The 57,129-nt window shown below is 69.7% G+C and carries 51 protein-coding genes (1 of these 51 running past the window's edge); 25 read left to right on the forward strand and 26 right to left on the reverse strand.

All coding sequences use genetic code 11. The features are described 5' to 3' along the window. On the reverse strand, positions 1-689 hold a 689-nt coding region (locus ABZX12_RS10520; protein WP_355691828.1), incomplete at its 3' end, for an SGNH/GDSL hydrolase family protein. Positions 690-768: 79 nt separating this feature from the next. On the opposite strand from ABZX12_RS10520, the gene ABZX12_RS10525 reads away from it, so the two are divergent. The 6 genes from ABZX12_RS10525 to ABZX12_RS10550 all read left to right on the forward strand — a co-directional run bounded on the left by ABZX12_RS10525 (position 769) and on the right by ABZX12_RS10550 (position 9,503). After that, complete coding sequence (locus ABZX12_RS10525; RefSeq protein ID WP_355691830.1) at positions 769-3,741, forward strand: hypothetical protein; 2,973 nt, start codon at positions 769-771, stop codon at positions 3,739-3,741. Between the two features lie 250 nt (positions 3,742-3,991). Continuing rightward, the gene (locus ABZX12_RS10530) at positions 3,992-5,833 is read left to right on the forward strand and encodes an ABC transporter substrate-binding protein (protein ID WP_355691832.1); all 1,842 of its coding nucleotides are present in this window, start codon (positions 3,992-3,994) and stop codon (positions 5,831-5,833) included. Continuing rightward, a complete protein-coding gene (locus tag ABZX12_RS10535) occupies positions 5,830-6,924 on the forward strand; it encodes an ABC transporter permease (RefSeq protein ID WP_355691834.1) in 1,095 nt (364 codons plus the stop codon). Before ABZX12_RS10530 ends, ABZX12_RS10535 begins: the two co-directional genes overlap by 4 nt. Positions 6,925-6,929: 5 nt before the next feature. After that, the gene (locus ABZX12_RS10540; RefSeq protein ID WP_355691836.1) at positions 6,930-7,805 is read left to right on the forward strand and encodes an ABC transporter permease; all 876 of its coding nucleotides are present in this window, start codon (positions 6,930-6,932) and stop codon (positions 7,803-7,805) included. Further along, the gene (locus tag ABZX12_RS10545) at positions 7,798-8,619 is read left to right on the forward strand and encodes an ABC transporter ATP-binding protein (RefSeq protein ID WP_355691838.1); all 822 of its coding nucleotides are present in this window, start codon (positions 7,798-7,800) and stop codon (positions 8,617-8,619) included. The genes ABZX12_RS10540 and ABZX12_RS10545 overlap by 8 nt, the downstream gene beginning before the upstream one ends. Further along, complete coding sequence (locus ABZX12_RS10550) at positions 8,616-9,503, forward strand: ATP-binding cassette domain-containing protein (RefSeq protein WP_355691839.1); 888 nt, start codon at positions 8,616-8,618, stop codon at positions 9,501-9,503. Before ABZX12_RS10545 ends, ABZX12_RS10550 begins: the two co-directional genes overlap by 4 nt. A gap of 65 nt (positions 9,504-9,568) precedes the next feature. Here the strand turns inward: ABZX12_RS10550 and ABZX12_RS10555 are convergent, their stop codons facing one another. After that, a complete protein-coding gene (locus ABZX12_RS10555) occupies positions 9,569-11,602 on the reverse strand; it encodes a phosphocholine-specific phospholipase C (RefSeq protein WP_355691841.1) in 2,034 nt (677 codons plus the stop codon). A 144-nt stretch (positions 11,603-11,746) separates the two neighbouring features. On the opposite strand from ABZX12_RS10555, the gene ABZX12_RS10560 reads away from it, so the two are divergent. Next, the gene (locus tag ABZX12_RS10560; protein ID WP_355691843.1) at positions 11,747-12,388 is read left to right on the forward strand and encodes a histone deacetylase; all 642 of its coding nucleotides are present in this window, start codon (positions 11,747-11,749) and stop codon (positions 12,386-12,388) included. Here ABZX12_RS10560 and ABZX12_RS10565 read toward each other — a convergent pair. Continuing rightward, positions 12,353-14,410 (reverse strand): M6 family metalloprotease domain-containing protein, encoded by a 2,058-nt coding sequence (locus ABZX12_RS10565; protein WP_355691845.1) that lies wholly within the window; start codon positions 14,408-14,410, stop codon positions 12,353-12,355. The genes ABZX12_RS10560 and ABZX12_RS10565 overlap by 36 nt on opposite strands. A gap of 236 nt (positions 14,411-14,646) precedes the next feature. Between ABZX12_RS10565 and ABZX12_RS10570 the strand changes: the two genes are divergently transcribed. Both ABZX12_RS10570 and ABZX12_RS10575 read left to right on the forward strand, forming a co-directional pair. After that, positions 14,647-16,008, forward strand: coding sequence for an NAD-dependent succinate-semialdehyde dehydrogenase (locus tag ABZX12_RS10570; RefSeq protein ID WP_355691846.1), 1,362 nt, complete (start codon positions 14,647-14,649; stop codon positions 16,006-16,008). An 85-nt stretch (positions 16,009-16,093) separates the two neighbouring features. Next, a complete protein-coding gene (locus tag ABZX12_RS10575; RefSeq protein WP_355691848.1) occupies positions 16,094-16,990 on the forward strand; it encodes a hypothetical protein in 897 nt (298 codons plus the stop codon). Here the strand turns inward: ABZX12_RS10575 and ABZX12_RS10580 are convergent. Then, on the reverse strand, positions 16,930-17,142 hold the full coding sequence (locus ABZX12_RS10580) for an excalibur calcium-binding domain-containing protein (protein WP_355692845.1): 213 nt from the start codon (positions 17,140-17,142) through the stop codon (positions 16,930-16,932). The genes ABZX12_RS10575 and ABZX12_RS10580 overlap by 61 nt on opposite strands. Between ABZX12_RS10580 and ABZX12_RS10585 the strand changes: the two genes are divergently transcribed. After that, a complete protein-coding gene (locus ABZX12_RS10585; protein ID WP_355692863.1) occupies positions 17,069-17,626 on the forward strand; it encodes a hypothetical protein in 558 nt (185 codons plus the stop codon). The genes ABZX12_RS10580 and ABZX12_RS10585 overlap by 74 nt on opposite strands. 47 nt (positions 17,627-17,673) lie before the next feature. Here ABZX12_RS10585 and ABZX12_RS10590 read toward each other — a convergent pair whose 3' ends face one another. Then, positions 17,674-18,162, reverse strand: a complete 489-nt coding sequence (locus ABZX12_RS10590; protein WP_355691850.1) for a helix-turn-helix domain-containing protein — start codon at positions 18,160-18,162, stop codon at positions 17,674-17,676. A 65-nt stretch (positions 18,163-18,227) separates the two neighbouring features. Between ABZX12_RS10590 and ABZX12_RS10595 the strand changes: the two genes are divergently transcribed. Next, positions 18,228-18,752: a PaaI family thioesterase gene (locus ABZX12_RS10595; protein WP_355691852.1), complete on the forward strand. Its 525-nt coding sequence runs from the start codon at positions 18,228-18,230 to the stop codon at positions 18,750-18,752. Here the strand turns inward: ABZX12_RS10595 and ABZX12_RS10600 are convergent. From ABZX12_RS10600 to ABZX12_RS10610, 3 genes are all read right to left on the reverse strand, one after another. Next, the gene (locus ABZX12_RS10600) at positions 18,743-20,014 is read right to left on the reverse strand and encodes an aminotransferase class I/II-fold pyridoxal phosphate-dependent enzyme (protein ID WP_355691854.1); all 1,272 of its coding nucleotides are present in this window, start codon (positions 20,012-20,014) and stop codon (positions 18,743-18,745) included. The genes ABZX12_RS10595 and ABZX12_RS10600 overlap by 10 nt on opposite strands. A gap of 43 nt (positions 20,015-20,057) precedes the next feature. Beyond that, the gene (locus ABZX12_RS10605) at positions 20,058-22,472 is read right to left on the reverse strand and encodes a transglycosylase domain-containing protein (RefSeq protein WP_355691856.1); all 2,415 of its coding nucleotides are present in this window, start codon (positions 22,470-22,472) and stop codon (positions 20,058-20,060) included. 114 nt (positions 22,473-22,586) lie between these two features. Further along, on the reverse strand, positions 22,587-23,624 hold the full coding sequence (locus ABZX12_RS10610) for an alcohol dehydrogenase catalytic domain-containing protein (RefSeq protein ID WP_355691858.1): 1,038 nt from the start codon (positions 23,622-23,624) through the stop codon (positions 22,587-22,589). A gap of 101 nt (positions 23,625-23,725) precedes the next feature. On the opposite strand from ABZX12_RS10610, the gene ABZX12_RS10615 reads away from it, so the two are divergent. Both ABZX12_RS10615 and ABZX12_RS10620 read left to right on the forward strand, forming a co-directional pair. After that, the gene (locus ABZX12_RS10615) at positions 23,726-24,592 is read left to right on the forward strand and encodes a helix-turn-helix transcriptional regulator (protein ID WP_355691860.1); all 867 of its coding nucleotides are present in this window, start codon (positions 23,726-23,728) and stop codon (positions 24,590-24,592) included. A gap of 2 nt (positions 24,593-24,594) precedes the next feature. Beyond that, entirely contained in the window at positions 24,595-24,996 is a 402-nt protein-coding gene (locus ABZX12_RS10620) for a cupin domain-containing protein (RefSeq protein ID WP_355691862.1), read from the forward strand. Here the strand turns inward: ABZX12_RS10620 and ABZX12_RS10625 are convergent. Next, a complete protein-coding gene (locus ABZX12_RS10625) occupies positions 24,965-27,229 on the reverse strand; it encodes an ATP-binding domain-containing protein (RefSeq protein ID WP_355691864.1) in 2,265 nt (754 codons plus the stop codon). The genes ABZX12_RS10620 and ABZX12_RS10625 overlap by 32 nt on opposite strands. 214 nt (positions 27,230-27,443) lie before the next feature. Between ABZX12_RS10625 and ABZX12_RS10630 the strand changes: the two genes are divergently transcribed. The 3 genes from ABZX12_RS10630 to ABZX12_RS10640 are packed head-to-tail and all read left to right on the forward strand — an operon-like array spanning position 27,444 to position 30,015. Continuing rightward, positions 27,444-28,793 carry a ferredoxin reductase family protein gene (locus ABZX12_RS10630; RefSeq protein WP_355691866.1) on the forward strand — a complete coding sequence of 450 codons (1,350 nt, stop codon included), beginning with the start codon at positions 27,444-27,446 and terminating at the stop codon, positions 28,791-28,793. A 5-nt stretch (positions 28,794-28,798) separates the two neighbouring features. Continuing rightward, positions 28,799-29,260, forward strand: coding sequence for an FMN-binding protein (locus ABZX12_RS10635; RefSeq protein ID WP_355691868.1), 462 nt, complete (start codon positions 28,799-28,801; stop codon positions 29,258-29,260). Then, a complete protein-coding gene (locus ABZX12_RS10640; RefSeq protein WP_355691869.1) occupies positions 29,257-30,015 on the forward strand; it encodes an FAD:protein FMN transferase in 759 nt (252 codons plus the stop codon). The genes ABZX12_RS10635 and ABZX12_RS10640 overlap by 4 nt, the downstream gene beginning before the upstream one ends. Here the strand turns inward: ABZX12_RS10640 and ABZX12_RS10645 are convergent. Next, positions 29,996-30,643 carry a hypothetical protein gene (locus ABZX12_RS10645; RefSeq protein WP_355691871.1) on the reverse strand — a complete coding sequence of 216 codons (648 nt, stop codon included), beginning with the start codon at positions 30,641-30,643 and terminating at the stop codon, positions 29,996-29,998. The two genes, ABZX12_RS10640 and ABZX12_RS10645, sit on opposite strands and share 20 nt — an antisense overlap. Before the next feature lie 29 nt (positions 30,644-30,672). After that, entirely contained in the window at positions 30,673-31,248 is a 576-nt protein-coding gene (locus tag ABZX12_RS10650) for a TetR/AcrR family transcriptional regulator (protein WP_355691872.1), read from the reverse strand. 74 nt (positions 31,249-31,322) lie between these two features. Between ABZX12_RS10650 and ABZX12_RS10655 the strand changes: the two genes are divergently transcribed. Beyond that, complete coding sequence (locus ABZX12_RS10655) at positions 31,323-31,679, forward strand: DoxX family protein (RefSeq protein WP_355691874.1); 357 nt, start codon at positions 31,323-31,325, stop codon at positions 31,677-31,679. Here the strand turns inward: ABZX12_RS10655 and ABZX12_RS10660 are convergent, their stop codons facing one another. From ABZX12_RS10660 to ABZX12_RS10670, 3 genes are all read right to left on the reverse strand, one after another. Further along, the gene (locus tag ABZX12_RS10660) at positions 31,680-32,570 is read right to left on the reverse strand and encodes a carbohydrate ABC transporter permease (protein WP_355691876.1); all 891 of its coding nucleotides are present in this window, start codon (positions 32,568-32,570) and stop codon (positions 31,680-31,682) included. It abuts the gene before it with no gap. Position 32,571: 1 nt separating this feature from the next. After that, entirely contained in the window at positions 32,572-33,414 is an 843-nt protein-coding gene (locus ABZX12_RS10665) for a sugar ABC transporter permease (protein WP_355691878.1), read from the reverse strand. A gap of 83 nt (positions 33,415-33,497) precedes the next feature. Beyond that, on the reverse strand, positions 33,498-34,862 hold the full coding sequence (locus ABZX12_RS10670; RefSeq protein ID WP_355691880.1) for an extracellular solute-binding protein: 1,365 nt from the start codon (positions 34,860-34,862) through the stop codon (positions 33,498-33,500). Between the two features lie 257 nt (positions 34,863-35,119). Between ABZX12_RS10670 and ABZX12_RS10675 the strand changes: the two genes are divergently transcribed. Both ABZX12_RS10675 and ABZX12_RS10680 read left to right on the forward strand, forming a co-directional pair. Then, on the forward strand, positions 35,120-37,477 hold the full coding sequence (locus tag ABZX12_RS10675; RefSeq protein WP_355691882.1) for a glycoside hydrolase family 3 N-terminal domain-containing protein: 2,358 nt from the start codon (positions 35,120-35,122) through the stop codon (positions 37,475-37,477). Between the two features lie 4 nt (positions 37,478-37,481). Continuing rightward, positions 37,482-38,528: a LacI family DNA-binding transcriptional regulator gene (locus ABZX12_RS10680; RefSeq protein ID WP_355691884.1), complete on the forward strand. Its 1,047-nt coding sequence runs from the start codon at positions 37,482-37,484 to the stop codon at positions 38,526-38,528. On the opposite strand, the gene ABZX12_RS10685 is transcribed toward ABZX12_RS10680, so the two are convergent. From ABZX12_RS10685 to ABZX12_RS10695, 3 genes are read right to left on the reverse strand one after another with little or no spacing between them, the layout of a single operon-like run. Further along, positions 38,529-39,185: a hypothetical protein gene (locus ABZX12_RS10685; protein ID WP_355691886.1), complete on the reverse strand. Its 657-nt coding sequence runs from the start codon at positions 39,183-39,185 to the stop codon at positions 38,529-38,531. It abuts the gene before it with no gap. Beyond that, positions 39,182-39,997, reverse strand: a complete 816-nt coding sequence (locus ABZX12_RS10690) for an ABC transporter ATP-binding protein (protein ID WP_355691888.1) — start codon at positions 39,995-39,997, stop codon at positions 39,182-39,184. Before ABZX12_RS10690 ends, ABZX12_RS10685 begins: the two co-directional genes overlap by 4 nt. After that, positions 39,936-41,162 (reverse strand): hypothetical protein, encoded by a 1,227-nt coding sequence (locus ABZX12_RS10695; protein ID WP_355691890.1) that lies wholly within the window; start codon positions 41,160-41,162, stop codon positions 39,936-39,938. Before ABZX12_RS10695 ends, ABZX12_RS10690 begins: the two co-directional genes overlap by 62 nt. Positions 41,163-41,221: 59 nt before the next feature. On the opposite strand from ABZX12_RS10695, the gene ABZX12_RS10700 reads away from it, so the two are divergent. Further along, complete coding sequence (locus tag ABZX12_RS10700; RefSeq protein WP_355691892.1) at positions 41,222-42,193, forward strand: helix-turn-helix domain-containing protein; 972 nt, start codon at positions 41,222-41,224, stop codon at positions 42,191-42,193. A gap of 19 nt (positions 42,194-42,212) precedes the next feature. On the opposite strand, the gene ABZX12_RS10705 is transcribed toward ABZX12_RS10700, so the two are convergent. Continuing rightward, positions 42,213-44,627, reverse strand: a complete 2,415-nt coding sequence (locus ABZX12_RS10705; protein ID WP_355691893.1) for a glycoside hydrolase family 3 C-terminal domain-containing protein — start codon at positions 44,625-44,627, stop codon at positions 42,213-42,215. Positions 44,628-44,673: 46 nt separating this feature from the next. On the opposite strand from ABZX12_RS10705, the gene ABZX12_RS10710 reads away from it, so the two are divergent. From ABZX12_RS10710 to ABZX12_RS10725, 4 genes are all read left to right on the forward strand, one after another. Next, a complete protein-coding gene (locus tag ABZX12_RS10710) occupies positions 44,674-45,258 on the forward strand; it encodes a TetR/AcrR family transcriptional regulator (protein WP_355691895.1) in 585 nt (194 codons plus the stop codon). A 3-nt stretch (positions 45,259-45,261) separates the two neighbouring features. Continuing rightward, positions 45,262-46,137 carry a type II CAAX endopeptidase family protein gene (locus ABZX12_RS10715; RefSeq protein WP_355691897.1) on the forward strand — a complete coding sequence of 292 codons (876 nt, stop codon included), beginning with the start codon at positions 45,262-45,264 and terminating at the stop codon, positions 46,135-46,137. Positions 46,138-46,208: 71 nt separating this feature from the next. After that, complete coding sequence (locus ABZX12_RS10720; RefSeq protein ID WP_355691899.1) at positions 46,209-46,547, forward strand: hypothetical protein; 339 nt, start codon at positions 46,209-46,211, stop codon at positions 46,545-46,547. Positions 46,548-46,591: 44 nt separating this feature from the next. Further along, complete coding sequence (locus ABZX12_RS10725; protein ID WP_355691901.1) at positions 46,592-47,113, forward strand: GNAT family N-acetyltransferase; 522 nt, start codon at positions 46,592-46,594, stop codon at positions 47,111-47,113. Between the two features lie 105 nt (positions 47,114-47,218). Here the strand turns inward: ABZX12_RS10725 and ABZX12_RS10730 are convergent, their stop codons facing one another. From ABZX12_RS10730 to ABZX12_RS10755, 6 genes are all read right to left on the reverse strand, one after another. Further along, positions 47,219-47,950 carry an amidohydrolase family protein gene (locus ABZX12_RS10730; RefSeq protein ID WP_355691903.1) on the reverse strand — a complete coding sequence of 244 codons (732 nt, stop codon included), beginning with the start codon at positions 47,948-47,950 and terminating at the stop codon, positions 47,219-47,221. Then, a complete protein-coding gene (locus ABZX12_RS10735; protein ID WP_355691905.1) occupies positions 47,944-48,672 on the reverse strand; it encodes a hypothetical protein in 729 nt (242 codons plus the stop codon). The genes ABZX12_RS10730 and ABZX12_RS10735 overlap by 7 nt, the downstream gene beginning before the upstream one ends. A 115-nt stretch (positions 48,673-48,787) precedes the next feature. Then, positions 48,788-50,020 (reverse strand): DegT/DnrJ/EryC1/StrS family aminotransferase, encoded by a 1,233-nt coding sequence (locus tag ABZX12_RS10740; protein WP_355691907.1) that lies wholly within the window; start codon positions 50,018-50,020, stop codon positions 48,788-48,790. A gap of 16 nt (positions 50,021-50,036) precedes the next feature. After that, the gene (locus tag ABZX12_RS10745; RefSeq protein ID WP_355691909.1) at positions 50,037-51,983 is read right to left on the reverse strand and encodes a hypothetical protein; all 1,947 of its coding nucleotides are present in this window, start codon (positions 51,981-51,983) and stop codon (positions 50,037-50,039) included. Further along, the gene (locus ABZX12_RS10750; RefSeq protein WP_355691911.1) at positions 51,980-53,866 is read right to left on the reverse strand and encodes a PQQ-binding-like beta-propeller repeat protein; all 1,887 of its coding nucleotides are present in this window, start codon (positions 53,864-53,866) and stop codon (positions 51,980-51,982) included. The genes ABZX12_RS10745 and ABZX12_RS10750 overlap by 4 nt, the downstream gene beginning before the upstream one ends. A gap of 145 nt (positions 53,867-54,011) precedes the next feature. Beyond that, positions 54,012-55,226, reverse strand: a complete 1,215-nt coding sequence (locus tag ABZX12_RS10755) for a helix-turn-helix domain-containing protein (protein ID WP_355691913.1) — start codon at positions 55,224-55,226, stop codon at positions 54,012-54,014. Positions 55,227-55,311: 85 nt separating this feature from the next. On the opposite strand from ABZX12_RS10755, the gene ABZX12_RS10760 reads away from it, so the two are divergent. Further along, positions 55,312-55,926: a maleylpyruvate isomerase family mycothiol-dependent enzyme gene (locus ABZX12_RS10760; protein ID WP_355691915.1), complete on the forward strand. Its 615-nt coding sequence runs from the start codon at positions 55,312-55,314 to the stop codon at positions 55,924-55,926. 6 nt (positions 55,927-55,932) lie between these two features. Here ABZX12_RS10760 and ABZX12_RS10765 read toward each other — a convergent pair whose 3' ends face one another. Beyond that, positions 55,933-56,706 carry a hypothetical protein gene (locus ABZX12_RS10765; protein ID WP_355691916.1) on the reverse strand — a complete coding sequence of 258 codons (774 nt, stop codon included), beginning with the start codon at positions 56,704-56,706 and terminating at the stop codon, positions 55,933-55,935. A gap of 17 nt (positions 56,707-56,723) precedes the next feature. Then, on the reverse strand, positions 56,724-57,129 hold the 3' portion of the coding sequence (locus ABZX12_RS10770) for a glycoside hydrolase family 43 protein (RefSeq protein ID WP_355691918.1). 602 nt of this gene lie beyond the right edge of the window; 406 of the gene's 1,008 nt are visible here — the last part of the coding sequence; its start codon lies off the right edge, out of view; the stop codon is at positions 56,724-56,726.

The following is a 57,129-nucleotide window of genomic DNA, read 5'->3' on the forward strand; positions in this document are numbered from 1 at the left end:
GGGGGGCCCCCGGGGGGGGGCGCCCCGAGGGGGGGGCGGGGGCCCCCCGCCCCGGCGGGGCCGCGCCGCCCGCGGGGGCCGCGGGCCCCCTCCCCCCCGCCCCCCCCCAGGCCGTCGGCCATCAGCGCGATGCTCGGCAGCTGCTCCTCGTTCAGCGGTACGTCGAGACGCGGCCGGGTCGCCGGTCCGACCAAGCTGAGGTAGTCGACGAGCAGGATCCGCGCCTCGGGGGATCGCTGCCTGGCCTGCTCGACCACGGCGGTCAGCGCATCCGTGACGGCCTGGTACGCCGCGTCGTCGGTGAGGTAGCTGACCCGCGCGCGGATCCGGTTCGCGACCCGGCGGCCGAGGATCGTCGCGGGTTTCGCGATCGTGTTCAGGAAACTCCCGCGCAGGAACCTGCCGACGTACTCGAGATCGTTGCCGCCGGCCGTGATCGTGACGAGCGCCGTCTCCGGCGTGAGCGCCTCCAGCTGCGGAGCCGCGTCGTCCTGCCGGGTGTCGAGCAGGTGCGCGGTCGTGGCGCCGGAGTACGAGACGTCGACCAGGTCGAGGCCGAGCTCACGCGCCACCAGGTGCGCGTAGTTGTTGCCCGAGCGGCCGGCCTGCGGGTGCTCGATCGGCCTGATCCCCGGGCCGGCCGCGAACGAGCTGCCGAGTGCCACGTATCGACTGCCGGAGGTGATCACCGCACCACGATAGATGATGGCCCCGACCTCTCCACCGGACGAAGGAACCCGGTGCCCGGCGGTACGGCATACTGCGTCGGTGACTGACGACGCCTTCGGTACGACGGGAATCCGCGAACGGGTGCTGGCCGGGTGGGCTGCGGCACCCGTACGGTTCCGCGAGGACGCCAACGCCGAGGAGGAGCTCGCCCTCGGCGGGTACGTCGACCGGCTGGTCGTCGAGCTGGCCCAGAACGCCGCCGACGCGGCCGCTCGCGCCGGCGTTCCCGGCCGCGTCCTGTACGAGTTCCGCGACAACACCCTCGTCGTGGCCAACACCGGCGCTCCGCTCGACGCAGCAGGCGTCGAGTCGCTCGCAACCCTGCGCGCGTCGGCAAAGCGCGCGGTGCTGACAAACGGGCCGGACGACGCGGGGGAGCCCGTGGGGCGGTTCGGGGTCGGGTTCTCTGCCGTGCTGGCGGTGACGGATGAGCCGGTGGTGCTGTCCCGGACCGGCGGTGTGCGGTTCTCGAAGGCGGACACCGCGGCGGCGATCACCGACCTCGGCAACGCGTCCCTCGACACCGAACTCCGCCGTCGCGACGGACAGGTTCCGGTTCTGCGGTTGCCGTTCGCGACCGACGGCGAAGCGCCTGCCGGGTACGACACCGCCGTCATCCTCCCGCTCCGCGACGAGGCCGCGGCGGCCATGGTCCGCCGCCTGCTCGCCGACGCCGACGATGCCCTCCTCCTCGCTCTCCCCGGGCTGGAACGCATCGAGATCGAGACCGACGACGGCCGCCGGATCCTCGAGAACGTCAATGCCCGCTGGCATGTCCACCGCACCGCCGGCACTCTCGACCCGGCTCTTCTCGCCGACCGGCCCACCGAAGAACGGAGCCGACCGAACTGGTCCGTCGTCTGGGCCCTCCCACGCGAACCGCTCACCGAACTGCCCGGAATCGTCCACGCACCCACCCCGACCGACGAGCCGTTGGCACTACCAGCGTTGCTGTTGGCAACCTTCCCGCTCGACTCCACCCGGCGGCACGTGGCGAAGGGCCCGCTGACGGATCGGCTCGTCCAGGAGGCGGCGACAGCGTACGCACAACTGCTGCAGGAGCGAGCCGCGGAGGGCGACGACGTCCTGCGGCTCGTGCCCACCGGTCTCGCGGCGGGTGCGCTCGATCGAATGCTCCGCGACGAGATCCTGGTAACGCTGCCCCGGACCCCGATGCTCCAGGGCGTCGCCGGCGCCGTGCTGCGACCGTCGGAGGCGGTGCTGGTGGAGGGCGCCGACGAGGCGTTCAACGCCGTCCTCGCGCCGCTCGTCCCGGGGCTGATCCACGCGCGCCGTGAGGACCGGATCGCGCTGGATGCCCTGCAGGTAAGGCGTCTCGAGCTCGCAGAGGTGGTGGACCAACTCGGGGGAGACGAGCCGCCGGACTGGTGGCGCGCACTCTACGCCAGCCTCGCCACGATGACTACCGACCCGCTGATCCGCGAATCGCTCGGCACCGTCCCGGTTCCGCTCGCCGACGGCCGGCTCGTCCGCGGCGCCCGCGGACTGCTGCTGCCCGGCCCCGAGATCCCGGTCGGCACGCTCGCCGCCTTCGGTGCGTACGGCGTCCGCGTCGTGCACCCGGACGCCGTCGACCCGGTCCTCGAACGTCTCGGCGCGATCCCCGCGACACCACGCTCGCTCCTCGAGGACGGCGCGGTCCGGGCCGCGGTCGAGCACTCCGCCGACGCCGACGATCCGGACGCGATCGCCGACGCCGTCCTCCGCCTGATCGCCGCCGACCCGGCGCAGGCCGACGGACTCTGGTGGCTGTCCGATCTCGTCCTGCGCGCCGCCGACGGCGACCTCGTGCCCGCGAACGCCTTGGTGGTCGAGGGTTCCGACGCGCACGCGGTCCTCGACGCCGAGGAGGTCGCACCGATCGCGCGCGACGTCCTCGACCGCTACGGACTGCCCGCGCTGCAGGCCGTCGGTGTCCTCGCGTCGCTCGGTGTGGTGGCCGCGTCCGACGTCACGCTCGACCGGTTGCCCGAGGCCCTCCAGGATCTCGACGGCATCGAGGACTGGGCGTACGACGTCGCCCCGGACGGATCCCGCTTCGGTGCGACCGTCGGCGAACTCGAGGCGATCCGCGACCTGGACTGGATCACCGAGGAGAGCTGGCCGAAAGTCCTTCAGCTGCTGGGATCCGACCCCGCGCTGCGCCGCGCGCTCGTCACGCAGGTTCGGGTCGTCGGCCCGGACGACCGGCCGCTCGGCGTACCCTCGTACGCGGCCTGGTGGATCCGTGAGCACGTCCTGCTCGACGACGGCGAACCGCTGGCCGGACGGGCAGACCCCGAAGCCGAACCGGTGCTCGCGACCTTCCTCGACCCAGCGCCCGCCTGGACCGCCGGGCTCGATCCCGAGGTCCGGACGGCGGCCGGCCTGGTCCGTGACGTCACCGACCTCGACGCCGACGGCCTCGCGCTGGTGCTCGACCGGCTGGCGGACCCCGAGCGCGAGGTGGACGAGGCGTCGATCCTGCGGCTGTGGAACCGGCTCGGCACGCTCGCGCTGTTCCCCGGCGACGCCCCGGCCCGGGTCCGGGTGCTCGACGCCGACGGGACGACCCGGGTGACCGACGCGGAGCACGCCGTGGTGGTCGACGGTCCGATGTGGGTCCAGCGGGAGGACCTCGGCGGGTTCGTGATCGGATCCGGCGCGGCGGCGGACGGGCTCAGCGACCTGTTCGACGTACCGCTCGCCCAGGAAGTTGCCGAAGGCAATCTTGACGCCGCCGGGACGGAGGCCGACGTCCCGGCGCTGGTCGGCGAGTTGGTGCCCGAGGTGCCGGCGACTTGGTGGGAGCACGAGGAGCTCACCGTCGACGGTATCGAGGTGTCGTGGTGGGTGGACGCCAACGGCGCCCCGCACGCGGCTACCTTCGACGGGCTGGCGAAGGCCCTTGCCTGGGCCGCCGGGCGCTGGGACCGGCGACATGTGATCCGCGCGGTTCTCAACGAACCGGACCGATCCGTGGAACTTCTGGTCGACGCCGTCTACGACTGACCGGATCCGGACGCGGGGCCTGAAAATACACTCCGCGTGACCGTCGCTGGAAGCGTTTCCGCGTACGGCGTCACTCAGAGCGAGCCAACGTTGTCATGGGTTGGTATATCGACTGATCTGCGGATATAACCTCACGGTTTCAACGTGGGAATGAACTCTTGCCAACGTTGTCAGGCCTACTTATAGTCCGTGGCACCTCTCGGTCGGTGATCAGCTCGTCCGCGCAACGGAAACGGAGGTGACTTTCGTCATGAACGAAGCACCGCGGCCCCAGTTCGAAGACGTCAACGACGTCGTCCGCTATCAACTGAGTCGGCGAAGCCTGGTCGGAGGAGGTGCCGCGGCCGCGATGACCGCCTTCCTGGCGGCCTGCTCCGGCGGTGGCTCCTCGTACTCCGACAAGCCGGCGAACAACAACAAGCCCGTCGCCACCAAGTCGATCCAGATCGGCAAGGCCAACATCCCGGTGCCGCGGGACCAGGCGGTCATCGTGGGCCAGGTCGAGTACACGGTTTTCGACAGCTTCAACGGGATGATCCCGAACGGCTCGCCCGGCGGCGCCGGCGTCGAACTCAGCACCGAGCCGCTGTTCTACCTCAGCTTCGCCACCGGCGAGATGAAGCCGTGGCTGGCCACCGAGTACAAGTACAACGACGACTTCACCGAGGTCACGTTCAAGTTCGACCCGAAGGCGCACTGGAACGACGGCAAGCCGCTCGGCGCCGCCGACTTCAAGTTCACGATCATGCTGCTGAAGGACCGGCCGGACCTGTTCGGCGGCGGCGGTGAGCTGAAGGAGTTCGTCAAGGCCATCGACGTTCCGGACCCGCAGACCGCGGTCGTCAAGCTGCTCAAGCCGACGCCCCGGTTCCACTACAACTTCATCTCCGCGATCGCCGGTCCGCCGCTCGGCATCATGCCCGAGCACATCTGGAAGACCCAGGACCCGACCAAGTACAAGGACAACCCGCCGGTGCACAGCGGGCCGTACAAGCTCAAGCAGGCGATCCGCAACCAGAAGATGTTCGTCTGGGAGAAGGACCCGAACTACTGGAACAAGGACAAGCTCGACGTCAAGCCGCAGTACGTCGTCTTCCAGAGCACGTCGAAGCAGCTCGACCAGGCGTCACTGGCGTTCGAGCGCGCGGAGTTCGACGTCGGCTCGATCGACGAGCAGCACGCCAAGCAGCTGCGCAACACCGGCTACCCGGCCCTGCAGACCACCCAGTTCCACGACCCGAACCCGCGGGTGATGTGGCTGAACTGCGACCCGGCCCGGGGCGTGATCTCGGAGCCGAAGATGCGCTGGGCGATCAACTACTGCCTGGACCGGGAGAAGATCGGCAAGTCCATCTGGCCCGTTCCGGTGCCGCCGGCGCAGTACCCGTGGGCGGACTACCCGACCAACGACAAGTGGAAGGACGACGAGATCGCGAACAAGTACAAGTTCGAGTTCTCGCCCGAGAAGGCCACCCAGTTGCTCGACGAGATCGCCCCGAAGAACGCCGCCGGCAAGCGGACGTACAAGGGCAAGGAGATCAACCTCGAGATCATCACGCCGTCGCCGGTCGACGGTGGTGAGTACGCGATCGCGAACGTGCTGAAGACCGAGCTCGCGAAGGTCGGCGTGCCGGCCACGCTGCGCAGCCTGGCCGGCAACGTGCACGACGAGAAGTTCCAGCGCGGCGAGTACGACATCGACGCCAGCTGGGCCGGGATCGCGATCGACCCCGAGCAGTTGTACACCGACTGGACCAGCGACAAGTACCAGCCGATCGGCAAGAACGCGGCCGGTAAGAACAAGCTGCGGTTCCGGAACGCGAAGTTCGACGAGGTCTCCAAGAAGCTGGCCGGGCTCGACCCGGAGAGCGAAGAGGCCAAGCCGCTGCTGAAGGAGGCGCTGGAGATCTACTTCCAGGAACTCCCGATGCTGTCGGTGATCCAGACCGGCTACCCGTCGTACTTCAACACCACCTTCTGGAAGGGCTGGCCGACCGACGACGACCTCTACGAGGTGCCGCTGAACTGGTGGCAGCACTTCATCTTCGTCCTCGGCAAGATCGAGCCCACCGGGCAGAAGGGCCCGGCGTGACGGCGGAAGCCCCGCCGGTGGTAGCTGTCGACAAGAGCCAGGACTCCGCACCCCGCTCGGGGGTGCGGGCCTGGCTGTCGCGGCATCCGCTGGCGGCGTATGCCCTGCGCAGGCTCGGGTTGTACGTGGTCGAGCTGTGGGGCGCCCTCACCATCGCGTTCTTCTTCTTCCGGCTGATGCCGGGTGACCCGATCAACACCCTGATCCAGACGCTGCAGCAGAACTACATCTACAACCAGACGGCGAGTGCGGAGATCATCGCCCGCTACCGGCACGAGTTCGGCCTGGACGGGAACCTGCTCACGCAGTACCTGACCTACATGCAGAAGCTGGTCCTGCACGGCGACCTCGGGCCGAGTCTGATCAACTACCCGACGCCGGCGCAGACCGTGATCCTGCGGGCGTTGCCCTGGACGATCGGCCTGCTCGGGATCTCGGCGGTGCTGGCCTGGATCCTCGGCGTCGTGATCGGCGCGATCGCCGGCTGGCGGCGCGGCAAGCTCGGCTCCGCGATCGCCACCAACCTGTCGATCGCGCTGTCGCACGTGCCGTACTTCTTCGTCGCGCTGATCCTGGTGTACATCTTCGCGTACTCGATGGGCGTGTTGCCTGCGAGATCGGCGTACGACTCCAACCTCAATCCCGGGATCACGCCGGAGTTCATCGGCAGCGTGCTCAAGTACGGACTGCTGCCCGGCCTGTCGATCGTGATCATCGGGACCTTCAGCTGGATCCTGTCCACCAGGATGCTGATGATCCCCGTGCTCGGCGAGGACTACCTGGTGTACGCCGAGGCGAAGGGCCTGAAGGGCTGGCGGATCCTGACCCGGTACGCGCTGCGCAACTGCTACCTGCCGCAGATCACCGCGTTCGGCATCTCGCTCGGCTTCATCTTCAACGGCAACGTGCTGGTCGAGCAGCTGTTCAACTACCCAGGTCTCGGGACCACGCTCGTCACGGCGATCCAGCAGCTCGACTTCAACACGATCCTCGGGGTCACCAACATCGCGATCTTCTCGGTGCTGACCGCCGTCCTGCTCCTCGACCTCCTGCTCCCGCTGCTCGACCCGCGGGTCAAGTACTGGAAGTGATGCCGATGAGAATCCTGACCGCGGTACTGCGGACGATCCGGAACAGCAGGCGCCTCGCGACCGGACTGGTGATCCTGGGGGCGCTGGTGCTGATCGCGCTGTTCAGCCCGCTGATCAGCAAGGCCGTCGGTGGCGGCCAGAACCCGATCGAGCTGGCGGCGTACGACAAGTGGCTGGTCCCCGGGCCCGATCACCTGCTCGGCACCGACCAGTTCGGCCGCGACGTGTTCGCGATGGTGGTGAAGGCGCTCTCGGTCTCGCTGCAGATCGGCGCGATCGCCGGTGTCATCTCGACGGTCGCGGGTGTGATCGTCGCGTTCGTCGCCGGGTACAAGGGCGGCTGGATCGACAACGTGCTCTCGACGTTCACCGGGATCCTGCTCGTCATCCCGACGTTCCCGCTGCTGATCGCGCTGTCGGCGTACGCGAAGAACGTCAGCCTGTTCCAGGTCGGCGTGATGATCTCGATCTTCTCCTGGCCGTTCGCGGCCAAGACGATCCGGTCCCAGGTGCTCAGCCTGCGCACCCGGCCGTACGTCGACCTGGCGCGGGTCAGCAAGGCGCGCGACCTGGAGATCATCGTCACCGAGCTGCTGCCGAACCTGCTGCCGTTCATCGGCGTCGGGTTCGCGTCGTCGGCGCTGGGCGCGATCTTCGGCCTGGTCGGCCTGGAGATCATCGGTCTCGGGCCGGGCGGCGTGATCGACCTGGGCCAGATCATCTTCAACGCGATCGGCACCGGTGCGCTGACGCTCGGAGCGTGGCCGATGTTCGTCGTACCGATCGCGCTGCTGACGCTGCTGTTCGCGGCGCTGAACATGGTGAACATCGGGTTGGAAGAGGTCTACAACCCGCGGCTGAGGGGAGTGGCCGGTGAGTGACGTGTCGGGGAACGTCCTGGAGGTCAAGGGACTCGAGGTCGCCTACTCCACGAACCGCGGCGACGTGCAGGCGGTCCGCGGGATCGATCTCGACGTCCGCCGCGGCGAGATCCTCGGGATCGCGGGGGAGTCGGGCAGCGGGAAGAGCACCCTCGCGGTCGCGCTGTTGCGGCTCCTGAAGGCGCCCGGCAAGGTGACGGGCGGTTCGGCGATGTTCCATCCGGCCGGCCGATCGCCGGTCGACCTGCTGAAGGTGCAGGGCGAGGAGCTGCGGGTGCTGCGGTGGTCGGCGCTGTCGTATCTCCCGCAGGGCTCGATGAGCTCGCTGAACCCGGTGATGCGCGTCGAGGACCAGTTCAAGGACGTCATCCTCGAACACGCGCCGCAGCGCAGGGACTCCTTGGGCGAGCTGATTCCGCGGCTCCTGGCGCAGGTGGGTCTGGAGCCGCGGGTGGCCCGGATGTACCCGCACGAGCTGTCCGGTGGGATGAAGCAGCGGATTCTGATGGCGATCGCGGTCGCGCTCGAGCCCGACCTGGTGATCGCCGACGAGCCGACCACCGCGCTGGACGTGACGATCCAGCGGGTGATCCTGCAGTCGCTCGCCGATCTGCGCACCGACTTCGGCGTCACGCTGATGGTGATCTCGCACGACATGGGCGTGCACGCACAGCTCGCCGACCGGGTCGCGGTGATGTACGAGGGCCGGCTGGTCGAGGTGGGCGGCGTACGGCAGGTGTTCAAGGATCCGCGGGACCCGTACACCCGGCAGCTGATCGAATCGATCCCGCAGGTCGGACGGAGGGCCTCATGAAGTCGGAACTCGAACTCCGCGGCGTTCAGCAACGGTTCCACGCCCGCGGGGTGGCGGAAGGGTACGTGACCGCGGTCGACGACGTGAGCTTCACGCTGGCCGCGTCGCCGCCGCAGATCGTCAGCCTGGTCGGCCAGAGCGGCAGCGGGAAGAGCACGATCGCCCGCAACGTGCTCGGCCTGCAGAAGCCCACGGCCGGATCCGTGCTGTACGGCGGAAAGGACATCTTCAAGCTGAGCCGCGCCGAGTACGACGAGTACCGGCGCGACGTGCAGCCGGTCTTCCAGGACCCGTACGCGATCTTCAACCCGTTCTACCGGGTGGATCGCGTGCTCTGGAAGGCGGTGAAGAAGTTCAAGCTCGCGGACACCCGCGCGAAGGGGCTCGAGCTGATCGAGGAGTCGCTGCGCGCCGTCCGGCTGGAGCCGGAGAACGTGCTCGGCCGGTACCCGCACCAGTTGTCCGGCGGTCAGCGGCAGCGCATCATGCTGGCCCGCGTGCACATGCTGCGGCCGTCGTTCATCATCGCCGACGAGCCGGTGTCGATGCTGGACGCGCAGGTGCGCCGGCACTTCCTGGACATCCTGCTCGACTTCCAGCGCGAGCACGGGATGACGACGCTGTTCATCACCCACGACCTGTCCACGGTCTACTACCTCGGCGGCGAGGTCATGGTCATCACCAAGGGCCAGATCGTCGAACGCGGCCCGGTCTCCGAGGTGATGCACGAGCCGTCGCACGCGTACACGAAGCTGCTCCTGGACTCCATCCCGCAGCCCGACCCCGACCAGCGCTGGACCAGCCGCATCGCGGTCGACGAGCTCGACCAGGTCGACGACAACACCCCCGCCGACACCACGAAGCCCGAGGCCCCGATCATCTGAACCGGCGACAAGTCCTGGGGACCTTGGACAAGGTATTGCTTGTCCAAGGTCCCCATTTCCTGTTCTCAGACCGTCTTGATCGCGGGGTCGCTGACGCCCGGGGCGCCGGTCTCCACGTGGCCGGCGAAGCGGCGCAGGTACGTGGTGTCGGCGGTGATGGTCACGGAGACGTCGTACCAGCGGTTGGTGGCTGTGACGGTGTAGGTGGTCTTGCCCTTGCGGACGGCGATCTGCTTGGGTGTGCCGCCGTAGGAGTTGGTGAGCGTGACGGTGCGGGCGGCGTCGGACGTGAACGTGAGGTCGACGTTGCCGGTGGCCGGGTTCTCGCGGGCGGTGATCTCCAGGCCGGTGGCGGGCTTGCCCTTGAAGGTGCGGAGGAAACCGTTCGGGCCGTGCACCGTGAGGTCGGTGACGCCGCTGGAGTAGATCGGGTTCCAGCTGTCGGCGACCGTCTTGCCGGCCTCGGTGGTGTACGTCCACGGGCCGTCGGTGCGGTTCGCGGACGTGATCAGGAACTGCGCGCCGGCCCGTGCCCCGGACCCGAACGTCAGCCGGTACTTGCCGTCGGCAACGGACCCGTCGACGACCGGTGCGTACGGCAGCGGACGGGTACGGCGGGCGCCGCGCTCCTGGGCCGGCAGTTGACCGACCGCGGGCGGCGTCGGCACGTAGTCCGGGTGCCGCTTGTTGTCCGGCGGCGCGTAGGCACTGGTGTCGGGTAGCTGAGCCGGGCGCGTGGCCGACGTACCGAAGTCGAACGCCGAGGTCAGGTCGCCGCAGATCGCTCGGCGCCACGGCGAGATGTTCGGCTCGTGGACGCCGAACCGCGTCTCCATGAACCGGATGATCGACGTGTGGTCGAACACCTCCGAGCAGGTGTAGCCGCCGGTGCTCCACGGCGACACCACCAGCATCGGGACGCGCTGACCGAGACCGTACTGGCCGTGCGCGGCCTTGCTGCCGGTGTAGAGGTCCGGGTTCGGGTCGACGGTCGACAGGCCTTGGTCGGCGTCCATCGGCGGGTACGGCGGTACGACGTGGTCGAAGAAGCCGTCGTTCTCGTCGTAGGTGATGAACAGCGCGGTCCTGCTCCACACCTCGGGGTTCGCGGTGAGCGCGTCGAGGACCTGGGAGATGTACCAGGCGCCGTAGTTGGCCGGCCAGTTCGGGTGCTCGGTGAACGCTTCCGGCGCCGCGATCCACGAGATCTTCGGCAGCCGGTTGTTCTGCACGTCCGCGGCGAGCTGCGCGAACAGGCTCTCGCCGGCCTTCGCGTTCGTGCCGGTGCGAGCCTTGTCGTACAAGGGGTTCCCGGGCTGCGCATTGCGGTAGTTGTTGAAGTACAGCAGCGAGTTGTCGCCGTAGTTGCCGCGGTACGCGTCGTTGATCCAGCCCCAGCTGCCATTTGCGTCCAGGCCGTCGCCGATGTCCTGGTAGATCTTCCACGACACACCGGCCTGCTCGAGCCGCTCGGGGTACGTCGTCCAGCCGTAGCCGGCCTCGTCGTTGCCGAGGACCGGGCCGCCGCCGGTGCCGTCGTTGCCCGTGTAGCCGGTCCACAGGTAGTACCGGTTCGGGTCGGTGGAGCCCATGAACGAGGTGTGGTAGGCGTCGCACACCGTGAACGTGTCCGCGAGCGCGTAGTGGAACGGGATGTCCTCGCGCGTCAGGTACGCCATCGTGGTCGGGCTCTTCGCCGGGATCCACTGGTCGTACTTGCCGTTGTTGAACGCCTGGTGCGCGTCCGGCCAGCTGTGCGCGAGGTCCTGGATGAACTGCAGACCGAGGTTGTCCGCCTCCGGCCGGAACGGCAGGATCTCCTGGCCGAGCGCGTTCTTCTGGTAGAACGTCGGCTTCCCGCTCGGCAGCGTGACCGGCCGCGGGTCACCGAAACCGCGGACGCCGTTCATGGTGCCGAAGTAGTGGTCGAAGGACCGGTTCTCCTGCATCAGCACGACAATGTGCTCGACGTCCTGGATACTGCCGAAGCGGCGGTGCGCGGGGATCGCGGCGGCCTGCTCGATACTGTCCGCCATCGCGGCGAACGCGGCCGACGCACCGGCCAGCTGCAGGAATCTCCGGCGATTGATGTCTGGCATGCGGGTCTCCTTGTCGGGGCGGATGGAGCCTCCCGGCACCTTAGTCTGAACGTTTAACTGACGGAAGGTGAACCGTGCTGTTCAGTTGAAGTCAGTTTCAAACTATTGTGAGCGGGATGCTGGTGGCCGGCTCACGGAGGTGCGGTGGATCGCGTCTGGTACGTCGCCTACGGCTCCAACCTCGCCCTCGCACGATTCCGCTGCTATCTGTCCGGCGGACGGCCACACGGTGGCGCCCGGGTGTACCCCGGTTGCCGTGATCGCTCCGATCCCGCCCGCTCCGAGGGCGTGCTGGTCCCAGGCGGTCTGGTCTTCGCCGGCGCCTCCAAGGTCTGGGGCGGCGGCTCCGCCTTCTACGATCCGACCGCGCCCGGTCAGGTCGCCGCGCGCGCGTACCTGCTGACGCCCGGCCAGGTCGGTGACGTCGCCGCGCAGGAGATGCGTCGCGACCCCGGCGGCGAGTTCGCGTGCGACGTGGCGGCGCTGCTGCCCGACGTCGACGCGATCCACACCATGGGCCCCGGCCGGTACGAGACCGTGGTCCGCCTGGGGGAGCGCGCCGGCGTACCGATGTTCACCGTCACCCACGACGCCGCCGCGGACCTCGAACCGGTCGCGCCCACCGCGCCGTACCTGCGCTGGATCGCGACCGGCCTGATCGAGGCCCACGGCTGGGCGCTCCCGCGTGTGATCGACTACCTGCACGCGGCGCCGGGCGTCGGTCTGGCGTGGACGCCCGGCGCGCTGCGGTCAGTGCTTGACGGCGATGCAGGTGGCGGTCGCTGACTTCGTCGGATCGCTTTCGGAGGTGGCGGTCAAGGTGATCTTGGCGAGCGGGGCGGCACCGGCCTTGGTGTGGACGGGGACCGTCACCTGCTGGCCCGCGTTCGCGGTGGCGAGTGCGTTCGGCAGCGAGATCGGCCAGCCGTCGGACTTGGCGGACAGGCGGTAGACGTCGCCCTTCACGTACTGCGTGATGTCCTCGGGGCCGGACGTCGTACCGGCCTTGCCGGTGTTGGTGAGGCTGAAGCTGCAGGTCTGGACGCCGCTGCGGTCCGGCTTCGCGACGGTCGGCAGCAGCCGTACGCCGCGCTGCTGGGCGCCCGCGCCGTCGAGGGAGCGGATCGCGACGGTGTAGGACAGGATGCCCTGGCGGTCGCGGTGCACGTTGGTGACGTAGAAGTGCAGACGGTTCGCGGTGTCGGTGTACTCGTACTCGCTGCCGGAGTTCGTGCCGGCGTGGAACAGCGCGTCGGACAGCTGCCGGTAGTCGCCGATCGTGATCGGGACCTTCGTACCGTCGGGCAGCACATAGTCGGTCATGTTGATGTTCTGCGGGTTGGCGTCGATGACCCACTCGAACGGAGCACGGTCCTGGTTCTTGGTCTTCGCGAGCAGGACGCCGGCATCGGGCGTGAACGAGTCCGTGCCCATCCGGTCCACCACCTCGACCGTGTAGTTCTGGTAGCCGCGGCCGTCGCACATCGGGTCGGTGGCGGTGCTGCACGGCGCGTCCAGATCGCCGGCGCCGCCGAGCTCGATGTTGATCCCGGACAGGTCCTTCGCGCCCGGGTTCACGCTGCGGGCCTTGACGTTCGCGATCACCACACCCGACGACGCGAGCGCCTCGCGGGACAGCCGCAGCACGTTCTGCTCGTCGACCATCTGCAGCTTGATCTTGTTGCGCAGCATGTGTTGCGCGCCCATCGACGCACCGCCGGTGGCCGGGATCATCCAGCGGCTGTGCGGTCCGCCGGGGCCGTTGAAGCTGCCCCGGCTGAGCATCTCCCAGATTCCCGTGTACGCGCGCCGGGGCGGCACGCCGTACGGATTGTTGTAGTTGTCGCCGATGCCGAGGATGTGGCTGAACTCGTGCGCGAACACGGCCATCCCGGAGCTCTCCGCCTGGGTCGACGAGCCGCCGCCGGCGTTCGGCCAGATCGACGCGCCCGCGGCCCACGACGTCCAGTCGACGTACCGGGTGTCGGACCAGTTCGGCAGCGCCGGGTCCGGCGGGCCGAAGTCGTCGGTGACGTCCTCCTTGGTCGGGAACTTCATCATCCCGAACTCCTGCCAGGTGGACGACTCGTCCTGGCCGGCGCTGAGGAAGAACACGAAGTCGTAGCCGGCCGGTACGTCGGGGCCCTGGTCGGCGACCCAGGCGGCGCGGCCGTCGGTGCGGATGTCGCGGTCGCAGTTGTCGCCGGCCGGGCAGCTCGCGCCGCCCTGGAACTCCATGCCGTACTCGTGCGACTTGCCGGGCATCCGGTACGGGCCGAACGCGGTGAGGTCCACGCCGTACCGGCCGCCGGAGTCCTCCATCCAGTACTCGTGCAGCGTGTGGCCGTGGTTCAGCGGCTCGGGTTTGTTGAGGAAGTCGTGGTAGAAGCTCGCAACCTGGTCCCGCGGCACGCCGTTCGCGGCCGCGCTCGGGTTGCCGAACACAGTCGAGCCCTTGGGCTGGGTGACCACGAAGTCCTGGTTCGGGTAGTCGAGCAGCACGAGCGCGCCCTTGAAGGTGCGCTGGGATCCCTTGATCGCCGGGTCGGCCCAGTTGGTCCCCGGCGGCTTGACGTAGTCGTCCCACGTCATGTGGTCCGGGTTCTCCCAGTTCTGCGGGTCGATCGGCCCCGGCAGACCGGTCGACAGCGTCTTCGCGACGCGCGAGTCCGGCCCCGACTCCTGCCAGGGCTGCTTCTGCGGCCAGTGCGGATACTGCCAGGCGTTCACCGGATCCGGCGGCGCCGCCGGTGAGGCAAGCGCCATCGAGGGCACCGAGACAACAGCCAGCACGGCGACCAACTGCACAACACGACGAAACTTCCGTTGCTCAGACACGGGCGGGCATCCGATCAATGAGGCGGGACAACGGGCAGCCACGAGCATGCCCGCAAGACACAACTGACACAACACGACCCGGCGCGCTGCACCGCGACTTTGAGCACCCACCGACCAGTTCGCCGCGTCCGAAACGGTTGATGGGTGCTCAAAGCAGGATTGCATACAGTATGGTGGCGTCTTCGGCTTCTGGATGGAGGTTGCCCATGTACTCGGTTGTCGATCCGGCGCGCGGGGTGCTGGTGGAGGAAGTGGCGAACTCGACGGAGGAGGAGGTGCGGGCGGCGATCTGGCGGGTGCATGCGGCGTATCCGGACTGGCGGCGGCGCGGCGTGGAGGAGCGGGCGGCGGTTGTCGCGCGGGCGGCGGAGTTGTTCGCGGAGCGGGCCGACGAGCTCGCCGCGACGATGACGCTGGAGATGGGCAAGCGGGTCAGCGAAGGGCTCGGCGAGGTCGGGATCGTCGTCGACATCTTCCGGTACTACGCCGAGCACGGACCCGCGTTGCTGGCCGACGAGCCGATCGCCATCAAGGGCGGGCAGGCGGTCATCACCAAGGGGCCGATCGGCGCGCTGCTCGGGATCATGCCGTGGAACTTCCCGTGCTACCAGGTCGCCCGGTTCGTCGCGCCGAACCTGGTGCTCGGGAACACGATCCTGCTCAAACACGCCTCGATCTGCCCGCGGTCGGCGCGCGCGATCGAGGAGGTGCTGCACGCAGCCGGCGTCCCGGCCGACGTGTACGTGAACACGTTCGCCTCGAGCCGGCAGATCCCCGCGATCCTCGCCGACCCGCGGATCGCCGGGGTCTCGCTGACCGGCAGCGAACAGGCCGGCATCTCGGTCGCCGCCGAGGCCGGGAAGAACCTGAAGAAGACGGTCCTCGAGCTCGGCGGCTCCGACCCGCTGATCGTCCTCGACACCGACGACCTGGACGAGACCGTGAACGCCACCGCGACAGCGCGGATGCGGAACTGTGGGCAGTCCTGCAACGCGCCGAAGCGGATGATCGTGCTCGCCGACATCTACGAGGAGTACGTCGACCGGCTGACCAAGCGTGTCACCGAGTACTACGTGCCCGGCGACCCGGCCGATCCGGCGACCAAGCTCCCACCGCTCGCCTCGATCGCCGCCGCGGACGAGGTCGCCGCGCAGGTCGCGAAGGCGGTCGAGCAGGGCGCCACGCTGCGCGCGGGCGGTCACCGGATCTCGCCCGGCGCCTACCTCGAGGCCACCGTGCTGACCGACGTCACGCCGGAGATGGACGCGTACTACGAGGAGATCTTCGGCCCGGTGGTCATCGTCTTCAGAGCCGAGGACGAGGACGACGCCGTACGCCTCGCCAACGACACCCCGTTCGGCCTCGGCGCCTCGGTGTGGGGCACCGACCCCGACCGCAACCGCCGCGTCGCCGACCGGATCGACGCCGGCATGGTGTACCTCAACCGGGCCGGCGGCTCGCAGGCGGACCTGCCGTTCGGCGGCATCAAACGCTCCGGCCTCGGCCGCGAACTCGGCCCGGCCGGTATCGAGGAGTTCATGAACAAGAAGTCCATCCGGCTCGGCTGACAGGCGGCGCTCCGTGCGCTCGGCGTCGTTCCGTGAACGGGCGCATACTGACGGCACCAGGGAGCTCGTCGCGAGGGGGCCGTGGATGACCGTGCCGGGTGGTTACGCCATCAAGACCTATCGGTACCTGCGGATGGCGATGGTGGCCATGATCGCCCTGCTCGCCGTGTCGCTGGTGATCGAGTGGTCCAAGACTGATCCGCACTGCCTGCAGACCTCGATCAGCGCGTACTACTACACGCCGGTGCGGGCGATCTTCGTCGGCTCGCTGATCACCATCGGCGTCTGCATGGTGGTGCTCAAGGGCAACACCGAGCCGGAGGACATCCTGCTCAACGTGGCCGGCATCCTGGCTCCGGGGGTCGCGCTGGTGCCGACGCCGGGGCAGGGCCGGTGCCACTCGGTGCCGGTCGTGCTCGGCGACGCGGCCGCGAACGTCACGAACAACATGCTCGCGGTCTTCGTGATCGGCGTACCGTGCCTGCTGCTGGCCGCCGTCTTCATCGTCCGGGACCGGATCCGGCAACCCGCCGGCTGGACGCCGATGTACGTGCTCGGTCTCGTGGTCGCGGCGCTGATCTTCGGCGGCGGGCTGGCCTGGTTCCTGGTCGACCGGTCCGGGTTCATCGGCGACGCGCACTACGCGGCCGCGATCGTGATGTTCGGCTGCATCGTCGCGGTCGTCCTGCTGAACGCCGAGCAGTTCCGGCGCAAGCAGCGCACGCACGCGGTCCGGCACTCACCGGCCAACCGGTACTTCGTGATCGCGGCGGCGATGGTCGTCGTACCGCTGCTGATGGTCGGCTGGAAGAAGGTCTTCGGCTGGGAGCATGCCGTGCTGTGGATCGAGGGCACGCTGATCGTGCTGTTCGCCGCCTTCTGGATCAGCCAGACGCAGGAGCTGTGGAACGAGGGTCTGCGTCAGGAGTTGCCGCGGTCGCAGGCCACGCCGTCGCCGTTGCGGTCGAGCGCCGCCGAGTAGCCGGGATCCCCGCGATGCAGCGGTGCCGCGCCTGCCGCGCGAGCCTCCTCGCAACTCTGGTACACGACCGCCGCGCTGGTGGCCGGGACCGTGGTCGGCGTCGGCTCCGTCCGCGAGCTCGTCGGTGACGGCTCGGCGGGCTTCGGCGTCACACTCGGCGTCGGGCTTTCCGACGGCTCCGCCGAGGGTGTCGTCGTCGGCGTCGGTACCGAGCTCGGCTCGGTCGAGCGCAGAGTCGACGGATCGGTGGTCGCGGTCGGCCCGGTGGTCGACGGCTCTGTGACCGGCGTGCTCGTCGGCGCCGACGTGGGCTCCGACGTCCGCACAGGCGCCGTGCTCGCGGACTCGTCGCCGTTGCCGAACGGGTTGAGCAGCACCAGCGTGATGAGCGCGAGCGGTACGGCCGCGATCACGCCGACCTTGGTCCTGCTCGGTGCGCCGTACCTGCCGATCGGACCGCGAACCCGCTTGCCGGACTCGTCGACCCAGAAGGCCCATCCTGCCGGTGCGGGCGGCCACGACTCGGGCGGCTGCCAGCGTTTCGGTGGTCTCCAGCGTGCGGTCGGCGGGTCGGGCCAACCGGGCGGTGCGTTGAACTGCCTCACTCTTCCTCCCCCAGTACCCGCAGAAGACTAGCGAGTGACGGGTCACGGGGAGACAGCAGGGCCGAAAATCCCTGTAAATTAACTGCTTGCCCGTCGGCGCGCACCCGGACCCGGTCGCGGTACGGCGTCGCGTGGTGACACCACGCGATGGCCCGACGCGCAGCGGATCTCGGTGTGGACCGGTGCGCCGCAGTCGCGGTGTTCGATCGTCAGCGGCGAGCCCTCGGGGCCGGCCAGGTACTTGTCGCCCCAGTCGCGAATCGCGATCAGCACCGGATACAGGTCGAGCCCCTGCTCGGTGAGGCGGTACTCGTACCGCTGCCGCGCGCCCGGTTCGCGGTACGGCGTCCGCCGCAGAATCCCGTGCTCGACGAGTGTGGCGAGCCGGTTGGACAGCACCTGCCGCGGGATGTCGGTGCGGACCCGGAGGTCGTCGAACCGGCGGATGCCGTTGAACACCTCGCGCAGCACCACCACGGTCCAGCGTTCGCCGATGATCTCCATGGCGCGGCCGATCGGGCAGTTCGCGACCGACCAGTCCAGCGCGTTGTACGTCGTACCAGTCATACCCGCATGGTAGTGAGGTCTAGGTCTCGTTGACAGACCCAGGTCGCCGGTGTGAGGCTCGGTCCATGACGGAGACCCAGGAAGCGACCCAGCAGGCGACCCGGAGCCGGACGTTCTCGTGGTCGGACCCGGCCGAGACCGCGGCCCGGGTCGGCCGGTCGTCGGGGCTGGAGATGTTGCGGGCGATGCGCGACGGGGACCTCCCGGCACCGCCGATCCTGCACCTGGTCGGCGGGTCCGGCCTCGAGGTCGAGGAAGGCAAGGTCACGGTGCTGATGCCGGTGGCCGAGTTCCACTACAACCCGCTCGGCACGGTGCACGGCGGCGTGATCGCCACCCTGCTCGACACCGCCGCCGGGTGCACCGTCCACTCGACGCTGCCGCCCGGTGTCGGCTACACGTCGCTCGACCTGATGACCCGCTTCGTCAGGCCGGTCACGATCGATTCGGGCCTGCTCCGCTGCGAGGGCGGGATCATCAGCCGCGGTCGTCGTACGGCGGTCGCCGAGGCGCACCTGTACGACGAACGCGGCAAGCTCCTCGCCCACGCGACGTCGAACTGCCTGATCTTCGACCTGCCTCAGGCCTGACGGTCCTGGTCGGCGAGCAGCTTCTCGCTCGCCACCAGACGGACGCAGGTGGCCAGGCCCGCGATCGCCGTCTCGACCTCGGGCAGCTCCGGGTACGTCGGGGCGATCCGGATGGTCTGGTCGGTCGGGTCGTCGCCGTACGGGTGCGTGGCGCCGGCGGGCGTGATCGCGATCCCGGCGGCCTTCGCCTTCGCGACCACCTCGCGCGCGCAGCCCTCGGGGACCTGCAGGCTGACGAAGTAACCGCCGGCCGGAGCGGTCCAGGAGGCCAGGCCGGTGCCGCCGAGCTCGGCGGTGAGGATCTTGTCGACCGCGTCGAACTTCGGCCGGATGAGCTCCGCCAGCGTCCGCATGTGCTCGTGCAGGCCGTCGGCGTCGCGGAGGAACTGCACGTGTCGCAGCTGGTTGATCTTGTCCGGGCCGATGCTCCGCTTGACCGTGTGGCTCAGCCACCACTCGATGTTCGCCGGCGAGGACCCGAAGAACGCGACGCCGGCGCCGGCGAAGGTGATCTTCGAGCTCGAGCCGAACACGAACGGCCGGTCCGGGTGCCCGTTCTCGGCGCTCAGCGCGAGGATGTCGGCGAGCTGCGCGGGGGAGTCGGTCAGGTGGTGCACGGCGTACGCGTTGTCCCAGAAGATCCGGAAGTCCGGCGCCGCGGTCTCCATCGCGGCCAGCCGCCGGACCGTCTCGTCGGAGTACACGGTGCCGTCCGGGTTGCTGTACTTCGGCACGCACCAGATGCCCTTGATCGCGGGGTTCTCGGCGACCAGGCGCTCGACCACCTCCATGTCCGGGCCCTCGGGCGTCATCGGCACCGGGACCATCGTGATGCCGTACCGCTCGCAGATCCCGAAGTGCCGGTCGTACCCCGGGACCGGGCACAGGAACGTCAGACCCTCCACGTCGGCCCACCGCTGCTCGGCGCCCGGCACCTTGCCGAGCAGCGCGAACACGACCGCGTCGTGCATCAGCTCGAGGCTCGAGTTCCCGGCCGCGAGCAGCTGCTCGACCGGCACCTGCAGGTCCGCGGCGAAGATCGCCCGCACCTCCGGCAGGCCGTTCAGCCCGCCGTAGTTGCGCAGGTCCGTGCCGTCCGCTCCTACCGGGTCACCGCTCAGCCCGAGCACCCCGTTGGCCGCGTCGAGCTGCTTCGGCGACGGCTTCCCCCGCGTCAGATCCAGCTTGAGCCCCTTCGCCACCAGCGCTTCGTAGTCCTGGCGCGCACGCTCGACCTGGGCAGTCAGCTCATCCACACTCACGGGGGGTCCTTTCACAAGTACTAGGTGTTGGACCCCAGCCTAGTCAGCGGCGATTGCACTTCGGGTAGCGCGGGTCCCATGGCGGACAGGTCGGGAAGCCGGGTGGCGGCTTGATGGTCGGTGGGGTGGGAGGCGGGATCGTCGGAATGACCGGCGGTGGTGTGGGCTTCGCCTTGCTGCCGTTGGAGATGTACAGCAGGACCGTCGCGCCGTCGGGTGCGCCGTCCTCCTGACGTGGGTTGGTCCAGGCGACGGTCCCGTTCGGGGCGTCCGAGTCGACGCGGGGGCCGCGGTCCATCTGGGGCTTGAAGCCCATCGAGATCAACTTCGCGGCGGCGTCGGCCGGCGTCATGCCCTTCAGGTACGGCAGGTCCTTCACGTTGCCGCGGATGATCTTGTCGTCCGGCTTCACGAACTTGCTCGTCGGCAGGCCCTGCAGCGCTGCCTGCATCGCGGCTTGCCAGATCGGTCCGGCGGTGCCGGAACCCGAGGCGTCGTTGAGCTTCTTGCCGTTGAAGACCTGGCCGATCAGGTTCTTCGCCGGCGGGTCGGCGTCGGCGACCACGGACGCGGCCGCGAGCTTCGACGAGTACCCGGCGAACCAGACCGCCATGTTCTCGTCGATCGTGCCGGTCTTGCCGGCCAGGTCGCTCTTGCCGAACTTCAGCTTCGCGCCGGTGCCGCCCTTGACCATCACCTGCTGCAGGACGTAGTTGACACCGTCCGCGACGCCCGGCGACAGCACCCGGTGGCAGTTCGGGCCGGGCGTCGGGATCGCCTTACCGGTCTTCAGCGAGGCGATCGCCGTGATGATCTGCGGGGTGCAGTACATCCCGCGGGCGGCGAACGTCGCGTACGCGTTGGACAGCATCAGCGGCGTGATCAGACCTGCCGAGCCGAGCGTGAACGACACCACCTGATCGAGCGGCTTGAGCGTCTGCGCGTTGTACATGCCGAGCTTGGAGGCGATCGTGGCGATCGGGCAGATGCCGATCTGCTGCGAGAGCTGCAGGAAGTAGGTGTTGGTGGAGGCGCGGGCCGCGTCGACCATCGAGGGGTCGAGGACGGTCTTCGTGGAGTTCTTCGGGTTGTACGAGTCGTCGGCCACCGGGCCGTTGCAGGTGCTGAAGTTCTGTCCGCTGAGATCGATCGTCTGCGGTGAACGGATCCGGTACGTCGTCGGTACGCCCTTCGCGATCGCGGCGGCGATCGTGAACGCCTTCATCGTCGAACCGTTCTGGAAGCCGCCGAAGCCGCCCGCGTAGGTCTTCTCGACGTTGTAGTTGTACGCCGTCTGGCCCTTCTTCGCGCCGTACTGCCGGCTCTGCGCCATCGCCTTCACCAGGCCGGTGCCCGGCTCGACCATCGTGATCGCGGCGACCGCCTGGTCGCCGGCCTTCGAATGCTGCGCGATCGCCGACTGGGCGGCCGCCTGCATCTTCCGGTCGAGCGAGGTCTTGATCACCAGGCCCGCGGTCTCGATGTAGTTCTCCCGCTCCTCCGGGGTCTTGCCGAACGCGTTGTTCGCCTTCAGCTTGGACACCACGTACTCGCAGAAGAACGGGTACGTCGAGTTCGCGCAGCCGCTCGGGATCACGCGGACCTTGGCCGGGTCGATCACCGGCGTCTTGATCGCGTCCGCGGCCTGCTTGGCGGTGATGACGTTCAGCTCCTGCATCCGGCGCAGGACGACGTCGCGGCGGGCCTTGGCGCGCTTCGGGTTGTCGATCGGGTCGTAGCCGGTGGGGTTCTTCACCAGGCCGGCGAGCATCGCGGCCTGCGGCAGCGTCAGCTTGGCGGCGTGTACGCCGTAGTAGTGCATGGCCGCGGCCTCGACGCCGTACGACCGGTCGCCGAAGAAGGCGAGGTTCAGGTAGCGGTTCAGGATCTCGCTCTTGCTGACCTCCTTCTCGACCGCGATCGCGTAACGCAGTTCGGCGACCTTCCGCTCGTAGGTCTCGGCGGTGGCCTGCTTGACCTCTTCCGGCGTCCGGGCCTTGTTGATCAGGCTCAGCTTCACGTACTGCTGGGTGATGCTCGAGCCGCCCTGCTGGACCCCGCCGGAGGACTGGTTGCGCAGCAGCGCGCGCAGGGTGCCCTTGAAGTCGAGTGCGCCGTGCTCGTAGAAGCGGTCGTCCTCGATCGCGACGATCGCCTGCAGCATCACCGGGCTGATCTGCTTCAGCGTCACCGGCGTCCGGTTCTGCTGGTACAGCGTCGCGATGACCTTGCCGTCGTTGTCCTGGATGATCGACTTCTGCGCCAGCGGCGCCGTCTGCAGGTCCTGGGGCAGGTACTGCACGCTGTCGTGCGCCGCGGACGTGGTCACGCCGGCCAGACCGGCGAACGGAAGGGCCAGTCCGGCGGTCAGCGCGCCGGCGAGCGCACTGACCGCGAGGAACACGAACACGGACCACACGACGTTGGGCCGCTTGGCCCGCCGCTCGCCTCTGTGCATGGTTGGGCAGAGTACGTGAGGGAAGGGGTTCCCGGCAGCTCAGGTGTCACGGAATTTACTCACTTGAATGACAATCTCACCCTCGGTGATCAATTCTTCACTGTTCGCCGACCGTCAGGGCTCGATGAGGACCTTCAACGCGGAGCGCTCGTCCATGGCGCGGTAGCCGGCCGGGATGTCGTCGAAGCCGACGGTCCGGTCGAACACCTTGCCGGGCGCAACGGAGCCGTCGAGGACGCCGGGGAGCAACCGTTCGATGTACGCGCGGGCCGGTGCGGGGCCGCCGGTGAGCGTGAGGTTCGGCAGGAAGAGCGTGCCGAAGCCGATCGGCGCCTCGTCGTACTGCGGTACGCCGACGCGGCTGATCACCCCGCCCGCGCGGACCACGCCCAGCGCCTGCTCGTACGCCGGCAGATGGCCGACCGCCTCGAGGACCACGTGCGTGCCGTCGCCGCCGGTCAGTTCGCGGACCTTCGCGATCCCTTCCGCGCCGCGCTCGGCCACCACCTCGGTCGCGCCGAACTCGACCCCGAGATCCGTGCGGTCCTTGTGCCGGCCCATCAGCACGATCCGCTCGGCTCCGAACTGCTTCGCCGCGAGGACGGCGAGCAGCCCGACCGCGCCGTCGCCGATCACGGTGACCGTGGTCCGCGCCGAGACGCCGCCCTTGAGCGCCGCGTGGTACCCGGTGCCATAGACATCGGACAGCGTCAGCAGCGACGGCAGCAGCGCGGGGTCCGCACCGCCGGGCACCTTGACCAGCGTGCCGTCCGCCAGCGGTACCCGGACCGCTTCGGCCTGTCCGCCGTCGACGCCGTTCGCGTTCCAGAAGCCGCCGTGGCGGCAGGAGGTCTGCAGTCCCTCCCGGCAGAAGTCGCAGGTCCCGTCCGACCACGCGAACGGTGCGATCACGAAGTCGCCCTTCCGCAGCGTGGTCACGTCCCGCCCGACGTCCTCGACCACGCCCACGAACTCGTGGCCCATCGTCTTGCCGTCCGGTGTCGCGGGCAGGTTGTGGAACGGATGCAGGTCGCTGCCGCAGATGCAGGACCTGACGACGCGCACCAGCGCGTCTGTTGGTTGCTGGATCACCGGATCCGGTACGTCGATGACACGCACATCTCCGGCGCCGTACAGATAGGTAGCTCGCATGGCTCCAGTGAAGGACGGCCTGCGGCGACGTGGCAGTGCCTGTCGTTCCAGGTAACGCCAGTGCCTCCCTCGGGTCCAGCGAGGTCCGTAGGCTGGACGGCATGGACCACCGAGCGGAGATCAAGGAGTTCCTCAGCTCCCGCCGCGCCCGCCTCAGCCCCGCGCAGGCAGGCCTGCCGGCGTACGGCGGCAACCGTCGCGTGAAAGGGCTGCGGCGCGAGGAGGTCGCCCTGCTCGCCGGTGTCTCGGTGGACTACTACGTCCGGATGGAGCGCGGGAACCTGGCCGGCGCCTCCGAGAGCGTGCTGGAGGCGCTCGCCCGGGCACTTCAGCTGGACGAGGCCGAGCGCGATCACCTGTTCACGCTCGCCCACGAGTCGGACGCGACTCCTGTCCGCCGGCGCGCTCCAAGCAGGGGTGTCCGCCCGGCCCTGCAGCAGGTGCTCGACGCGATCACCGACTCCCCGGCGTGGATTCGCAACGGCCGCCTCGACATCCTGGCGGCGAACCGGATGTCGCGGGCCCTGTACACGTCGATGTTCGCCGATCCGCACCGGCCGCCGAACACCGCCCGCTTCACGTTCCTGGACCCGGCCTCGCAAGAGTTCTTCGTGGACTGGGAGCGGGCCGCCGACGACATCGCGGCGGTCCTGCGGTTGCAGGCCGGGAAGAACCCGCACGACAAGGCGCTCAGCGATCTGATCGGTGAGCTGTCGACCCGCAGCGAGACGTTCCGGACCCGCTGGGCGGACCATAACGTCCGCTTCCACCGCTCCGGGCGCAAGAAGCTGCACCACCCGGTGGTCGGCGACCTCGAGATCGACTTCGAGGCGATGGAGTTCCCGTCCGACCCCGGGCTAGCCATGGTCGTCTACACCGCGCCGGCCGGCTCGCCGACCGCGGACGCGCTGCAGCTGCTGGCCAGCTGGGCGGCCACCCAGGAAACCGTTGCTCACGACAAGGAATAGCTGTGCAGATCCTTCCCAAGCCGCCGACTGCCAAGGGTCCCGCGGAGTGGTTCACCGGTGACGTCTGGTTCGACGTGATCATCCGCGGCGAGGCCCCGTCGCGCGTCCGGGTGAACACCGTCCGGTTCGCTCCCGGCGCCCGGACCGCCTGGCACCGGCACGCCAACGGCCAGACCCTGCACGTCACCGACGGCCTCGGCCTGATCCAGTCCCGCGGCGGTCCGGTCACCGTGATCCGCCCCGGCGACGTGATCTACACGCCGCCGGGGGAGTGGCACTGGCACGGTGGGTGCCCGGACAACTTCATGGTCCACACCGCGATCTGGGAAGGCGTCGACAGCGACCGGCCCGAGACCGAGTGGGGCGAACACGTCACTGCCGCGGAGTACGTGGTCCCCGAGTGAGCACCTCCGGGAGATCGCCGAGGACGACCAGCCGCTTGGTCGCGCGGGTGATCGCGACGTAGAGATCGGACGGCCCGCGGTCCGATTCGGCGACGATGCCGGCCGGGTCGGCGATCAGGACCGCGTCGAACTCGAGACCCTTGGACTGCGGTACGTCGAGCAGCGCGACCGTGCCGTCGAGGACTGACGGATCGTGGCCGTGGGCAACCTCCGGCAGGGCGGCGGCGAACTCGTCGTACCGGCCCGCCGGGACGATCACCGCCAGTCGGCCGTCGCCGATCTCGCTCCGTTCGAACTTGATCGCGGTGCGGACCGAGTCGGTGAGGCACGTGGCCGGGACCGGGTCGAGGATGGGCTCGGTGCCGGTCTCGCGGACCGACGTCGGCGGAGTCAGGGCCGGGTCGATCGCGGCGAGGACGTCGGCGGCGACGGTCATGATCTCGGACGGGGTGCGGTAGTTGACGGTGAGCTCGGCCGTGCGCCAGCGGCGCGGGGCGTAGTGGTCGAGCAGCTCCGCCCAGGACCGGACGCCGGCCGCGGATCCGGTCTGCGCGATGTCGCCGACGATCGTCATCGACCGCCGCGGGCAGCGGCGCATCAGCATCCGCCAGTCCATCGCGGACAGCTCCTGGGCCTCGTCGACGATCACGTGCCCGAACACCCAGCTGCGGTCGTACACGACGCTGTCGGTACGCCCCGAGGGATTGTCGAAGACGCGCGTGCGCTGGGCGACCAGGTCCTTGAACTGCTCGATCTCCCAGGGCTCGATCGTGATCCGCTCGGCGGTCAGCTCGATGTCGACGATGCCGTGCGCGTACTCCCGGCTCGCCTCCGCCGCCGCGGACTCCTCGGCCGCCCGTCGTTTGCGTCCGACCACCACGTCCGCGGTCTCACCGAGCAGCTCGGCCGCCTCGTCGAGCAGAGCGACATCCGACGGAGACCAGTCCGCGGCGAGTGGTCGCAATACGGCGGAACGCTCCGCCGCGGTGAGATGCGGCGCCGCGGCGGCCAGTCGGTCGTCGGACGAGAACAGGACGGCCACGAGGAGCGGGGGAGTGAGCTCGGGCCACAAGCGGTCGAGGACCTGCTGCACACGCTCGTCCTCGAAGAGTTCTTGCTGGATGTCCTCGATGTCCGCCTCCCCGACGTACTGCCGGCCGATGCGGTCGACGACCTGCTTGGTCAGGGTCTTGAGGATGCGCCGGACGAAGAGCGGCCGGGCCCGGTTGTGCCGCGGTTGCGCCGCGAGCGCTCCCTGCTGCGCCGTGCGGATCGCGGCGGGGCGGAGTACCAGCTCGTCCTGGTCGACCTTCAGCCGGATCGGCTCGGCAGGCACCACCCGGAAGCCGGCGATCGCCTGGGCGATCACGTCCGCCATCGCCGGGTTGCCCTTGATCCGCGCCGCGTCGGCCGGCTCCGGCGCGGTCGCGACGACGCCCGGGAACATCTCGCTGATCGTCGCGAGCACGACGTCGTTCTCGCCGAGCGAGGGCAGCACCTGGTCGATGTAGCGCAGGAACGTACTGTTCGGCCCGACGACGAGGACGCCGCTCCGCCCGAGTTGCTCGCGATGCGTGTAGAGCAGGTACGCCGCCCGGTGCAGCGCGACCACGGTCTTGCCGGTCCCCGGACCGCCCTGCACCACCAGCACCCCGGGCAGTCCGGAGCGGATGATCTCGTCCTGCTCGGACTGGATCGTTGCGACGATCTCGTTCATCCGCCCGGTGCGGCTCGCGCCGAGCGACGACAGCAGCGCCGCCTCGCCGATCAGCGTGCTGCGTTCGCCGTCTCCCAGTGCTTCGGCGTCCAGGAGGTCGTCGTCGATCCCGGCCACGGTCCGGCCGTGCAGGCGGATGTGCCGCCGGCGTTTGACGCCGAGCGGCTCGGCGGCGGTGGCCCGGTAGAACACCTGCGCGACCGGCGTCCGCCAGTCGATCAGCAGCGGGTTGTAGTCGTCGTCGAACAGGCCGATCCGCCCGACGTGGAACCGTTCGCCGGCGGTCTCGTCGATCCGCCCGAAACACAATCCGCGTTCTACCGACGACAATTGCGAGAATCGCCCGGAGAACAGCTCCGTGAACGATTCGCGCTCCGACCACGCCTGATCCGTCCCGGTGGTTTCCTCGACCTGGACGCGGCCGAGTTCGCCGCGGGCCTTTTCTCGCAGCACGTCGAGCCGCTCGTACATGACGGTCACTTCGCCTTGCTCAGCAGCGATCTCCTGCTCCAGCACCCCAGCCCCCGATCGTTTCTTGCGCCACCCGAAAAGCTCTGATATTCTGAACTCAGAAGCCCGAAGAGGGCTTCTTTTTTGTTTTCCGGCACAAACACTCAACGGTATCTATTTCCGGGGCGTCCGGCAAGCAACAGCGGCAAACGAGCGCTTCACAGCCGACTCACAGACAACCCGAAGGACCCGCTCAGCAGGCGCCGGGAGACTGACGTCCATGCGGTCTCGTAACGACAGCGCCGTACGGCTCGGCGCGCTGGCAGCCCTGTGGCTGAGCCTGCTGCTCGTCATGTACTGGTGGGTCGCCGGCGGCGGCGTGCAGGAGCTCGGCGGGTGGGCGACCGGCCTGACCTCGATCGGCCGGATCACCGGACTGGGCGCCTCGGTGCTGCTGCTCGCGCAGGTCGTGCTGATGGCCCGCGTACCCGCGCTGGAATCGGCCTTCGGGCAGGACCGCCTCGCGCGGATCCACCGCATCACCGGATTCACGTCCTTCAACCTGATGCTGGCCCATGTCGTCACGATCACCTGGGGGTATGCGGCGGGGGAACTGCACCGGACTCCTTCGACGCTGTGGGACCTGACGGTCGACTACCCGGGCATGCTGCTCGCGGTCGGCGGCACGGTCTGTTTGTGCCTGAGCGTCCTGACCAGCATCAGGGCGGCCCGTCGCCGGATCCGGTACGAGTCGTGGCATCTCCTGCACCTCTACGCGTACCTCGGAGTCGGGATCGCGCTTCCACACCAGTTGTGGACCGGCCAGGAGTTCTTGTCGTCGACCGGGCGGACCGTGTTCTGGTGGACGGCCTGGGCAGTCGCAGCCGTGGCCGTGCTCGTGTTCCGGGTCGGCATACCGATCTACCGCAACGTGCGGCATCGGCTCCACGTGACCGCCGTCGTACCGGAGGGCGCGGGGATCGTGTCCGTGTACGTCGCCGGGCGCCGGCTGGACCAGTTGCGGGCCGAGGCCGGGCAGTTCTTTTCCTGGCGGTTCCTCGGGCGGCCCGGCTGGACGCGGGCGAACCCGTACTCGTTGTCCGCCGCGCCTGACGGTCGACGTCTGCGCATCACCGTGCAGGACGCGGGGGACGGCAGCGCCGCCGTCGGTTCGCTGCTGCCGGGTACGCGGGTGCTGATCGAAGGACCGTACGGGCGGATGAGCCCGCGGGCCCGGACCCGGCGCAAGGTCGCGCTGATCGGCGCGGGCGTCGGCGTGACGCCGCTGCGGGCGCTCGCCGAGGGACTCGACTACGCGCCGGGCGACGCGGTGCTGGTGCAGCGGTACACGGACCAGCAACTCTTCCACGACGAATTCCAGGCGTTGTGGCGGGACCGGGGCCTGTCGTTGCTGACGCTGCCGGGATCGCGGCGGCGGCCGGACTCGTGGTTCGGCGCCGGCGTCCGGGAGCACGACGACGTACAGGCGCTTCTGGAGTGGATTCCGGACATCGCCGAGCGCGACGTCTACCTGTGCGGACCCGAGGCGTGGACCGCGTTGGTCAGCTCCAGCCTCACCGCCGCCGGCCTGCCGGCCGAGCGGCTCCATCTCGAGACCTTCAAGTGGTGACCGCCGTGAAACGAAGCGTCCTCTGGCTCCTCGGCACCGTCTCGGCGGTCGTCCTGATGTTCGGCTACCACACCTCGACGTCCGGCCCGGAGGCCGCGGTCACGCCGATCGCCGGCGGCGAGGGCGCCGACAGTAGCAGCACCCCGAGCTCGCCGACCACCTCGCCGACAAGCACGCCGTCGGCTTCGTCGGGATCGTCGACGGTGACCGGGGACGTCGCGCAGACGCAATGGGGTCCGGTGCAGGTGCAACTCACCGTGCAGGGCGGCAAGATCACCGCGGTCGACGTCCTGCAGTACCCGAACGGGAACCACCGCGACGTCGAGATCAACGACTACGCACTGCCGATCCTGATCGACGAGACCGTCAAGGCCCAGAACGCGCAGATCGACATGGTCAGCGGCGCGACCGTCACCAGCGACGGCTACATCCGGTCCCTGCAGAGCGCCCTGGACCAGGCGAAGTGAAGCGGTACGTCGCGCACGTGATGGGCATGCCGATCAGCCTCGCGCTGCGCGGCCGGCACACCGACGACGAACTGGCCGCCCAGGCCTGGGCCGACGCCCTCGACGTCCTGCACACCGCCGACCGGATCTTCAGCACGTATCGCGCCGACTCGCACATCTCCCGCCTCAACCGCGGCGAGCTGACCGTCGTCGACTGCCCGCCCGAGGTCGCCGAGGTCCTCCGGCTCGGCGAGCGGGCGCGGCTGGAGTCCGGCGGCGCGTTCGACGTACGACGTGGCGGCGTCCTCGACCCGAGCGGCGTCGTGAAGGGCTGGGCCGTCGAGCGTGCCGCGGCTGCGTTCAATCGGTTGGCGGGCACCGACTACTGCCTTTCGGCCGGCGGTGACCTGACCTGTCGTGTGGGGCCGACGTCCAAAGCCTGGCGGATCGGCATCGAGGACCCGTTCGACCCCGAGAAGATCGCGGCGATCGTGCCGATCCGCACCGGCGCTGTCGCCACGTCCGGCCTGCACCGCCGCGGCCCGCACATCACCGACGCCCGCAACGGCGAGACACCGACTGCGCTCGCGTCGGTCACCGTCGTCCACCGCTCGCTCACCCACGCCGACATCGACGCCACCACCGCCTTCGCCCTCGGCCCCGACGGCCCCGCCTGGCTGCACGCCCGCCCCAACCGCACCGGGCTCGCCATCCTCGTCGACGGAACCCGCCAGATCATCGGACAGACTGCCCGGCTCAGCTCCCGTTCCAGATGACGGCGTCGAAGGTGGTGTGGGTGTCGATGCTGGTTTCGCCGAGTTTCGAGACCTTGAGCCTGACGACGTTCCCGGCGCTGGTCCGCACACAGAGCACGGTCTTCTTCGAGAGCTTCACGTTGTCGCGGCTCCCGAGCGCGTCGATCGCATCCGAGCATTCCTGGTACCCGGGCAGGGCGCCGGAAGCTCCTGCCCACTGCGCGATCCGCGTGCTGTTCTGACCGCCGAACTCGTAGTTGAGCACCATGAACACGTCGCCCTGGTCGTCGGCGCCATCGGGGTCCGGCAACGCGTCCAGATCCTTGGGCTCGGCGTCGACCAGCAGCGTCCCCTTCCACCGCTCGCTCCCGGCGGGCGAGCCGCTGGAGCTCGGCGACTCGTTCTGGCCGGGCGTCGTCGTCGGCGTACTGGTCGGTGTCGACGCCGTCGACGACGCAAAAGCCGAGGACGTGGGTACGGAGGCCGGGCCGCCCGCCGTGTCCTTGTCGTCACCGGAGTCGGCGAAAATCGGCACCAACGTGGCGATCAGAGCGGTGGCGATCGACGCCGCCGCAGCGATCCACGCACTCCTCTGGTGCCTGTCGAACCAGCTGTTCGTCTCGGGCTTCTCGTCCGCCAAAGTACTCATCACCCCACTGCCCAGGCCGACTGCCGAGATTAGCAGTCCGTGAGTCCACGAACACGGCACGGATTCAGCACGCGGGTGATGACGTCGGGGATCATTCGGCGGGGGATGGGGCGGTGGGCGACGAAGTGGCGGTAGAAGAACGGGCTGGTGAGTAGGTCGGTGGTCAGTTCGGGGTCGGTGTCGGGTGCGAGTTCGCCGCGGTCGCGGCCGCGTTGCAGGACTGTGAGCAGTGGTTCGCGCCGACGGTTGGTCAGGTCGGTGTGCAGCTCGGAGAGGGCGGGGTCGCGTTCGGCGGCATCGATGAACGCCGCCAGCAGCCGCGGGAACGGCGTCCGCTCGAGCAGCGTCACGAACGCTGTCAGGATCTCGGTGACGTCCTTCGTCACCGATCCGGTGTCGGGAGTGGGGAACGGCCGGTAGGTCGCGTCCATCGCGTCCACGAGCAGCGCACCGGTGGTCGGCCATCGCCGGTACAACGTGGCCTTGCTCGCGCCGGCCCGCCGCGCGACGGCCTCCATGGTGAATCCGGCCAGCCCGGCGTCGTCGAGCACGTCGAGCGCGGCGGTCAGCATCCGCTGCCGCGCGCCATCTCCCCGCGAGACCATTGATCCTCCTCCATCGAAACGCTATCGTACCGTTAGTGAAGAGTACGGGTCCGTTTCGATAGAAGGTGATCGCGATGAGGACCGCGACGTACTGGACGGTGACCGGGGTCGTCGTGGGGGAGTGTGCCGTCGGCGGCACGATGGACCTGTTCCGGATGGCGCCGTTCTACCCGATGCTGATCGACCTCGGGTATCCGAGTTACCTGGCCACGATCCTCGGCGGTGCCAAGCTCGCGGCCGCGGTGGTGATCGCCGCGCCGCGCCTGCCACGGCTGAAGGAGTGGGCGTACGCCGGCGTGCTGATCAACATGACCGGCGCCGCGGCGTCGAACGCCGCGACGCGCCAGTACGGCGGGATGGTCGCCCCGACAGCGTTCGCCGTACTGGCGCTCGTGTCGTGGGCGACTCGTCCCCGGAGCAGAAGGATCTAGCTAGCGGCTGAAGCCTGCGGTGAGGCCGCCGAGGAGTTGACGGCGGCTGACGGCGTACAGGATGACGACCGGGAGGGTGGTGAGCACGACGGACGCGAGGACCGCCGGGACGTTCACGCTGTACTGGCCCTGGAACGTCCACAGCGCCAGCGGCAGTGTCCGCTTGTCGGGGCTCTGGGTCAGGATCAGCGGCAGCAGGAACCCGTTCCAGACGCCGAGTCCGTTGTAGATGCTGACCGTGACGAGCGCCGGCCGGGTGAGCGGCAGCGCGAGTTTGGTCATCATGCCCCACTCGGTTGCGCCGTCGACCCGCATCGACTCGAAGAGCTCCTTCGGCACGTCGCGGATGAAGTTCGACAGCACCAGCACCGACAGCGGGATCGCGAACGCAACCGACGGCAGGATCAGCGCGAGCAGGCTGTCGTACAGACGCATCCGGATGATCAGCAGGTAGACCGGGATGATGGTTGCCTGCAGCGGGATCGCCAGCCCCATCAGGAACATGCCGTTGACGCCGGCCAGGAAACGGCTGCCGGCCCCGCGGATGATCGCGTACGACGCCATGAACGAGATCGCGACCGCGGGCAGGATCGTGCCGATGGTGACGATCACGCTGTTCAGGAAGTACCGCGGGAAGTCGGACTCGATGACCAGCTTGTAGTTGTTCGTCGTCGGCGCGGACGGCAGCGCGAACGGATTCTGGGTGAAGTACGCGCTCTGGTCCTTGAAGCTGGTGACGACGATCCAGTACAGCGGGACGAGCACGATCCCGAGCCAGATCCAGCCGGCCAGGCCGCCGAACCAGTTCAGCCGGAGCAGCTTGTGGGCGCGGCTCGGGCGCTGACTCACGGGGCGTGCGGCCGTACTCGTGCTGCTTGTTGCCACTGCCATGTCACGCACCTTCCTGCTGGCTGGCTGTCGTACTGCCGCCGAGCCGGCGCAGGATCAGCGCGAGCGCCAGGCCGAGCAGCACGATCATCGCCGCGATCACGCTGGCCGGGCCCATCTGGTTGGACATGAAGCCCCGCTTGTACATGTCGAGGGCGAGCACCCGGGTGGCGTCGCCGGGTCCGCCCGCGGTAAGGACGAAGATCAGGTCGAAGAAGGTCAGCGATCCGACCACCATCAGCGTCGACGAGGTGATGATCGTGTACTTCAGTTGCGGCACGGTGATGCTGAAGAACTGCCGGATCCGGCCGGCGCCGTCGATCGCCGCCGCCTCGTACATCGTGGTCGGGATCTGCCGGACGCCGCCCTGGTAGATCAGCGAGTGGAACGGGATGAACTGCCAGGACACGATGAAGATCACCACGCCGACCGCGAGGGTGCTGTTGCCGAGCCAGTCCTGGGTGAGGAAGTCCAGGTGCAGACCGGGGCCCAGCCCGAAGTTCGGGTCGAGCAGGGCCTTGTAGGTGATCGCGATCGCGGCCGAGCTGAGCAGCAGCGGGATGAAGTACAGCACCGCGAGGAACGCGCGGTACCGCTGCCGGCCGGCGAGGAACACGCCGAGGAGCAGGCTCATCGGCGTCTGCACGAGCCACGAGAAGATCATGATCTCGAAGGTCACCAGGATGGTGTGCGGCAACTGGGGGTCGTTGAGCACGGACTTCCAGTTGGATATCCCGGCGGGCGTGATCGCGCCGAGACCGTCCCACGTGGTGAAGCTCAGCACCAGGACGCCGACCAGCGGGACGACGCCGAACACGATGAACAGCACCAGCGCCGGCAGCACCATCCAGGTGACCCGACCGCTCCGCCCGACGCCGGACGTGGGCCTGGTACGCACTGCTTCCGGCGCTACGGGCGGAGCGGTCGCCGTCACTGGCCGATCACCGCGTTCATGTTGGTGGCGAACTGCTGCGGCGAGATCGACAGCTGGAACAGCTTCGCGATGTTGTCGAGCAGCGTCTCGGCCTGGGTCGGGCTGAGCGCCTGGTCCCAGGACTGCGCGAAGTTCTTCGCGTTCGCCGCGGTGTCGTAGACGAAGTTCAGCCACTCGGAGTCGTTCTTGTCCGTGATCGAGGACAGCTTGTCCTTCGCGCTCTTCACGACCGGGATGCTGCCGGACTTGACCCAGGCATCCACCGTGGCGTCGTCCAGAGTGTTGTTCGCGATGAACTTCTTCGCGGTGTCCTTGTCGGCCTGGCTCGCCTTGGAGGAGATCGACATGTACTGGCCCGGGTTGCCGACGGTGTCGCTCGGGTCGCCCTTGCCGCCCTCGTACGTCGGGAAGTTCATGTAGCCCATGTGCCCACCGGTCACGAAATCACCACCGGACGCCTTCATGTTGCCGTACGTCCAGGCGCCGTGCAGCATCATCGCGGCCTTGCCGGTGTAGAGCAGTGCCTGGTCGGCGTTGGAGTCGGCGGTGATCGAGGAGAAGCCCTTGATGAAGCCGTTCGCCTTGATCAGGTTCTGCATCTCCTCGAGTGCCTTCAGCGCCGACGGGTCGGACCAGCCGTCCTTCTTGCCGTCGTAGATGTTCTGGAAGACCTCGGAGCCGCCGATCCGGTCGAACAGGAATTCCAGCCACATCATGTTGGTCCAGCGCGACTGGCCGCCGAGCGAGAACGGTGCGATGCCCTTCTCGTTGAACTTGGGCACCAGGTTCATGATGTCCTGCCACGTCTTCGGGGGCTCGGCGCCGATCTTCTCGAACGAGCGCTTGTCGTAGAACAGCACGATCGGCGTCACCGTCTCGCCCGGAATCGCGTAGAGCTTGCCGTTGACGGTCGCCGCGGTGAAGGCGGACGGGAAGATCGAGTTCTTCAGGTCGGCCTGCTCGTTGTTGAACCAGTCGGTCAGGTCCTCGACCTGGCCGGCGTCGACGTAGGCCTTGAGGCCGCCGCCGCCCCAGCCCCAGATCAGCGTCGGACCCTGTCCGGCGCCGATGGCGGTCTTGATCTTGGCCTTGAACGCGTCGTTCTGGAATTCGGTGGTCTTGATCTTGGTGTTCGAGTTCGCGTCGTTGAACCGCTTGACCTGCGCCTCCCGGATGCCCTGCTGCGGCTGGCCGGTGAGGAACCAGTATGTCGCCCCGCTGCCGGCGTTGCCGCTGGCTCCGGTGGTCGACCCCGGCGTGCTCGTCGGGCCGGAACTGCCGCACGCGGCGAGGCCGGCAGCGAGTGCGCCGCCACCGACGAGACCCAGGAAGGTCCGCCGGGATGTCGTGTTGGGATCCACAGTGATCTCCGTCGTCCGTGCTGCCCCCACAGGTTGCGGAAGCACCTGCCGATATGACTTGTTTTCGAAACATAGATTTCGGAGATAGTGCTGTCAAGACTTGAACTAACCCCAGTTTGGGGTCACAGTAAGGTCACGCAATCCCCTGTTACGCAGGCGATTCAGCGACCGGAGTGCACTCGCCGGATCGAACGGAGAGTATCGAAAAGTTTTCGATAATTGCTCACCGAAACGAACGTTCATCAAGGGAGATTTTCTTGTCCATCGACACTGAGCGGCCCTGGCGCGACCCGGCGCGGCCGGCCGCGGAGCGGGCGGACCTGCTGCTGGCGGCGATGACTCTGGAGGAGAAGATCGCGCAGCTCGGCAGTCGCTGGGCCGGCAACGACATGGCCGACACCGAGCTGCCCGAGGACGAGACGATCAACGTCGCGCCGATGGAGGACGTGTTCTCGGTCGGCGGCTCGCTGTCGCTGGAAGACGCCAGTCGCGAGGGCCTCGGCCATCTGACCCGCGTCTGGGGCAGTTACCCGCAGACGGTCGAGCAGGGCGTCGCCGAGGTGATCCGGCAGCACGAGGTGGTGCTGAAGGGCTCACGGCTCGGCGTGCCCGCGATCGTCCACGAGGAGTGCCTCACCGGGTTCACGACGTACGGCGCGACGGTCTACCCGGCGTCGATCGCCTGGGGCGCCACGTTCGACCCGGCGCTGGTCGAGCGGATGGCGGCGGCGATCGGGCGGGACATGGCCGCGGTCGGCGTGCACCAGGGACTGTCGCCGGTGCTGGACGTCGTGCGCGACTACCGGTGGGGGCGCGTCGAGGAGACGATGGGCGAGGATCCTTACCTGGTGGCGATGCTGGGTTCGGCGTACGTGCGGGGCCTGCAGAGCGGCGGTGTCGTCGCGACGCTGAAGCACTTCGCCGGCTACTCCGCCTCGCGGGCCGGGCGGAACCACGGGCCGGTGTCGATGGGACGCCGGGAGCTGCTGGACATCATCCTGCCGACGTTCGAGACCGCGATCGCGACGGCCGGCGCCGGGTCGGTGATGAGCTCGTACTCCGACCTCGACGGCCTGCCCGCGAGCGCGGACCCGTGGCTGTTCACCGACGTCCTGCGCAACGACTGGGGTTTCGAGGGGACGGTCGTCTCGGACTACTGGGCGGTGCCGTTCCTCGCGTCGATGCACCGGGTGGCCGCGGACAACGACGCCGCCGGCGCGCTGGCGCTGACGGCCGGCACAGATGTCGAACTCCCGGACACGATCGGGTACGCCGGCCTGCTGGAGAAGGTGAAGGTCGGCGAGGTCTCCGAGGACCTGGTCGACCGCGCGGCGCGCCGCGTGCTGCTGCAGAAGGTGCAACTCGGCCTCCTGGACGAGGACTGGACCCCGGAGCGCTCGGTCCGGGCCGAGGGCGTCGACCTGGACTCGGACGCGAACCGGGCCGTCGCCGCCGAGCTGGCCGAGAAATCGGTCGTTCTGCTCGAAGCGGGTTCGGTGCTTCCGATCGCCGCCCCTACCAAGGTCGCGGTCGTGGGACCGTGCGCCGACGACGCGCGCACGCTGATGGGCTGCTACGCGTTCCCGAACCACGTGCTGCCGCGATACCCCGAGCGGGGCCTCGGGATCACCATCACCACGCCGTTGGATGCCCTGCGCAACGAGCTGCCGACTGTGTCGTACGCCAAGGGCTGTGACGTGACCGGCGCGGATCGTTCCGGGTTCGCGGAAGCTGTCGCGCTGGCCGAGGACAGTGAGCTGACGGTGGCGTTCGTCGGCGATCTGTCGGGTCTGTTCGGGCACGGGACCTCCGGGGAGGGATGCGACGCCGAGGACCTTCGGCTGCCCGGGGTCCAAGGTGAGCTGCTCGACGCGTTGCTGGAGACCGGCAAGCCGGTCGTGCTCGTGGTGGTGTCCGGGCGGCCGTATGCGCTCGGCGAGTACGCCGATCGCGCGGCGGCGCTGGTGCAGGCGTTCATCCCGGGGCAGGAAGGCGGCGCGGCGATCGCGGGTGTGCTGAGCGGGCGGATCGTGCCGAGCGGGAAGCTGCCGGTGCAGATCCCGCGGCACGTCGGCGGGCAGCCCGGCACGTACCTGCAGCCGGCGCTCGGGAGCGTCGAGAGCGCCGGCATCAGCGGGCTCGAGACGAGGCCGCTCTATCCGTTCGGGTACGGCGCGTCGTACACGGACTTCACGGTCGCCGATCTCCGGTTGAGCGTGCCGGAGATCGGCAGCGACGGCGAGTTCACCGCCACGGTACGGGTGACGAACACGGGCGACCGGGCCGGCGACGAGGTCGTGCAGCTGTACCTGCGCGACGTCGTCGCCCGGGTCGCCCGGCCGTTGAAGCTGCTCACCGGGTTCGCCCGGGTGTCGCTCGCGCCCGGACAGGCGGCCGATGTCACGTTCGGCGTGCACGCCGACCGCACGGCGTACACGGATCCCGGCCTGCGGCGGATCGTCGAGCCGGGTGACGTCGAAGTGATGGTGGGCACGTCGTCGCTCGACCTGCCGTGTCGTGCGATGCTGCGGATCACCGGGGATGTGAGGGTAGTCGGGCACGACCGGGTGCTGACCACCCCGGTGACGATCAGCGAGGACCCTGGAGGAGGGTGATGAGATGTCGCGGTTGAAGGGGCGCGTCACCCTGGCCACCGTGGCCGGGTCGGCCGGGGTCTCGGTCGCCACGGTCTCCAAGGTGCTGAACGGGCGCAGCGACGTGTCGTCGGCGACCCGCGCACGGGTCCAGGAGGTCCTCGAGAAGCACGGGTACGTCGGGCGCCGCCCCGAGCCGGTCGAGCACGACACCGTCGAGCTCTTCTACCAGGGCGTGCTGAACAGCTACTCGGTCGAGGTGATCCAGGGCGTCCTCGACGCGGCCGCAGCGGCCGGGGTCGAGGTCGTGCTCAGCTCCCGGCCGCCGCATCCGAGCCGGCATTCCGCGGGCCGCGCGGCGCCCTGGGTGCGGGACCTGATCGCGTCCGGCCGCCGGGCCGCGGTCGGGATCACCAGCGAGCTGTCCGACGCCGACCTGGCCGCGCTGTCCCGGGCGCGGCTGCCGTTGGTGATCATCGACCCGGCCGACGTACCCCAGCCCGACATCACGAGCGTCGGCTCGACGAACTTCGCCGGCGGGATGTCCGCGGCGCAGTACCTGCTCGATCTCGGGCACCGGCGGATCGCGTACATCGGCGGCCCGCCGACATCGGCCTGCAACCAGGCGCGGATCAGCGGGTTCCGCAGCGCGATGGACGCCGCCGGCGCCGAGGTGCCGAAGGAGTACATCTGGTTGAGCAACTTCCTGTACGACGACGGCCTGGCCGGCGCGTCGACGATGCTCGAGCTGCCGAACCCGCCGACGGCGATCTTCGCCGGCTGCGACGAGATCGCGGTCGGGGTGATGGAGGCGGCGCGGGCGCGGGGACTGCGGATCCCGGACGACCTGAGCGTGGTCGGGTTCGACGACACCCAGGTCGCGCGGCACGCCTCGCCGCAGTTGACCACCGTGAAACAGCCGCTGCGCGAGATCGGCGCGGTCGCGGTCCGCACCGCGCTGCAGCTGGCGGCGGGGGAGCCGGTCGCGTCGCACCATGTCGAGCTCGCGACAACGCTGATCATCCGCGGCTCGGCGGTTCCGTACGGGCTGTCGTCGGTCGCGGCGTCCTGATCATTCCTTCCGGTCGGCGAGCACCTTCGTCGCGAGCACGGCGGCCGCCAGCAGGATTGCCGAGACGACGGCGAGCAGCGTCAGCGGTACGGCGTTGGCGCCGGCGGGCTTCTCGTCGGACAGCACGGTCATGATCGGGCGGATCGGCGAGATCCAGCGGACCAGCAGGACGGCGAGGATCGCGGCTGCCGCGGTCAGCATCGCGACGCCGATCCGCGCGACGACGAGACGCGAGCAGAGCAGGCCGATCGCGATCCCGGTCATCGCCGCACCGAGCTGCGCCGCGGCGCCGACGGCGAGGTCCGCGGCGGTGACGGTGTGCTTGCCGGTGACGATCGGGTAGACGAGACCGATCACCAGCAGCGGGACGCACCAGGTGACGACGACGGCGACCGTGGTGGTCAGGACGCGCAGCGAGCTTCCGACCGTCACGACGGTGATCTTGCGCTGCGTCGGATCCTCGTGGTTCACAACGCTGACGGCGAGCCACGTGGTGCAGACGAGCATGGCGAGCACGCAGAACGCGTACGACGACTGCAGCGGCCCGTTGTCGGACGTCGTACCGACGGCCATCGCGGCGAGGAAGATCAGCGTCGGCGGCAGGTACCGCTGGGAGAGCAGCACGCTGGTCAGCAGGTAGCGGTAGAGCGCGCTCACTCGGGTTTCACCTGCCGTACGGTGACGACCGACCAGCCGTGGTTCAGCGCGGTGAGCAGGGCCGCGTCGTGACGGCCGGTCGGCAGCAGCAGGACGACGCCGGCATCGGTACGCCGTACGTCGAGCACGTCCGGGTGGTGATCCCAGTCGAGGCCGGCGCCGGGGATCAGGTGGAGTTCGGTGAGATCGGCCGGCCGGTGCACGGTGGTCAACCGGCCGCGATCGAGCTCGCAGACCCGGGTCGCGGTCGAACGGACGACGTCGGCGGAGTGCTCGGTGAACGCGACCGCGGCGCCCTGCTCGGCGGCCTCGGTGAGGAGCTCGCGCAGCGTGGAGTGGGCGGTGGCGTCGAGTCCGGCCCAAGGCTCGTCGAGGACGAGCAGCTGCGGCGGATCGAGCAGCGCCTGCGCCAGTGCGACCTTCTGCGCGTTGCCTTTCGACAGCTTCCGCATCGGGGTGTCCGCACCGCCCGCGAGCGCGAGCCGGTCGAGCAGTTCGAGCGACCGGTCGCGCGCCGCTCTCGTGCTGAGTCCGCGGATCCGGCCCATGTGCCGCAGGTACGCCGACGCCGACAGGCGATCGTGGGAAGCGAACACGTCGGGCACGTAGCCGACGACGCGGGCGTTGCGCTGCACCGTCCCGGCGGACGGCTGCGACAGGCCGACCATCAGCCGCAGTACCGTCGACTTGCCCGAGCCGTTCGCACCGACCAGGGCCAGCAGTTCACCGGCGTCGAGGCCCAGGTCGACGTCAGCGAGGATCTCCCGACGCCCGTACCGTTTCGAGACCTTCCGCAGCCCGACCACTTCCATGCGGCGAGCCTATCCGGGCCAGCGGTCTACTCAGGACGACGGAGACCAGCAGGGACGCGACCGCGAAGGCTGTCATCACCGGCGCAGCTGCCGTGAGATCGGCGAGCGCGCCGGCCAGGATCGCCGTCACGCCGAACGTCGTCATCCGGAGCGCGGACTCCAGCCCGAGGACCTGACCACGCAGCTCGGGCGGCGTGAGGTCGACGAGGATCTCCTGCTGTGCAAGCGATGCGGAGTACCCGCTGCTGCCGACCGCGACCAGGACGCAGAGCACCGCGAGCGGGAGATCGAACGCGAAGCCGATGAACGGTACGGCGAGCAGGAAGCGCAGCCAGTGCGCCACGCTGCGACGCCGCCGCGAGCTGAGACAGCGGCCGACGACGAGGTCACCGGTCATCATGCCGGCGGCTCCGGCAGCCAGCAGCCAACCCGCGCGCGAACCGGCGTACGGGACGAACAGGGCTTCGCAGCCGACGATGAGGCCGTTCGGGAGCGTGAGTGCGAGCAGCAGCGGACGAGTACGGCGCTGGGCGAGCAGCGTACGGTTGCCGCGCCACGTCTCGGCGAGGCCGGTGCGCGCGACCCGGCGCGGCGCGCGGTCGTGCAGACCGAAGCGGATGACCGGTACGGCGAGCGCCGCGCATCCGGTCGCGATCCAGAGCACCGTCGACGGGCCGACCGCCTGCAGGAGAACGCCCGCGACGCCGAAGCCCGCGATCTGCATCGCACCGACCGACAGGTTCATCGCCGACCGGCCGAGCACGAACTCGTCCGGCGACACCACCTCGCCGAGCAGACCCCAGCGAACGCCGGCGCCGATCGAGAGCCCGTAGGCGACCGCGAGCGACAGGACGAGCCGGAGGCCGGCGGACAGATCGGCCGCGGCCTGGACGGCGACCGCGACGGTCGAGAGCACCGCGAGCAGCGTCAGCACCTGGCGGGGCCGTGCGGTGTCCGCGGCGGACATCAGCGTGGAGACACCGAGGACCTGGGCGAGCGACGGCCCGAACATGACTGCCGCCGCGAGCAGCGCGGAGCCGCTCGCGGCGTCGACCAGGATCGCCAGCGTCAGGCTGGTCATGGTCGAGGACGCGTTGCCCAGCGCGCTGCTGATCCACAGGTTCCGGAACTCGGGGTTGGCGAAGATCGCCCGGTAGGTGCCCATGCCCGGCAGCATCGACCGGCGGCCCCGCGTCACCTACAGTTTCGGGTGGAGGCGAAACGTTGTCCGAGTTCCTGGTCGATGCCGACACGCTGGTGAACGCGCGGTTCGGCACGTCGCAGCTCACCGAGACGGTGTCCGCGCTGAAGCTGCTGCGGGCGCCGGTCGAGCCGTGGTTCCGGCCGTGGAAACAGACGCACAGCGCCGCGTTCCAGGCTGCGGTGGCCGCCGATCCGGTGTGGGCGGCGCTCGTGGACAGCGCGTTCGGGCGGAGCTGGGTCGCGGATTTCCTGACCGTTCCGCCGCTCGAGCCCGATCTCACGCTCGAGGAAGAGCTCGAGTACCTGACATCGCTCGACGACGACCGCATCCGCGCCGATCTCAGCGTCGTACGGACGCCGGTGCCGGACCTGCTGAGCGAGGCGTCCGGGCTTGCCGCGGCGGCCGCGGAGTTGCTGCGCTGGGTGTGGAAGGAGACGGTCGAGCCCGACTGGCCGCGGCGGTTGCGGGTGCTGCAGGCCGACGTCGTGTCGCGGACGTCGCGTCTCAGCGAGCAGGGGTGGTCCGGTGTGCTGCGCGGACTCGGCCCCGACGTGCGGTGGCTGGGCGACGGGCGGATTCAGGTCAACCGCTGGGATTACCCGGTGACCGACGTACGCGGGCGGGACCTGATGTTCATCGCCGCGCACACCCAGAAGGTCAACGTGAGCTGGCGGCTGCCGGACCGGTTCGCGCTGACGTATCCGGTGACGGGGATCTTCGCGGCCACGACGACTCCCGACGAACCGCTGGTCCAGCTCCTCGGCCGCAACCGCGCCCGCCTTCTCGTCGAGGCGGCCGAACCGGTGAGCACCACCGTGCTGGTGGCGACCACCGGGCTGTCGCTCGCCACCGTGTCCGATCACCTGCGTGTCCTGACCGATGCCGGGCTGCTGGAACGCCGCCGCTCGGGCCGATCGGTCCTGTACTGGCAGTCCGACACCGGCCGCCGGGTCGTCCGGCGACCGGCGTCGAACCGCCCCGAGCCCCGATGAAGCTCGTGCAGCCGGGCAGCTAACGGATCTCGAGCTCCGTGGAGAGCGGGAGGTCCGAAACCGACGAGCCGGCTCGGATCGTGAAGGCACCGGGCTCGGTCGTCCAGCCCGACCCCTGGTCGGTGACAGCCCAGTGCTCGAAGGTGTGCTCGTGGAGGAGCACCGTGATCTCGCGGGCCTGACCCGCCTCGAGGCGGACGACGGCGAACCCGGCCAGCCAGCGCACCGGCCGGTCGACGGCGCTTTCCGGACGCTCGACGTACACCTGGACCACGTGCTTGCCGGCGCGGTCGCCGGTGTTGCGCACGGTCAGCGCCACGGACGACGGGTCGTTCGCCCGCAGCTCGGAGAGCTCCCAGGTGGTGTAGCCGAGCCCGTGCCCGAACTCGTACGCCGGCTCGGCCCCGGCCTTCAGCCACGCGCGGTACCCGATGTGGACGCCCTCGTCGTACCGGACGACACCGTCCTTCGGAGTCACGTCGATGACCGGGACGTCCTCCTGCGTCCGCGGCCAGGTGGTCGGAAGGCGACCTCCCGGCTCGACGCGGCCGAGCAGAACGTCGGCGAGCGCGTCGCCGTACTGCTGACCACCGAAGTACGTCGCCAGCACCGCGGCGACGTCGTCGCGCCAGGGGAGCAGGACGGGCGAGCCCGCGTTCACGACCACGACCGTGCGCGGGTTCGCCGCCGCCACCGCGCGGACGAGGTCGTCCTGGTGACCGGGGAGGGCGAGCGAGGTCCGGTCGTACCCCTCGGACTCGACCTTCGAGTTGGTGCCGACGACAACGAGTGCGACGTCCGCCGCGCGCGCCGCCGCGACCGCCTCGTCGATCAGGGCCTGCGGGTCGTCGTCGGCCGGCTCGACGCCGACCGTGATGCTGAGCGCGTTGCCCAGACCGCCCTCGGCCGTGTGCAGGTCGAGCTCGACGCGCACGTCGACCGGCGTCCCGGCAGTCACGTCGAGCGGTGTCGAGATCGACGGCGGCGACAGGATCGCGGCGCCGAGGTCGTTGCCGACCGGCACCGCGGTGTCCTCGCGGAGAAGCTTGCCATCAGCAAAGATCCGGCCGTGGCCGACCGACGCGAAGCCGAGCCGGACGGCGCCGGACTCCGCCGGGGTCCAGGTGGTGCGGAACTCGAACGTCGTGGTTTCGACGACCGGTGCGTCGCCGCCGAGGTAGACGAGTGCGCTGGAGAACCGGTCCTCCGCGAACAACTCGGCACCGTCTCCGCCGAGGAACCGCACACGGGCGCCCTGCTGACCCGATTCCGGGTTGGTCATGGTCGCCGGCGGCAGCTCGGCGACGCCTTCCTGGACGATCGCGCCGATCGAATAGGTGATCTCGGCGTCGGGGAGAGCAGCGCGGAGGCCGTCGAGCGGGGAGACGACCTGCTCCGGGATCACGGTCGCGCTACCGCCGCCCTGAGTCCGGGCGTCCCGGGCGTTGTGGCCGATGACCGCGAGCTTGCGGACGTCGCTCCAGGGCAGCGCGCCTTCGTTGCGGAGCAGGACGGTGCCTTCCGCGGCCGCCGTACGGGCGAAGGCCACGCCGTCGATCTGCGGCGGATCGGCCGGCTTCTCGAAGCCTTCGAGGGCGCCGACGCGGGCCGCGAGCGCGAGGATCCGGCGGACCTTGCGGTCGATCGCGACCTGTTCGACCTCGCCGGACCGGACGGCGTCGACGAGTGCGTCGCCCCAGGCGCCGACCGGCCCCGGCATCGCGAGGTCCTGCGAGTGCTTGGCGCTCTCCACGCTCCGGACCGCCGTCCAGTCGCTGACGACGACACCGTCGAATCCCCAGTCGGTGTTGAGCGGGGTCTCGAGCAGTTCGTTCTCCGACGCGGTGGCGCCGTTGATCGAGTTGTAGGCGCTCATCACCAGCCACGCCTTCGACTGTGTGACCGCCTTCTCGAAGGCCAGCAGGTACACCTCGCGCAGCGTGCGCTCGTCGACCACGACGTTGGCGGTGAAGCGGTCGGTCTCGAAGTCGTTGGCCACGTAGTGCTTCGGGGTGGCGCCGACGCCGAGCTCCTGCACGCCGGCGACATACGCCGCGGCGAGGTCCGCGGTCAGCACCGGGTCCTCGCTGAAGGCCTCGAAATGCCGGCCGCCGAGCGGGGAACGGTGCAGGTTGATCGTCGGGCCGAGCACGACGTCGACGTGCTTCCGCCGGGCCTCGAGCGCCGACACCACGCCGTACCGATGCGCGATGCCGAGGTCCCAGGAGGACGAGAGCGCGGTGGCGGACGGGAGGTTCAGCGAGGGGTCGCGCTCGTCCCAGACCGCACCGCGGACGCCGCTCGGGCCGTCGGACAGCACCATCGAGCGCAGCCCGATCGCGGGCAGCGCGTGCGTGGACCAGAAGTCCTGGCCGGTCAGGATCCGGACCTTCTCCTCCAGGGAGAGGCGGCCGAGCAGGTCGTCGACGTTCATGGCGCCGATGCTACGTGCGAAAACCAAGTGATGCTAGGTTTTGGCCATGGCGACTTCCCGGGGTCCGTATGCGAAGGGTGTGGCCAAGCGCGCCGAGATCCTGCGGGCGGCGCTGGAGGTGATCGCGCGGCACGGCTACCGGAAGACGTCGACGCGCGAACTGGCCGCCGAGGCCGGGCTCAGCGAGGCCGGGATGCTGCACTACTTCGGCTCGAAGGAGCAGCTCTTCGAGGCGGTGCTCCGGGCCCGGGACGAGGCGGACCTGAGCCGGTTCGGGACCGCCGATCCGATCGACAACCTGACCGCGATCGTCCGGCACAACCGGTCGGTGCCGGGGCTCGTGCAGCTGTACTCGACGTTCTCCGCCGAGGCCGGCGACCCCGACCACAGCTCGCACGAGTACTTCGTCGAGCGGTACGCCGGGATTCGCGAGGCCCTCGCCGACGCGGTCCGGGCCCGCCAGTCGGCCGGCACGTTCAACCCGTCCGCCGATCCGGACGCGATCGCAACGCTGCTGATCGCCCTGTCCGACGGCCTCCAGATCCAGACCCAGTACGAGCTGTCCACCGACCCCGGCGACCTCTTCGACCACCTGCTCAGCCTGCTGGCTGGACCCGCGCGCGATAGTTGACCCATGACGAGTGCCGCCGACGACCAGGACCCTCCGGCGGAGCTCGCCAGTCCACCAGCCGCAGCTTCGGCGGCGTCCGGGGCGTCCGCCGCGACTCCGGGACCCGCAGCACCTGTCGAGCCGGCCGCCATCACCCGGTCGGTGCTGACGAAGGAGATCTGGCTCGTGCTGGCGCTGTCCCTCGGCGCCTCCGGGGTGGCGGCGATCATCTCGTTCGCCGGTGTGCTGACGTCGGAGAAGCCGATCAGCGGGCAGACGGCGGTCATCGTCGGCTCGCGGGCTCCCGGGCGGCCGTGGCTGGATCTCGCGTGGCAGGTGTTCGCGGTGGTGACCGCCCTGGTGCCGGTGGCGCTGGTCGGGCATTTCCTGGCGCGGGGCCGGGAGTCGTTCCGGACGATCGGGTTCGACCTACGTGACCGGCTGCGCGACCTCGGCCGGGGGACGACGATCGCGGCCGCCGTCGGTGGAGCGGGGCTGTTGTTCTACATCGGTGCACACGCGACCGGCGCGAACCTGACCGTCGACCCGTCGCAGCTGCCGGACTACTGGTGGCGGATCCCGATCCTGGTCGCGGTCTCCGCGCAGAACGCCGTCCTCGAGGAAGTCATCGTGCTCGGCTATCTGAACCACCGCCTGGACCAGCTCGGCTGGTCGGTGCGCCGGGCGACCGCGACCAGCGCACTGGTGCGCGGCTCGTACCACCTCTACCAGGGGCTCGGCGGGTTCGCGGGGAACGTGATCATGGGCGTGATCTTCACCTACCTGTACCGGCGCTGGGGCCGCGTGATGCCGCTCGTGGTCGCGCACACCCTGATCGACACCGCCGCGCTCATCGGCGCCACGTATCTGCTCGGCAAAGTCTCCTGGCTGCCCAGCTGACGGCTGTTGAGTATTAGTCAACTGTCAAGCCCGGACGTAACCGATCAGGGCCCCGACGGGTTGTTGGTGTCGTGACAGTCAACGGGGAAATCACCAGTCCGCCCGAAATCGACGCCGGCCTGGCAGCCGCGGCCCTCGCCGTGTTCGCGCACCGGCACGAGGTCGTCCACCTGCTGTACGCCGCCACCGACGAGCCGGACGCGCTCGCCCGGATCGGCGCGCTGCTGAAGGTCGACGAGGCCGCCATCGCCCGCGTTCTCGACCAGCCGCTGCGCTGGATGCTCCCGCAGTTCCGCGACGAGCTGGAGACGATCGCGGCGGCGCCGGGCTCGATGACCACCGGCACACCGCCGGCGGTCGCGCGGAGCGCGCCCGCGGATCTCGAGTCGGCGGCCGCGACGACCAGCTGACGCGGTCCCCGCAGGACGCACCGCTCCATCAGTAGGTTGGAGCGGTGCAGACGTATGGGCGGGACATCCTGGAGACCGCGGACGAGCTCACCACGGCGTACGTCGAGGTGTTCACCGCGCCACCGTTCGGGCACCGCGATCCGGGGGAGACCGGGGCCGCATTCGGCAAGCGGCTCGAGTCCGACGCGGAGCGGGACGGGTTCCGGGCGTGGGTCGAGCGGTCCGCGGACGGGCGGATCGCCGGGTTCGTCACCGGCTGGACGACGCCGGCGCCGTTCCGCACCGACCGGTCGTACGGCAGTGTCCTGGACCGGCTCGGCGCCGAGCAGGTGGACGAGCTGCTGATCGGCGCCTTCGAGGTGGACGAGCTAGGAGTGCTCCAGCACGCCCGCGGCACGGGCCTGGCCCGCCGTCTGCTCGAGTCGGTCACCCGCGAGCGGGACCGCGCCTGGCTGCTGGCCTGGAGCCAGAACCACGACGCCCTGGCCTTCTACCGCCACGTCGGCTGGCGGGCCCCCGAGCCCCGCGGCCCCGAAACCGACATCGTCGTCTTCGTAGCCCCCTGAGGCGCATCTGGACAGTACGTATACGCCCACTGGCGGGCCTGGCCGGCTGAAGCCCGGCGTGCCGGTCCGGGTAGTAGGCGTATACGTACTGTCCAGATGCAGCTGTCAGAGGGCGAACAGCTCGGTTGCGTTGCGGTGCGTGATGGCCTCGTGTTCTTCGGGAGTGAGGTCAGCGGCTTCCAACGCGCCGAGCGCGACGGACGGGTCGATCAGGGTCGCGTCGGTGCCGAACATCATCCGGCCGGGGCCGATCCGGTCCAGGATCCAGCGGATCCGGTTCGCCTCGGGCGCCGACCAGCAGGGCTCGAACCAGATCCGGTCCGAGCGGTCCGCGGCCTCGGGCACCCGGGGCCAGCCGTTCGCGCCCATGTGGCCGGCGAGCAGCCGCGCCCCCGGCACCCGGACGGCGACGTCGGCGAGATCGACGACGGTGTCGCCCCAGGTGTGCACCAGCGTCGGCAGCCCGTACTCCGTGGTCAGCTCGATCGCCGCCTGCATCGCGGGGGAGCTGATCGGCGTCCGGCTGTACTCGCTGTGGATCTTCGCGCCGACCCACCGGGTCCGCCCGTCGCCGGCGAGCAGCTCGTCGAGATCGGTCCGGGCCTCGTCCAGGCGGCGCGGGTCGACGACGACCATCCCGCGCAGCCGCGGGTCGGCCGGCAGTTGCGCGGCGAGCGAGCGGTTGCCGAGCGGGGCGTCGTACACGATCGCCTCGATCGCGGAGACCAGCTGGAGGTCGATGCCGAACCGGTCGAGTCCGTCGATGTTGGTGTCGATACTCGCCACGTCCATCGAGAAGAACCACGGTCCCCAGTGCGCGTGGACGTCGATCAGCATGCGGGCTCCAGCAGGGTCGTGAGGCTGCGGCTTCCGGCCTGGGCGATCTCGTCGGCGCCGAGTTTGGACGACAGCAGCCGGCGGATCACCGAGCGGGTCTCGTGGAACGGCGTCCGGCAGCCGAGCACGAGCCGCTCGGCGCCGACCTCCGCGGCCACGATCTCCAGCGAGTCCGGCCCGGTCAGCATCCGGGTCGAGGTGTGGAACCCGGGCTCGGCGCGGGCCAGCAGCACGAAGTCGCCGAGGTAGTAGAAGTGCGTGTCGAGGAACACGACGCGGGCGCCGAGCCCGCGCAGCGCCGGCCCGACCTTGCGGACGTCGCCCTCGACGAAGATGGTCAGCCCGGCGTTCACCAGCAGCTGCACGACGTGACCGAAGGCCGGGTACGTCGGTTCGACGCTCTGGGCGGTCGGCGCCAGCCGGATCGCCCGCGGCGGCGCCTCGCTCGCCAGCTGCCGCTCGAGCTCCTTCTCCGCGCCGAGCGGGTCCCGCAGGTCGAGCACCGGACACGTCGTCCACCCGTTGCCGTCAGCAACCTGCCGGGCCTCGTCGTTCCCGGACGGTACATCGAAGTGCACCGCGCGCAGCGCGGCCACCACGCCACCGGAGATCCCGCTGTCGGTGAACACCTTCGCGACGTTCTCGGGCCGCCCCCAGCGGCCCGTCGTCACGTCGTGCCCGACCAGGACGTCGCAGTCGAGCAGCAGGGGGGTGTCGGTCATGGGGCCTCCCGGCCTGGACTGAGGAGCGGAGGGAGCGAAGCGACCGGAGCGACGAGGGAAGGCCGGGAGTCACAGCCCCATGACCCGCCGCGCCGGAGGCGTGGCATTGGTGGAGTCATGATTCCTTTCGGGCCAGGGCGTGGTGGACCTTGCGGATCGCCGCCACGATGTCGTCGACGTCGGACTCGGTGTAGTTCTCGTTCCAGCCGAGGACGAGCAGCCGGCGCTCGATCAGCTCCTCGGCGTTCGGGCACAGGCCGGCCGGGTACGAGACGTCCTGCAGCGGGAACCCGGACCGACCGTACGTGATCCGCTCGCGGACGGCCGGCGCGGCGTACAGCGGGCTGGTCAGGTAGCCGCCGTTCGCGGGCACACCCTCGGCGGTCAGCGCCGCGGCCCATTCGCGCAGGTCACCCGCCGCCGCGGAGATGATCAGCGGATACTGCCAGTACACGTGGTCCTGCCCGTCGGTCGGAGGCGTGACGCCGGCGAGGTCCGCGATCCCGGCCGTCGCCCGGAGCGCCGCCGTACGACGGTCCTGGACGACGCCGCGCAGCCGGTTCAGCTGGGCACGGGTGACCGAGGCGACCAGCTCCGTCATCCGGTAGTTGAGGGCGAGGAACAGGTAGGTCCGCTCGTCGGTGTCGCGCGGCCAGCCCTTGTCGGCGAACAGCCGCATCCGGCGGGCCCGCTGCGCGTCGTCGGTCACCGCCAGCCCGCCGTCACCGGCGCTGATGTGCTTGGTCTGCTGCAGGCTGAAGCATCCGATGTGCCCGATCCGCCCGACGTAGCTGTCGCCGACCGGGGCGAGGTACGCCTGCGCGCAGTCCTCGATCAGCAGGATCCCGTGCCGGTCGCAGAGCTCGCGCAGCTCCCGGACCGCGGCCGGCTTGCCGAACAGGTGGACGACGATCACGGCCTTGGTCCGCGGCGTGATCGCGGCCTCCACGGTCTGCGGCGTCAGGTTCCCGGTGATCGGGTCGACGTCCGCGAACACCGGGACGGCGTTCTGCATCATGATCGGGAACACCGTGCCCATGTCGCTGATCGGCGTGGTGATGATCTCGTCGCCGGGCTCCGGGTTCACCGCGGCCACCGCGAGGTGCAGGGCCGCCGTCCCCGAGCTGCACGCGACCGCGTGCCCGGCGCCGAGCAGGGACGCGAACTCGAGCTCGAGCGCGGGCACCTCGGTGCCCCAGGTGGCCGAGAGCATGCCGCTGCGCAGCACCCGTTCGACCGCCTTGACCTCGTCGTCGCCGAAGCGCCGGCCGCTGGCGTTCATCACCGACGGCAGCGGCTCGGTGCGCACCGGCGTCCCGCCGTCGCGGGCGAGCTGGCTGTTCTCCATCACTCAAATCCTTTGCTTATGGCAACGGCAGTTGGACGAGATCGCGGTCGGACAGACCCCAGACGCTGTGCCGGGCGCCGCGTACCGGGGTCAGCTGCGGCACGGTGTACCACCCGTCGCCGAGCTTGTTCACGAGCAGCTTCGCCGTACTGAGCCCCGGACCCAGCTGGTACAGGTTCCCGCCGAAGTTCGTCTCACAGTAGACGCCGGTCCGGTCGGTGTGGATCTGACCGTAGCCGGAGAGCTTGTTCGCGCCGCGCACGACAGCGCGCGTTCGCAGGTCGTAGCTGAACCACGCGCCGCTGGTCCGCTTCAGCACGCCGTACAGGACGCCGTCGTGGACGGCGACACTCTGCAGGGAGCGCTCCCCGGCGAGTGGCTCGACGGTCCACAGCAGCTCCCGGCGGCACAGGTCGAAGGCCGCGATCGCCGCCGAGGTGCGAGTCGGGGTGATGCCACCGCCGCCGACGACGTCCCCGCCGAGGTAGGCGATGCCGTCCACGACCGCGACCGTCATCACGCTCTGGTCAGGGAGGACGCCGTAGTGCACGTCCAGCTCGCCCGTCCGGATGTCCAGCAGCGTGAGGGCGCCGGTGAGCTTGCCGGTGCCCGGCGCCGAGGCGATCGCGAGCAGTTTCGACTTCGCGTCGTACGCCGCCTGCCAGGGACGGATCTGCTCGTGCCCGATCGGCCCGAAGCTGTGCACCTCCTTGGTGCGCGGGTTGATCCGGACCACCTCGGTGCTCGGGTACAGGGCGGAGTACAGCTCGCCCTGCACCCAGGTCAGCGTCTTGGCCTCGCCGGCGACCCGGATCCGGCGGGTCGCGCCGGTGTCGATCGCGTGCTCGGTGACCACCCAGTGCCCGCCGACGTACAGGTGCGGGTCGCCGGTGATGATCGACTGCGGCTTGTCGGGTGCGGGCGTGAATCCGGCGTCGACGAGGTCGAGCAGCTCGAACTCACCCGTTCCGACGTCGAGCCACCACAGCACGCCGGACCCGGTCGAGCCGAGCAGCGTGGCCGGATCGAGCATCACGAGACGCCGGTGCTCGTCCGCCGGCGCCGGTGTCGCGACCGCGGTGAGGCTGGTGTCGTGCGGCCCGCACGACCACACGGTCCCGGAGGTCCGGGTGGTCAGGTACGCCGTACCGTCCGTGGCGACGGTGATCGCGTCGACGCTCGACTCGCCCGCGGGCAGCGGCACGCTCCGTACGTCGGTGCCGTCGAGCGCCATGGTCAGCAGGGCCTTGCCGGTGCCCACGTAGAGCCGGTCGCCGGCGCCGGTGACCGGGCCGAAGGTCTGGCCGCGGAACGCCTCGGGTGTGAGATCCCGGAAGACGCCGGTACCGCGGTCGTACCCGACGAGCTGCGCCGGCGTGTAGATCCCGGCGTACACGTAGTTGCCCGCGGCTCCGACGTACCGGCCGTACTGCGCGCCGGCCACCGGGGCGCCGAGCCGGGTGGGCACGTTCGTCGCGGGATCGATCTGCCAGACCGCGCCGTTCGGGTAGCTGACCGCGAAGACCTGCCCGTCCGGCGCCGTCGTCATGTCCCACACGAAGCCGCCCGGACCGGCCAGGGCGCCGACGTGGACGACGGACCCGTCGGCCGGGTCGAAACAGTAGACGTCGGCGGTCGGGTACAGACCGGCGTACACCTTGCCTGCGGCAACGGTGATGCCCCAGCCGCCCTCGCCGGTCGGCAGCTCGACCGTCCTGGTGACGCGCCGGGTGGTCAGGTCGATCTCGGTCAGCCGCGGCGGCACGATGCCGCGGCTGATGACGTAGGCGTGCCCGTCGTGCACCGCCATCGCGACGACGGCGGCCGTGACGACCGCGGGACCGGAGGTGGGCAGCGTGGATCCGTCGATGGGACTGTCCTCCGCGTGGGCGGTGGTAGGGAGAGCGGTGAGCGCGCCGGTGGCCAGCGCGCCGGCGAGCGCGGTACGTCGGGAGATGATCATCGGAGTCCGCCGATCCGGACGAGGTCACGGCCCTTGATCGTGTACAGGGCGTCACCCGTCGACGAGGTGGTGACGAGCGGGTAGCTGTAGATCTGCGCGGCCAGCCCGTCGACCACGGTGCTCACCGTCGGAGCGCCCGTCGGGTTCGGCGTGACCTTGAAGACGCGCTTGTTGTCGGTGCCGTACAGGCCGGAGCGGGCGATCGTCAGCCGGCTCTGGCCGGCGCCGAGCGTGGCGCTGCCGACGAGCTTGCCGGTGGCTGGATCGATGACGGCGAGGCGGCCGTCGTCGGTGGTCGCGTAGAGGCGGCCGCGATAGAGCACAAGGTCGCTGTACGTCTGGGCATCGGGCAGCGCGGCGCTCTCCCACAGCATCCGGTTGTGGCGCGGGTCGAAGGCCACGACGGTGGCCTCGGGGAGGATCGGGTCGGTGCCGAGGCTGTTGCGGGTCGCGCCGCCGAGGTACGCGATTCCGTCCGCGGTCGTGACCGAGCGCACCGACTGGTGCGGTACGACGCCGCGGTGCACCTCGCGTGCGCCGCTTTCCAGATGCTGCTCGACGAGCGTGCCGTCGTACTTGCCGTAGTCGGGTTCGGTGGAGATCAGCCAGGTCCGCGAGCGGTCGTCGTAGGCGGCATCCGTCGGGCGGGTCTGCTCGTTGCCGATCTGGCCGAGCTCGTGCAGGCCGGAGCCGTCGGGGTTCATCTGCCAGAGCCGGGCCAGTGTGTAGACGCCCAGGTACACGCTGTTCCCGACCGGGGTCATGGTCTTCGCTTCGCCGGGCAGGAAGGTGCGGCTGCTGCCGCCGGTGGCGAGGTCGTGCACCTGGACACCGGCCTTGCCGCTGACCAGGACGGAGGTCGGCGTGGCGGCGATCGCCATCGCCTGCTCGGGCGCGGGCGGCAGACCGGCCTGACCGAGATCGGTTCCGGTGAAGCTCCCGCTCGCCTCGTCGAAGTCGACGACCTGGCTGGTCAGCTCGGCGCGTATGGTGCTGCTCGCGCCGTCGACGAAGATCCGGTTGAAGTACGCCCCGTCGTACGGCGAACCGAGGCGCGTCAGCGCGCCGTCGCGGTACCGGTAGAGGGTGCCCGAGGGGCGGGTGCCGAGGTAGATGTCCGGCCCGTCGATCGTGATCGCGGTGATGTACTGGTCGCCGCCCGGGGTCTGGACCTCGACGGGGTTGCTCAGGTCGGCGGTGTCGTAGACCAGCATCGTGCCGGTGGGGGACAGGCTCGCGGCGAGCTTCGTCCCGTCGAGCGCCAGCGTGGCGACGAACGTCCGGTCCGCGTAGGCGGCCGGCAGGACGTCGCGCCTGGCGCCGGTCGCGCGATCGATGGCGATCAGGTGCGCCTTGGTGCCGACGCCGGCGTAGATCGTGGTCGCGTCGGCGGCGATGCTGCGGACGTACTGCTCACCGGCTACGGCGGCGCCGTACGTCCTGGTGGAGCCGGTCGCCGGGTCGTACTCGTGCACGCCGCCGTCGGGATAGGTGCCGGCGACGACCTTGCCGTCCGGCGTGGCGGCCAGCGACCAGATGAACGAGCCGAACTGCGCGACCTTCGTCGCGGTGCCGGTCGTGGTGTCGACCTTGTAGAGGTCGCCGGGGGTGTAGAGGCCGATGTACAGGTCGGTGCCGAGGTGGGTCATCGCCCAGGCCCCGGCGCCGGTCGGCAGCGAGAACTTGCGGTCGACGGTCCTGCCGACCGGGTCGAACGCGCCGACCTGGACGGGTGAGACGCCGGACGTGATGGTCCAGATCCGGTCGCCGACCTGCTCGGCGACGCTGGTCGAGGTCACGGCGGACGCCGGACCGAGGCTGGTGACGGTCGGGGTTTCGGGCCCGACCGGAATCATGGCGCCGGCTGGAGCGGAAACGCTCATCCATCCTGCGCAGCTGACCAGAAGAGCAATCAATCCCCGTGCGAATCGCTTGTCCACAAGGCCTCCCGGGACAGTACGCACCGAATTACGGTCATGGCTGAAATTAGCCGGACGTGCGTCAGTACGTCAACCGCCTGGGAAATAATCAGAGATGAACGCGATAAACCACGAGCGGCCGGCCGCTGCCGGTGCCGAGCTGGGTGCCGGTGGCGTCCGCCAGGCCGGCGCGCTCCAACCGGTTGAGAACGCGGCGCGCGGTCCGCGGCTGGATGCCGAGGTAGTCGGCCACCGAGCGCGTGGTGAGCCCCTCGTCCGGGGTGGAGTGGACGAGCTCCTGCAGCCGCTCGAGCGTGGCCTTCGAGAGTCCGGCGCGTTGCGCGAGCAGTTGCAGCTTCGAGCGCTGCTGGGCCCGCGGCGCCGCGCCGCCGACCAGCACGAGATCGATGTCGTTGCGCAGCGACACCACGGCCGCCGTCCGGCCGGCCGTCTTCGCCCGGCCCAGCGCGCGGCGGGCCAAGGCCTCGGTCTCGGTCCCGGACCCGCCGATGCCGAACCCGATCCGGACCGGCCCGAACTGCTCCTTCAGCCGGGTCAGCATGCCGAGCTCGGTAAACGCCGCGGTCGCCTGCTCGAGCGGTCCGCGGGTCGCCACCACGAGCCAGCGCTTGTCGTCGTACCGGATCACGCTGCCGCCGAGCGACCCGGCCTCGCGCCGGAGCGCGGCCTCGGCGTCCGGGGAGATCTCCACCAGGCCGAGCGCGATCTGCGCATCGTCACTGCGCAGAGCGTCGTGGACGAGAAGCAGCCGGTTGACCGCGGCGCGGACCGAGTGCACCGAGGGCGCCAGGCGGAGCGTGGTCTGCTCGGTCCGGAGCTTCTCGTACGCCGTCCGCAGACAGGTGATCGCGACGGTCGCGCCGGCCTCCTGGTGGAACGCCACGATCTCGTCGAGGCTCAGCCCGGGCCGGTACGGCAGCACCTGGACGCCGCGCATCGGGAGCCCGACCTCGTCGAAGGTCTCCCGGACCTCCGCCTCGTCGAGGACGTCGATGCTGAGCGAGGTCACGTCCTGCCCGTCGCGGAGCAGTTGCACCAGGGCGCGCATCAGGGTCGCGCCGGTGTACTCGACGTGGGCGGCCGGGCGGTCCAGGAGGTCCTGCGCGGCGGCGATCTGGTACGGGACGACACCGGTGAAGAGCCACGCGTCGACACTGCCCGGTGCGTCGGCCATCACCTTGGGCGTGTCGGTCTCCCGGCGGTACCGCAGCGGGACCACCTCGACGCCACGCAGTCCCTTGATGATCCTGCTGGTGGAGGTGACCAGGTCCGACGGTCCTACTACGCCGATCGTCGTCACCATGCGCGGGCCCCCTTCATGCGGGCCAGTCTCACCACAAGACCCCACCGCTGCAAGAACCCGCGCCGACGTGGGCTACGTTCGCCTGATGAAGCGCGTGCTGGAGTGGATCGACGAGGGTACGGCGCTGTGCCGGAGTGCACTGGGTGACCTTGATGCCCCGTCGCTGTTACCGGGCTGGTCGCGGCGGCACGTGGCCGCGCACCTGTCGCTGAACGCCGAAGCGCTCGGGAACCTGGTCGAGTGGGCGCGCACCGGCGAGGAGCGGCCGATGTACCCGTCCGCCGCGGTGCGCAACGCCGACATCGAGGCCGGTACGTCGCGGTCCGCCGACGAACTGCGGTCATGGTTCGACACGTCGTCCGCCGGACTGAACGCGTCGATGGCGACGCTGACGGACGTGCAGTGGCAGGCCGCGGTCCGGACCGCGCAAGGCGTTCCAGTCCCGGCGACGAAGATCCCGTGGATGCGGTCCCGCGAGGTGCTGATCCACGCGGTCGACCTCGGCACCGGGGTGACGTTCGCCGATCTTCCGCCGGACTTCCTCGAGGCGCTGTGCGAGGACATCCGCACGCAGCGCGGCGACGTACCCGAGGTCCGCGGGCCGCTGCCCGAGCTCGCGGCGTACCTGTCCGGTCGTCCTTACGCCGATGTCGTCACTCCGGACGGCACTCCCGCGGTGTCGCTCCCACCCTGGCTCTGAGCGGGGTCACGGCGCGGAAACCGTGAGTTTGAGCTGGACCGCTTGGTGACCGTCGCTCACCTGGCCGAGCTGCGTCATGCAGCAGTTGGTCAGCTGCGGTGAGTACAGGAAGCCGTCGATGCGGTCACCGCTGTCGGGTCCATTGGGCTCGAGCCCGGAGCGACGGCCGATCCCGTTCGGGTCGTCGTCGACGGTCTTGTTCCAGTCGGCGCCGAGGACCGTGAACATGTCGGTCCGCTGGACGAAGTCGACCACGCTGTCGGACATCCGGTCGTACGGGCTCCCGACGCCGGTCTGGCAGCGCGGCGGCGGCATGTGCAGGGAGGCGATCCGCACCCAGCGGCCGTTCGTGAGCTTGACCTTCAGCTTCGCGATCCAGCGCGTCATGATCCCGCCGTCCGGGCACGGGCTGGCGTCGACGCCCTTGACCAGATCCCAGTCGGTCAGGTCGGTGACGACCGAGCGCCGGAGCAGGACGGCGCTGCCGAGCCGGTCCTCGGAGTCGGCCTCGTTCGCGACCGTGCCGTGCCGGATGATCCACGTGGAGGTGTCGACGAAGTCGGCGAGGCGGAGGTTCTTCGCCTCCTGGAGGAACACGATGTCCGCGTTCGGGGCGATCAGGTTCCGCCACTTGGCGGGCGTCGTCTCCGGTGCGCCGAAGTCGACGTTCGCGGTGACGAAGCGCAGTTGGACGGCGGCGGCGGCCGAGGCCGGCGGGACGGACGAGGTCCCGGCGAGCGTGGCGAGCAGGGTGGCCAGGATCAGAGTTGTGCGGCGCATCAGGATTCCCGTTCGGGTCAGAGGAACATGCCGACGGAGGGTGTCGCGTCGGAGGCCCAGTTGAGGATCGCGGCGTACAGGGCGCGGCGGTGGGCGACGCCGTTGGTGATCTGGCTGTCGGTGCAGGGCGACGTGCCGGTGCCGCAGACCCAGCCGTGCAGGAAGACGCGCCAGCCGCCGTCGAGGGACGGCGTGACGTCTGCGCCGCCGGGGCCGCACAGACCGGTGCCGGAGGACGTCATCAGTGAGTGCTCGGTCGCGCCGGCGAAGTTCCAGCGATCCGTCGAGCGCAGCCAGACGGTCGCGTAGCTGCAGTTGTCGTAGCCGTAGCGGGACGCGAACAGGACGTACTGCGAGCCACGCTGGACCATCGTCGGGTTCTCGATGATGCCGTCGCGCTGCAGGAGTTCGCGGCTGTCGCTG

Source organism: Kribbella sp. NPDC003505 (genome assembly GCF_040610875.1).
Lineage (GTDB): Bacteria > Actinomycetota > Actinomycetes > Propionibacteriales > Kribbellaceae > Kribbella.

Bases quoted from the DNA above. Each gene is read 5' to 3' on its own strand.
- ABZX12_RS10735 (WP_355691905.1), bottom strand. From the start codon at position 48,672: ATGACCGACACCCCCCTGCTGCTCGACTGCGACGTCCTGGTCGGGCAC.
- ABZX12_RS10540 (WP_355691836.1), top strand. From the start codon at position 6,930: ATGAGAATCCTGACCGCGGTACTGCGGACGATCCGGAACAGCAGGCGC.
- ABZX12_RS10695 (WP_355691890.1), bottom strand. From the start codon at position 41,162: ATGGGCACCTACCGGGCGATCTTCGCCAACCCCGAGTTCCGGAACCTG.
- ABZX12_RS10690 (WP_355691888.1), bottom strand. From the start codon at position 39,997: ATGGAAGTGGTCGGGCTGCGGAAGGTCTCGAAACGGTACGGGCGTCGG.
- ABZX12_RS10610 (WP_355691858.1), bottom strand. From the start codon at position 23,624: ATGCGAGCTACCTATCTGTACGGCGCCGGAGATGTGCGTGTCATCGAC.
- ABZX12_RS10740 (WP_355691907.1), bottom strand. From the start codon at position 50,020: ATGGAGAACAGCCAGCTCGCCCGCGACGGCGGGACGCCGGTGCGCACC.
- ABZX12_RS10750 (WP_355691911.1), bottom strand. From the start codon at position 53,866: ATGAGCGTTTCCGCTCCAGCCGGCGCCATGATTCCGGTCGGGCCCGAA.
- ABZX12_RS10730 (WP_355691903.1), bottom strand. From the start codon at position 47,950: ATGCTGATCGACGTCCACGCGCACTGGGGACCGTGGTTCTTCTCGATG.
- ABZX12_RS10605 (WP_355691856.1), bottom strand. From the start codon at position 22,472: ATGCACAGAGGCGAGCGGCGGGCCAAGCGGCCCAACGTCGTGTGGTCC.
- ABZX12_RS10570 (WP_355691846.1), top strand. From the start codon at position 14,647: ATGTACTCGGTTGTCGATCCGGCGCGCGGGGTGCTGGTGGAGGAAGTG.
- ABZX12_RS10705 (WP_355691893.1), bottom strand. From the start codon at position 44,627: ATGAACGTCGACGACCTGCTCGGCCGCCTCTCCCTGGAGGAGAAGGTC.
- ABZX12_RS10660 (WP_355691876.1), bottom strand. From the start codon at position 32,570: ATGGCAGTGGCAACAAGCAGCACGAGTACGGCCGCACGCCCCGTGAGT.
- ABZX12_RS10555 (WP_355691841.1), bottom strand. From the start codon at position 11,602: ATGCCAGACATCAATCGCCGGAGATTCCTGCAGCTGGCCGGTGCGTCG.
- ABZX12_RS10550 (WP_355691839.1), top strand. From the start codon at position 8,616: ATGAAGTCGGAACTCGAACTCCGCGGCGTTCAGCAACGGTTCCACGCC.
- ABZX12_RS10760 (WP_355691915.1), top strand. From the start codon at position 55,312: ATGAAGCGCGTGCTGGAGTGGATCGACGAGGGTACGGCGCTGTGCCGG.
- ABZX12_RS10680 (WP_355691884.1), top strand. From the start codon at position 37,482: ATGTCGCGGTTGAAGGGGCGCGTCACCCTGGCCACCGTGGCCGGGTCG.
- ABZX12_RS10710 (WP_355691895.1), top strand. From the start codon at position 44,674: ATGGCGACTTCCCGGGGTCCGTATGCGAAGGGTGTGGCCAAGCGCGCC.
- ABZX12_RS10755 (WP_355691913.1), bottom strand. From the start codon at position 55,226: ATGGTGACGACGATCGGCGTAGTAGGACCGTCGGACCTGGTCACCTCC.
- ABZX12_RS10655 (WP_355691874.1), top strand. From the start codon at position 31,323: ATGAGGACCGCGACGTACTGGACGGTGACCGGGGTCGTCGTGGGGGAG.
- ABZX12_RS10745 (WP_355691909.1), bottom strand. From the start codon at position 51,983: ATGATCATCTCCCGACGTACCGCGCTCGCCGGCGCGCTGGCCACCGGC.
- ABZX12_RS10765 (WP_355691916.1), bottom strand. From the start codon at position 56,706: ATGCGCCGCACAACTCTGATCCTGGCCACCCTGCTCGCCACGCTCGCC.
- ABZX12_RS10595 (WP_355691852.1), top strand. From the start codon at position 18,228: ATGACGGAGACCCAGGAAGCGACCCAGCAGGCGACCCGGAGCCGGACG.
- ABZX12_RS10530 (WP_355691832.1), top strand. From the start codon at position 3,992: ATGAACGAAGCACCGCGGCCCCAGTTCGAAGACGTCAACGACGTCGTC.
- ABZX12_RS10650 (WP_355691872.1), bottom strand. From the start codon at position 31,248: ATGGTCTCGCGGGGAGATGGCGCGCGGCAGCGGATGCTGACCGCCGCG.
- ABZX12_RS10715 (WP_355691897.1), top strand. From the start codon at position 45,262: ATGACGAGTGCCGCCGACGACCAGGACCCTCCGGCGGAGCTCGCCAGT.
- ABZX12_RS10575 (WP_355691848.1), top strand. From the start codon at position 16,094: ATGACCGTGCCGGGTGGTTACGCCATCAAGACCTATCGGTACCTGCGG.
- ABZX12_RS10615 (WP_355691860.1), top strand. From the start codon at position 23,726: ATGGACCACCGAGCGGAGATCAAGGAGTTCCTCAGCTCCCGCCGCGCC.
- ABZX12_RS10630 (WP_355691866.1), top strand. From the start codon at position 27,444: ATGCGGTCTCGTAACGACAGCGCCGTACGGCTCGGCGCGCTGGCAGCC.
- ABZX12_RS10645 (WP_355691871.1), bottom strand. From the start codon at position 30,643: ATGAGTACTTTGGCGGACGAGAAGCCCGAGACGAACAGCTGGTTCGAC.
- ABZX12_RS10665 (WP_355691878.1), bottom strand. From the start codon at position 33,414: ATGGTGCTGCCGGCGCTGGTGCTGTTCATCGTGTTCGGCGTCGTCCCG.
- ABZX12_RS10590 (WP_355691850.1), bottom strand. From the start codon at position 18,162: ATGACTGGTACGACGTACAACGCGCTGGACTGGTCGGTCGCGAACTGC.